The 57671-nt window shown below is 43.7% G+C and carries 48 protein-coding genes and 4 tRNA genes (1 of these 52 running past the window's edge); 26 read left to right on the top strand and 26 right to left on the bottom strand.

Annotated elements, in window-relative coordinates; all coding sequences use genetic code 11:
• The 8 genes from QNM16_RS25390 to murB form a co-directional block, all read right to left on the bottom strand.
• Positions 1-121, bottom strand: a 121-nt coding sequence (locus tag QNM16_RS25390) for a GTP-binding protein (RefSeq protein WP_284023005.1), incomplete at its 3' end; no start/stop codon positions are given.
• 139 nt (positions 122-260) lie between these two features.
• Positions 261-336 (bottom strand) — tRNA-Thr (locus tag QNM16_RS25395).
• Between the two features lie 12 nt (positions 337-348).
• Positions 349-423, bottom strand: a tRNA-Gly gene (locus tag QNM16_RS25400).
• Positions 424-468: 45 nt separating this feature from the next.
• Positions 469-553: transfer RNA gene (locus QNM16_RS25405), tRNA-Tyr, on the bottom strand.
• Between the two features lie 43 nt (positions 554-596).
• Positions 597-672, bottom strand: a tRNA-Thr gene (locus tag QNM16_RS25410).
• 117 nt (positions 673-789) lie between these two features.
• Positions 790-1488 (bottom strand): type III pantothenate kinase, encoded by a 699-nt coding sequence (locus QNM16_RS25415; protein WP_284023008.1) that lies wholly within the window; start codon positions 1486-1488, stop codon positions 790-792.
• Positions 1488-2483 carry a bifunctional biotin--[acetyl-CoA-carboxylase] ligase/biotin operon repressor BirA gene (gene birA / locus QNM16_RS25420; protein ID WP_284023009.1) on the bottom strand — a complete coding sequence of 332 codons (996 nt, stop codon included), beginning with the start codon at positions 2481-2483 and terminating at the stop codon, positions 1488-1490. Before birA ends, QNM16_RS25415 begins: the two co-directional genes overlap by 1 nt.
• Entirely contained in the window at positions 2476-3486 is a 1011-nt protein-coding gene (gene murB, locus QNM16_RS25425; RefSeq protein ID WP_284023010.1) for a UDP-N-acetylmuramate dehydrogenase, read from the bottom strand. The genes birA and murB overlap by 8 nt, the downstream gene beginning before the upstream one ends.
• A 129-nt stretch (positions 3487-3615) precedes the next feature.
• Between murB and QNM16_RS25430 the strand changes: the two genes are divergently transcribed.
• The gene (locus tag QNM16_RS25430) at positions 3616-5460 is read left to right on the top strand and encodes a M1 family metallopeptidase (RefSeq protein ID WP_284023011.1); all 1845 of its coding nucleotides are present in this window, start codon (positions 3616-3618) and stop codon (positions 5458-5460) included.
• 56 nt (positions 5461-5516) lie between these two features.
• On the opposite strand, the gene QNM16_RS25435 is transcribed toward QNM16_RS25430, so the two are convergent.
• Entirely contained in the window at positions 5517-6116 is a 600-nt protein-coding gene (locus QNM16_RS25435) for a DUF2057 domain-containing protein (protein WP_284023012.1), read from the bottom strand.
• A gap of 155 nt (positions 6117-6271) precedes the next feature.
• Here QNM16_RS25435 and QNM16_RS25440 point away from each other — a divergent pair, with 155 nt between their 5' ends.
• The 5 genes from QNM16_RS25440 (at position 6272) to QNM16_RS25460 (ending at position 17116) form a co-directional block, all read left to right on the top strand.
• Positions 6272-6643: a histidine triad nucleotide-binding protein gene (locus tag QNM16_RS25440; protein WP_046354251.1), complete on the top strand. Its 372-nt coding sequence runs from the start codon at positions 6272-6274 to the stop codon at positions 6641-6643.
• A gap of 227 nt (positions 6644-6870) precedes the next feature.
• Positions 6871-7527, top strand: a complete 657-nt coding sequence (locus tag QNM16_RS25445) for a helix-turn-helix transcriptional regulator (protein ID WP_023400213.1) — start codon at positions 6871-6873, stop codon at positions 7525-7527.
• Between the two features lie 179 nt (positions 7528-7706).
• Positions 7707-9866 (top strand): ATP-binding protein, encoded by a 2160-nt coding sequence (locus QNM16_RS25450; protein ID WP_237138623.1) that lies wholly within the window; start codon positions 7707-7709, stop codon positions 9864-9866.
• A gap of 267 nt (positions 9867-10133) precedes the next feature.
• Positions 10134-13454 carry an amidohydrolase family protein gene (locus tag QNM16_RS25455; RefSeq protein WP_284023013.1) on the top strand — a complete coding sequence of 1107 codons (3321 nt, stop codon included), beginning with the start codon at positions 10134-10136 and terminating at the stop codon, positions 13452-13454.
• 353 nt (positions 13455-13807) lie between these two features.
• Positions 13808-17116 (top strand): methyl-accepting chemotaxis protein, encoded by a 3309-nt coding sequence (locus QNM16_RS25460; protein ID WP_284023014.1) that lies wholly within the window; start codon positions 13808-13810, stop codon positions 17114-17116.
• A 29-nt stretch (positions 17117-17145) separates the two neighbouring features.
• Here the strand turns inward: QNM16_RS25460 and QNM16_RS25465 are convergent, their stop codons facing one another.
• Both QNM16_RS25465 and QNM16_RS25470 read right to left on the bottom strand, forming a co-directional pair.
• Complete coding sequence (locus tag QNM16_RS25465; RefSeq protein WP_284023015.1) at positions 17146-17916, bottom strand: nitrilase-related carbon-nitrogen hydrolase; 771 nt, start codon at positions 17914-17916, stop codon at positions 17146-17148.
• Entirely contained in the window at positions 17904-19043 is a 1140-nt protein-coding gene (locus QNM16_RS25470) for a methionine aminotransferase (RefSeq protein WP_284023016.1), read from the bottom strand. The genes QNM16_RS25465 and QNM16_RS25470 overlap by 13 nt, the downstream gene beginning before the upstream one ends.
• Before the next feature lie 96 nt (positions 19044-19139).
• On the opposite strand from QNM16_RS25470, the gene QNM16_RS25475 reads away from it, so the two are divergent.
• Genes QNM16_RS25475 through QNM16_RS25485 form a run of 3 tightly spaced genes read left to right on the top strand, consistent with a single transcriptional unit; the run spans position 19140 to position 20979 of the window.
• Positions 19140-19757: a methylthioribulose 1-phosphate dehydratase gene (locus tag QNM16_RS25475; RefSeq protein WP_063360002.1), complete on the top strand. Its 618-nt coding sequence runs from the start codon at positions 19140-19142 to the stop codon at positions 19755-19757.
• Positions 19754-20422, top strand: coding sequence for an acireductone synthase (gene mtnC, locus QNM16_RS25480; RefSeq protein ID WP_284023017.1), 669 nt, complete (start codon positions 19754-19756; stop codon positions 20420-20422). The genes QNM16_RS25475 and mtnC overlap by 4 nt, the downstream gene beginning before the upstream one ends.
• Positions 20423-20436: 14 nt before the next feature.
• Positions 20437-20979: a 1,2-dihydroxy-3-keto-5-methylthiopentene dioxygenase gene (locus tag QNM16_RS25485; RefSeq protein ID WP_284023018.1), complete on the top strand. Its 543-nt coding sequence runs from the start codon at positions 20437-20439 to the stop codon at positions 20977-20979.
• A 52-nt stretch (positions 20980-21031) separates the two neighbouring features.
• Here QNM16_RS25485 and mtnA read toward each other — a convergent pair whose 3' ends face one another.
• Positions 21032-22039: an S-methyl-5-thioribose-1-phosphate isomerase gene (gene mtnA / locus QNM16_RS25490; RefSeq protein WP_284023019.1), complete on the bottom strand. Its 1008-nt coding sequence runs from the start codon at positions 22037-22039 to the stop codon at positions 21032-21034.
• Positions 22040-22163: 124 nt separating this feature from the next.
• Between mtnA and mtnK the strand changes: the two genes are divergently transcribed.
• Complete coding sequence (gene mtnK / locus QNM16_RS25495) at positions 22164-23366, top strand: S-methyl-5-thioribose kinase (RefSeq protein WP_284023020.1); 1203 nt, start codon at positions 22164-22166, stop codon at positions 23364-23366.
• 33 nt (positions 23367-23399) lie between these two features.
• Here the strand turns inward: mtnK and QNM16_RS25500 are convergent, their stop codons facing one another.
• A complete protein-coding gene (locus QNM16_RS25500) occupies positions 23400-25166 on the bottom strand; it encodes a DUF885 domain-containing protein (protein ID WP_417710689.1) in 1767 nt (588 codons plus the stop codon).
• 309 nt (positions 25167-25475) lie between these two features.
• Here QNM16_RS25500 and QNM16_RS25505 point away from each other — a divergent pair, with 309 nt between their 5' ends.
• From QNM16_RS25505 to hemB, 11 genes are all read left to right on the top strand, one after another.
• Positions 25476-26483 carry a GGDEF domain-containing protein gene (locus tag QNM16_RS25505; RefSeq protein ID WP_284023021.1) on the top strand — a complete coding sequence of 336 codons (1008 nt, stop codon included), beginning with the start codon at positions 25476-25478 and terminating at the stop codon, positions 26481-26483.
• A gap of 106 nt (positions 26484-26589) precedes the next feature.
• Complete coding sequence (gene ubiE, locus QNM16_RS25510) at positions 26590-27345, top strand: bifunctional demethylmenaquinone methyltransferase/2-methoxy-6-polyprenyl-1,4-benzoquinol methylase UbiE (protein ID WP_284023022.1); 756 nt, start codon at positions 26590-26592, stop codon at positions 27343-27345.
• A gap of 20 nt (positions 27346-27365) precedes the next feature.
• Positions 27366-27965: a ubiquinone biosynthesis accessory factor UbiJ gene (locus tag QNM16_RS25515; RefSeq protein ID WP_284023023.1), complete on the top strand. Its 600-nt coding sequence runs from the start codon at positions 27366-27368 to the stop codon at positions 27963-27965.
• 16 nt (positions 27966-27981) lie between these two features.
• A complete protein-coding gene (ubiB, locus tag QNM16_RS25520) occupies positions 27982-29595 on the top strand; it encodes a ubiquinone biosynthesis regulatory protein kinase UbiB (RefSeq protein WP_284023024.1) in 1614 nt (537 codons plus the stop codon).
• A gap of 63 nt (positions 29596-29658) precedes the next feature.
• Positions 29659-29895, top strand: a complete 237-nt coding sequence (gene tatA, locus QNM16_RS25525) for a Sec-independent protein translocase subunit TatA (RefSeq protein WP_284023025.1) — start codon at positions 29659-29661, stop codon at positions 29893-29895.
• A gap of 5 nt (positions 29896-29900) precedes the next feature.
• Positions 29901-30218: a Sec-independent protein translocase protein TatB gene (gene tatB / locus QNM16_RS25530; RefSeq protein WP_284023026.1), complete on the top strand. Its 318-nt coding sequence runs from the start codon at positions 29901-29903 to the stop codon at positions 30216-30218.
• 25 nt (positions 30219-30243) lie between these two features.
• A complete protein-coding gene (tatC, locus tag QNM16_RS25535; protein ID WP_237138607.1) occupies positions 30244-30990 on the top strand; it encodes a twin-arginine translocase subunit TatC in 747 nt (248 codons plus the stop codon).
• Entirely contained in the window at positions 30983-31468 is a 486-nt protein-coding gene (locus QNM16_RS25540) for a type VI secretion system-associated protein TagO (protein ID WP_284023027.1), read from the top strand. Before tatC ends, QNM16_RS25540 begins: the two co-directional genes overlap by 8 nt.
• A complete protein-coding gene (locus QNM16_RS25545; RefSeq protein WP_284023028.1) occupies positions 31469-32257 on the top strand; it encodes a TatD family hydrolase in 789 nt (262 codons plus the stop codon). It begins immediately after the preceding gene.
• Entirely contained in the window at positions 32257-34134 is a 1878-nt protein-coding gene (locus QNM16_RS25550) for a diguanylate cyclase (protein ID WP_284023029.1), read from the top strand. The genes QNM16_RS25545 and QNM16_RS25550 overlap by 1 nt, the downstream gene beginning before the upstream one ends.
• 10 nt (positions 34135-34144) lie before the next feature.
• Positions 34145-35155: a porphobilinogen synthase gene (hemB, locus tag QNM16_RS25555; RefSeq protein WP_284023030.1), complete on the top strand. Its 1011-nt coding sequence runs from the start codon at positions 34145-34147 to the stop codon at positions 35153-35155.
• 123 nt (positions 35156-35278) lie between these two features.
• On the opposite strand, the gene QNM16_RS25560 is transcribed toward hemB, so the two are convergent.
• From QNM16_RS25560 to QNM16_RS25580, 5 genes are all read right to left on the bottom strand, one after another.
• Positions 35279-35704, bottom strand: a complete 426-nt coding sequence (locus tag QNM16_RS25560) for a hypothetical protein (protein WP_284023031.1) — start codon at positions 35702-35704, stop codon at positions 35279-35281.
• Positions 35705-36099: 395 nt separating this feature from the next.
• Positions 36100-38187 (bottom strand): elongation factor G, encoded by a 2088-nt coding sequence (fusA, locus tag QNM16_RS25565; RefSeq protein WP_039611345.1) that lies wholly within the window; start codon positions 38185-38187, stop codon positions 36100-36102.
• 163 nt (positions 38188-38350) lie between these two features.
• On the bottom strand, positions 38351-39139 hold the full coding sequence (locus QNM16_RS25570; protein ID WP_063366227.1) for a TIGR00266 family protein: 789 nt from the start codon (positions 39137-39139) through the stop codon (positions 38351-38353).
• Between the two features lie 117 nt (positions 39140-39256).
• Positions 39257-40558, bottom strand: coding sequence for a GntP family permease (locus QNM16_RS25575; protein ID WP_284023032.1), 1302 nt, complete (start codon positions 40556-40558; stop codon positions 39257-39259).
• 120 nt (positions 40559-40678) lie between these two features.
• Entirely contained in the window at positions 40679-41518 is an 840-nt protein-coding gene (locus QNM16_RS25580) for a hypothetical protein (protein WP_284023033.1), read from the bottom strand.
• 1264 nt (positions 41519-42782) lie between these two features.
• Between QNM16_RS25580 and QNM16_RS25585 the strand changes: the two genes are divergently transcribed.
• A complete protein-coding gene (locus QNM16_RS25585) occupies positions 42783-44192 on the top strand; it encodes a sensor domain-containing diguanylate cyclase (RefSeq protein ID WP_284023034.1) in 1410 nt (469 codons plus the stop codon).
• Positions 44193-44196: 4 nt separating this feature from the next.
• On the opposite strand, the gene ylqF is transcribed toward QNM16_RS25585, so the two are convergent.
• Positions 44197-45141 (bottom strand): ribosome biogenesis GTPase YlqF, encoded by a 945-nt coding sequence (gene ylqF, locus QNM16_RS25590; protein ID WP_046354279.1) that lies wholly within the window; start codon positions 45139-45141, stop codon positions 44197-44199.
• 103 nt (positions 45142-45244) lie between these two features.
• Here ylqF and QNM16_RS25595 point away from each other — a divergent pair, with 103 nt between their 5' ends.
• Together QNM16_RS25595 and QNM16_RS25600 are read left to right on the top strand one after the other, a co-directional pair.
• Positions 45245-45781 (top strand): YaeQ family protein, encoded by a 537-nt coding sequence (locus tag QNM16_RS25595; protein ID WP_284023035.1) that lies wholly within the window; start codon positions 45245-45247, stop codon positions 45779-45781.
• An 8-nt stretch (positions 45782-45789) separates the two neighbouring features.
• On the top strand, positions 45790-46395 hold the full coding sequence (locus QNM16_RS25600) for a lipase family alpha/beta hydrolase (protein ID WP_284023036.1): 606 nt from the start codon (positions 45790-45792) through the stop codon (positions 46393-46395).
• A 1-nt stretch (position 46396) separates the two neighbouring features.
• Here the strand turns inward: QNM16_RS25600 and QNM16_RS25605 are convergent, their stop codons facing one another.
• The gene (locus QNM16_RS25605) at positions 46397-46606 is read right to left on the bottom strand and encodes a hypothetical protein (RefSeq protein ID WP_284023037.1); all 210 of its coding nucleotides are present in this window, start codon (positions 46604-46606) and stop codon (positions 46397-46399) included.
• Between the two features lie 151 nt (positions 46607-46757).
• Between QNM16_RS25605 and QNM16_RS25610 the strand changes: the two genes are divergently transcribed.
• Positions 46758-46970: a hypothetical protein gene (locus tag QNM16_RS25610; protein ID WP_284023038.1), complete on the top strand. Its 213-nt coding sequence runs from the start codon at positions 46758-46760 to the stop codon at positions 46968-46970.
• Entirely contained in the window at positions 46960-47427 is a 468-nt protein-coding gene (locus tag QNM16_RS25615; RefSeq protein ID WP_046354281.1) for a Dps family protein, read from the top strand. Before QNM16_RS25610 ends, QNM16_RS25615 begins: the two co-directional genes overlap by 11 nt.
• Here the strand turns inward: QNM16_RS25615 and QNM16_RS25620 are convergent.
• The 6 genes from QNM16_RS25620 to QNM16_RS25645 all read right to left on the bottom strand — a co-directional run.
• Positions 47424-47825 carry a hypothetical protein gene (locus tag QNM16_RS25620; RefSeq protein WP_284023039.1) on the bottom strand — a complete coding sequence of 134 codons (402 nt, stop codon included), beginning with the start codon at positions 47823-47825 and terminating at the stop codon, positions 47424-47426. The two genes, QNM16_RS25615 and QNM16_RS25620, sit on opposite strands and share 4 nt — an antisense overlap.
• A gap of 45 nt (positions 47826-47870) precedes the next feature.
• Positions 47871-49937, bottom strand: a complete 2067-nt coding sequence (locus QNM16_RS25625; protein WP_284023040.1) for a S9 family peptidase — start codon at positions 49935-49937, stop codon at positions 47871-47873.
• 280 nt (positions 49938-50217) lie between these two features.
• On the bottom strand, positions 50218-53358 hold the full coding sequence (locus QNM16_RS25630) for an efflux RND transporter permease subunit (RefSeq protein WP_284023041.1): 3141 nt from the start codon (positions 53356-53358) through the stop codon (positions 50218-50220).
• Positions 53359-53374: 16 nt separating this feature from the next.
• On the bottom strand, positions 53375-54541 hold the full coding sequence (locus QNM16_RS25635; RefSeq protein ID WP_284023042.1) for an efflux RND transporter periplasmic adaptor subunit: 1167 nt from the start codon (positions 54539-54541) through the stop codon (positions 53375-53377).
• A gap of 89 nt (positions 54542-54630) precedes the next feature.
• Positions 54631-57033 (bottom strand): ABC transporter permease, encoded by a 2403-nt coding sequence (locus QNM16_RS25640; RefSeq protein WP_284023043.1) that lies wholly within the window; start codon positions 57031-57033, stop codon positions 54631-54633.
• A gap of 36 nt (positions 57034-57069) precedes the next feature.
• Positions 57070-57671, bottom strand: partial view of an ABC transporter ATP-binding protein gene (locus tag QNM16_RS25645; protein WP_284023044.1) — the 3' portion only. It continues 124 nt past the right edge of the window; the window shows 602 of its 726 coding nt (coding positions 125-726); its start codon lies beyond the right edge, outside the window; its stop codon occupies positions 57070-57072.

Raw genomic sequence — 57671 nt, forward strand, 5'->3', positions numbered from 1 at the left:
CGTATACTTTTGCAAGTACGTTAGTGATTGCTGCTGTTAGAGTTGTTTTACCGTGGTCAACGTGGCCGATTGTACCTACGTTTACGTGCGGTTTCGAACGTTCAAACTTTTCTTTTGCCATGACGGAACCTATAAGTTTTTGTGTATCTAGATTACATATAAAAATAATCCACGCGCGCGCGCGGGGACTATGTTTATTCTTTACAATTATAAATGTTTTTGTGACAAATCAAAGGAAGTATTTGGGAAGATCCGGAGACTGGTGCTGATAGGCAGATTTGAACTGCCGACCTCACCCTTACCAAGGGTGCGCTCTACCAACTGAGCTATATCAGCACACCAGAAATCTGGAGCGGGCAGCGGGAATCGAACCCGCATCATCAGCTTGGAAGGCTGAGGTAATAGCCATTATACGATGCCCGCTTTAGGAACCTGTTCTTAACTACCTCAGAACCGTCAAGAATAAAGTGGTGGAGGGAGCTGGATTCGAACCAGCGAAGGCTGAGCCGTCAGATTTACAGTCTGATCCCTTTGGCCGCTCGGGAACCCCTCCACATAAAAATTCTTTTCTAAAGCGTGTTCTAAATCTTGAAAAATGGTGCCGACTATCCGAGTCGAACGGATGACCTACTGATTACAAGTCAGTTGCTCTACCAACTGAGCTAAGTCGGCACTGCTTTAGTACGGGGCGAGATATTAGAGCAACCGCTGACACTATGCAACAGTTAAATCAAAAAAAATCGCAATTTCTTGTTTAAATGCTCATATTTACAACAAAAACTCTACTATTTAATCGTTTTGTTGATATTTGCGCCAATAAATCAGCCCTTGCATGACCAAGTCATCAAAATAGATACCTTTAGGATCAAGGTGTTGCTGAATAAGCTCGCCATATCCACCCGCATAAATGAGCTGTACTTTTTCACCCATTTGCGTCACTGCACGCTCGGCCAGTGCAACAGTCGCACTCAGCGCTGCATTTTTTACCGCATTGGGCGTATTGGTCCCCAGCTTTGTATCGAAAAGCGTATGCGTATCACTGAATACTTTTTGTGTATTGGCCACCAAGCTGTCGATCATCATATCTAATCCAGGCAAAATCCACCCCCCTTGGTGCTGACCCGTCGCATCCAAGACATCGACTTTAGTCGCTGTTCCTGAGTCAACAATCACACAAGCTTGGTTGGGAAACAAATGAAAGCTGGCAACCACGGTAAGCCAACGATCTATGCCTAAGTTTTTAAATTCTGCATACGCACATTTTAGTGCGCCTAAAGTAGGTGAGACTGAAGCAAATAGATAAGGCACTTGATGAGACTGGGCTTGTTGCAATATCGGCGTTAAGTCCTCGTTACTGCCGACTTGCGCTATCAAGACTTCATCGATTTTGTGCCAAGGCACTTGCGCTTCATTAATAAGCACAATCTCACCTTGCAACTCAGTTGCAACTTTCACGGCGGTATTACCAACATCAACGAGCAAACGCATCACGACTCCTTACGCAGTGAAATTTCACCACCATAATAAGTTTTACGCTCACCATCTTGGCGCAAGATTAAACCGCCTTGATGGTCAATGCCCTCACAGATCCCCCGCCACTGCCTTTGCCCGGTACTTAAACTGACTACTTGGTCACGAAACGCATTCAACGCATTCCATTGTGCGACCATGTCACTTAAGCCATTTTTTTGATACATATGAAGGCGCTTTTGCAAACATAGGGTCAACACTACGGCCAACTGATTTTTATCTATCTCTGATACATGCTGACTTAAATCAGTCCAAGCTTGGTCAATATGTTGAGCAGCACTGTTTGGCATAGCCACGTTTAAACCAATACCAATCACCAGATGACATGGCCCTTCCATTTGCCCATCAAGCTCTACTAACACACCCGCCAACTTATGCTCATTAATATAAATATCATTTGGCCATTTAAGCTGTACACCCAAATCATACAATGCGCTCAGTGCGTCATGTACAGCCAATCCCACTGCCACAGACACGCCCATGGCCGCCTGCATACCGTCCTCAAAATGCCAGTAATAACTGTAATATAAATTGGCACCAAACGGAGATTGCCATTGCCTGCCGCGTCGACCTCGACCAGCTTGTTGCATTTCTGCCACCAGCACCTGCCCTGATGTTAACGCCGCGTCTTTAGACTGAATACGGCGCATCAGCTCACTGTTGGTCGAGTCAATGATGGGCTGCACTTCTATGTGACAAGGTTTATCGGTCAACGCCTGCCAAACCGGTATGATTTTACTTTGATCTAGTAATGGTAAGCTATGATTTAAGCGATACCCTTTGCCAGTGACTTTAAAAATATCAATACCCATATCTTGCAATGATTTTATATGCTTTGAAACAGCAGCACGGCTTATCCCCAGCTGCTCTCCCAATGCCTGACCAGAAATAAAATGATCTCGGCTCAGCGCACTTAATATTGCTAATTTATTTCCAACAGGTGCTTTAACCATGCATGCCCCCAACTGAGTGTTCTCCTTGCGCTGCGATCAGACGCACTTCAGGCATTAACGCAACCGCAAACTTACCCCATACCGACTGTTGAATATGCTCAATCATGGCGAGTAATTCAGTGCCATCACCCTGTTGGTCATTGACCAGTACCAGTGCTTGCTTGTCATACACGCGGATACCACCAATACGATGGTCTTTTAAACCGGCTTGCTCAATCAACCACCCAGCGGCCAGTTTCACTTTGCCCTTTGTGACCGGGTACATTGGCATATCAGGGTATTGCTCTTGCAATGTATCGACTAATTGCGCTTCAACAACTGGATTTTTAAAGAAGCTACCCGCATTGGCGCACACTGTTGGATCAGGCAATTTACTGCGTCTTATTTGTATCACTCGATCAGCCACTAATTGTGGACTAACAGACTGTCCCTGCAACGCTTTCAATGGTCCATATGCCAATATCGGTTGCCACTGCTTGGGGAGTTTAAGCGTGACCTCCGTGATCACAAATTGGCCTTGCAATGGCCCTTTAAAGACCGAGTCACGATAACCAAACTGGCACTGAGCTTTATTAAGCTGTACAAAATCTCGCTTTGCAATATCAAAGCCTGTTAGTGAGTCAAAGACATCAGCCAGCTCCACACCATAAGCGCCGATATTTTGCACCGGTGCTGCACCGACGGTACCAGGTATTAATGCCAGATTTTCAAGCCCGCCTATGCCCATATTCAGTAATTTGATCACCAATTGATGCCAGTTTTCACCTGCGGCGACACGCACATGATAATGCAGCTCGGTTTCGGAGATCTCGATACCACGATTTGCTATCTGTAGTACGCTGCCTTGGAAATCTTCTAAGAAGACGCAGTTACTTCCCTCTCCCAAAATAAAGAAAGGTGGTTCAAAATCTATTTCTTTTAACTGCTCTGGCGCCTCAACCACCACCAATTTTTGGCAATGAGAAGGCAAAGCAAACGTATGTAAGGACTGCAAAGCGTGCACAGAAAGCACCTATAAACTACCAATTATTCCTCTTAGTTTACCTGATTGATTCCACTAACGCATCCAAGTGCCATTTACGCTGTGAAGTGGTATAACAATGCGGATACTCAATCATGAGCAAGGATAAAAATGAAACTCTCAGCCTTAACATTCGGCCTCACATTGGCAGGCCTCTCTCATACTGTTTTGGCGGCAGATGCCGTCGACGAGCATACTTTTGCAAACCTAAAAGACGTAGTAAGCACGCACTTACACCTAGACCTTGATATCGACTTTGAAGACAAGCAACTCGAAGGGTTTGTTGAGCACACTCTAGCATGGCAAAACAGCCATGCTCGTACACTGGTACTGGATACCCGCGATCTTGAAATAGATAAAATCCTCTATCAATCACCACAGGGAAAATGGCTACCCGCACAGTTCACGCTCGCACCGCGCAGTGGGGTGAAAGGCGCTAAGCTCACCATCCAATTCAAGCACCAAGCGAGCAAAGCACGAATTTACTATAACAGCTTACCACAAGCATCTGGCTTACAGTGGTTAACGCCAGTGCAGACTGCAAGTAAAACTCACCCTTTCATGTACAGTCAATCTCAAGCAATCCATGCAAGAAGTTGGATCCCAGTACAGGATACTCCCGCAATGCGCACCACCTATACAGCACGTATTCAGACACCTAAAGATGTCCGTGCAGTCATGAGTGCTGATAACTCCGAAGCATTTGTGAAAGATGGTGACTACTGGTTCGACATGCCACAGGCTATTCCACCTTATTTAATCGCCATTGGTGCCGGTAACCTTGAATATAAAGAAATGTCTCATCAAACGGCAATATTCGCAGAGCCGCAAATTCTCGATGCTTCTGTAGCGGAATTTAACGACACACAAGCCATGATAGATAAAACCAATGCCATGTATGGTGAATACGCATGGGGTCGCTATGACTTGCTTATGTTGCCACCGAGCTTTCCATTTGGTGGTATGGAAAACCCGCGTTTGTCATTTATTACGCCAACCGTAGTTGCAGGTGATAAAAGCCTCGTTAACTTAATAGCTCATGAACTGGCGCACTCTTGGTCAGGTAACCTAGTGACAAACGCGACTTGGGAAGATCTATGGCTCAATGAAGGTTTTACGTCTTATGTTGAAAACCGCATCATGGAAGAGGTGTTTGGTCGTGACCGCGCTGTGATGGAGCAAGCGCTAGATGCAGCTGGTCTACGCGCGCAGCTCAAAAACATTCCTTTACCGGATACACGATTAAACTTAAAACTCAATGGTCGCGATCCCGATGATGCCTTCAGTAAAGTGCCTTATATCAAGGGCCAATTATTCCTTATTTATTTAGAAGAAAAATTTGGTCGTGAAAAATTTGATGTGTTCGTTAAAGGTTATTTTGACGCTTATGCATTTAAGTCTCTGACCACAGCAGAATTTGTTCAATACCTTGATAAGCACTTATTGCAAAAGCATCCGGGTATCGTTTCATTAGAAAAAGCCAAAGAATGGATCTATCAACCGGGCTTACCAGCCGATGCGCCAGATCCAACCTCTGATGCTTTCAATCAGGTTGATAGCCATATGCAAGCTTGGCTTAGTGGTAGCAAGTCTCTAAATACATTGCCTACCAGCAACTGGACGGTGCATGAGTGGCTGCACTTTTTAAATAACCTGCCAAGAGATCTAGCTTTGGACAAGATGGCAGCACTGGACAGCGCATTTAATCTGACTAATTCAACGAATGCTGAATTAGCATTCGCATGGTATATGTTGGCAGTTGGCAATGGCTATGAGGCTATTTACCCTGCACTAGATGCGCACCTAAGTGGCATTGGCCGACGCAAACTTATCGTTCCTTTATACAAAGCACTGGCAAGTACTGACAAACGTGATTGGGCCTATCGTGTTTATCAAAAAGCACGTCCGGGATACCACCCATTAGCGCAAGGTACTGTTGACGCTATATTTGAATAAGTTCCGGCGGAGATAAGGCAATGCTTTATCTCCGCATGCTTTTTTACGCTTGTTCGTTAGCGCTGTGCATCAATGGTCGTTAAAAACGCAGCACGTTGCTCAGGCGTTGCCTGTTGCCACCAAAACTCCAACATAGATACGGCATCGGGCTTGCCAGCACTGGGCGCGACTTGTTCCACTTTCTCTTTTATTTGAGTGGATGGTTTTACCGGCGTAGGCGCTGACTCGCGGACGACAGGTACGGGCGCTACGACAGTCTGTGCGTTCACTTGCTTCGCTACGACTTTACTGCCTTTTTCTGGCTGCAGCCAAATTTTTGGTGACTTGGCAAAAGCTCGCGCTTGCTCAACATTATCGATTGGCTGTAAACGTACTTGATAATCATCATCTGTGATGCTTACTTCCACCCAAAATGGCTTTGAGTCCACGACCTCATGCTCATCATAATCGAGTTCAAATAAGTCTGAATACTTCACTTTTATACGATAAACACCCGCAGACAAGTCTAAAGTTCGGACTTTGTTAAAAAATGAGTGCTCTATTTCACGATCATTGACCTGCAATGGCAGCAATTCTTCTGGGAAATTTACTTCCCCAGCAACAGAAAAACCACTATAAAGTGCTATAAATATTCCAAATATACTAATTTTCTTCATATTTCCTCTTTATTTGATTGCTACCTTGGTAGTGAAAGGTATTTGTGCCAAATTTAGTTACAATTATGAACAAGCGTCAGTTGTAATTTCCCTTGTATCTTGTTGAGTCCACGCTATGCTGAACAGCTAAACTAACGTATATAAGGATAAAAGTAATGGCCCAAGAAACGATTTTTACAAAAATTATTAATCGTGAAATACCTGCAGATATTGTGTACGAAGACGAAAAGGCACTTGCGTTTAAGGATATTAATCCTCAAGCACCTTTTCATGTATTGGTGATACCAAAGCAGCCAATCGCAACAATTAACGACGTAAATGAAGAAAATGCACACTTAGTTGGGCATTTACACTTGGTAGCGTCTAAACTTGCGAAAGAGCACGGATTTGCTGAAGACGGTTATCGCGTTGTAATGAACTGCAACAATGATGGTGGACAAACCGTATACCACATTCATCTACATGTATTAGCTGGACTTGAAATGGGCTGGCCTCCGTACCAAAGTAGGAAAAAAGTAGTATCTTAAATTATTCTTTGTTAAAAAATGTAATTAACTAAGCTATTACTCTACTAAAATAAATTAATAATATAATCAACAAGTTGAAGCTTTCACAAAATAAGGGCGTTTACAAAATAGGCTGTTGTGCCAAACTTTATATTGTAATGTTCTTTTTATTGATGAAATTTCTAATACAAAAGGTCTGATTCACGTGTTAGCATTGCGTTATCAGACAGAATGAGAGTGTTTTTCAAATGAGCAGTACTGCATTTTTATTGCTAGATAAAGAGCCTATCAACACGATAGGAATAAACGTTTTACAGCCCCTGTTAAAAACGCAAGGGTTAGACGTCGTCACAGGAACTGATATTTCCGAAGTACCTGAAGATACTCGGTTGCTTTTTATTGAAACAGCAGTCAATGATGCATGGGGCAAACTGAAAGAGCAGTTAGTTAACCTCAAAGTAAGTTGCGACATCGTGCTGTTCAACTTAGATGAAAACCCTGAGTTGGCTAATCGTGCATTGCTAAGCGGTATTCGCGGGGTGTTTTACACCACAGACAATGCAGACGTCCTGATGAAGGGGATCCGCTTACTGATGGAAGATCAGTTGTGGTATCGCCGTGAGATTATGTGTAACGCGTTGAATCGCATGCTGCAATTCAACAAAGATGCTTTGCACAAGCTGACTGAAGGTGACATCGAGCCAGTTAAGCTCACTAAACGAGAAAAAGCAATTATCTCTCTAATGAGTAAAGGTGCTAAGAACAAAGAAATTGCAGAAGATTTGAATATCAGCCCGCACACGGTTAAAACACACTTGTATAGTGCATTTCGTAAAACCAAATGCCGTAACCGTATCGAGCTGTTGTCTTGGGCACAGCAAAACATCCCAGACGAAATACGCTAATACTCACTCGAGTACACTTGCAAATTCTGTAAAAAAGCATGCACTTAGCATGCTTTTTTGTTTTCTTCCTAACATTTAATCAATTCACTTACCATCTCATTATTTTCTCGGCTCATTGCTTTACTGCACTTAGTCTTCGCTCTATCCTAGGTACGTCTATTAATTGTTAACAAAGCCCTATGTTGGACCATAAAACCCTGTATGTAGCCAGTGCAGCCATGACGGCGATGATGACGCTGATCAATTATTTAACTTGGCGTGCCAACAAAAATACGCCAGGTGTACTGTTATATATTTTTTACCCGCTCATTTTATTTGCAGCGATCTCAATGTTTGCACTACACAGCTTTTTGTCTCAGTGGCAGACAATTGGGATTGCCAATACCTTATTATTTTTGGCATCCATCATACATTGTTGGGCAATTAGTCAGTTTTTAGGTCAGCGGGGTATTGAGTTCCGAACTTATTTATTTGCGACCTTGGCCTTGCTGTCCGCACTGATCTATTACGCCATGGTCGACGATAATTTGCGAAAGCGCATTCTAATCTCTGACTTGCAACATATCGTCGAAGCCATATTGCTGAGCTATTACTTTATCCGCTATGCCCGTAAGCAATACCCTAATGGCAGCATCGTCTATTTAATTGTTTTGAGCTTTATATTCACCGCCTTTATTGGCCGCTCGCTGTTTATGGGCGACATTGACCAAGTGTCTTTGTTTGTCGACCCTTGGTTTTCAATTGCGATATTTTTCAATGGCGTACTCGCCCCCATATTTTATGCAACCGGTATGGCACTGCTGTGCAACGAGCGACGGGAGCTAAACCTCAATAAATTAACGGAAAAAGCACAAAAAGACCTCGAAATTCGCGGCTTATTTTTATCCACCATCAGCCACGAGATCCGCACCCCATTGAACGGTATTCTAGGCAGTGCACAGCTGGTCCTTAACCGCAGTCATGATCAACATAGCAAAGCCTATTGCGAGGCCATCATCAATTCGGCTGAATCACTCAACTTATTGATAGATAAAGTACTCGATTATGCCAGTTTAGATCAAAGTGACGAAGTGCTCTCTTCCGAAGATGTTGAATTAAAAAGCTGGCTCGATAACCTCTGCTTACTAATGAGCCCACTGGCCGAGCAAAAGAAACTCACTTTTACCTTACTTTATGATTTGCCAGACCAAGTTTGCTACTACTGCGACCAACAAAAACTGCGGCAAATTTTGCTTAATTTAGTGGGTAACGCCATCAAATTCACCGACAAAGGCGAGGTCAAGCTGCGCGTAGAATTACTCGAAGAAGCCAATATGTCTCATATTGTGCGCTTCAGCGTCGTCGACTCAGGCCCGGGTATCGAAGAGGAAGATATCGACAAGCTGACCGAACCTTATGTGCAGAGTAACGCTGGGAAAACCAAAGGCGGAACAGGTCTTGGCCTTGCTATCACTGCGCGCTTGCTGAGTAAGTTAGGTAGTCAGCTTGAAATTATCAGTGAGCTTGGTAAAGGCAGTTCATTTAGCTTTGATGTGAGCCTGCCCGTCGGCGAACTGAGTTTAGTCGAACAGCGTCATCACAACCCAGAATACCCGACCGGACTCTCTGTGCTATTAGTGGAAGACTTGGATCTTAACCGTAAAATTGCCATCGAGTTTATGGCTGCGGACGAGCATAAGATCAAACTCGCGTACGATGGCTCAAGTGCCATTGAGCACCTCAAAGAACATGTCTTCGATGTGGTCTTATTAGACATGAACTTGCCTGATTTTACAGGGCAAGAAGTACTGAGGCATTTACAAACTATCGAGCACAAAAACAAACGTACACCGTTTTTGGCCTTTACCGCCAGTTTAAGCCCAGAAGAAATCAAAGAATATCTTTCTCTTGGTATCAAAGATGTGGTGGGCAAGCCCATCAAGCAAGAAAAACTTCGCCAAGCCATCAGTGATTCACAAAAAGCGCAAAAGCCAGATATGCGCGTTGAACTCAGTGACACACTATACGACGACACTGCAGTTAACTCTCTGAAGAGCGGTTTCAGCGAAGATGAAGTCTCATCTATTTATAACGAGTTTGTTCTATCTGCACGAAATAAGTTAATCCATATTCAGCAGCTTCTCAGTGAAGATGAAGAGCAATGCATTAAATCACTGCACCGCCAAGCTAGCACCGCACTGCAACTTGGCTTTAATCGCTATGGATTAGCACTGAAGAAAATCGAACGTCGCTTACTAGATGGTAAGTCTTGCGATGATGATTTAACGCAAGCGATGGCCTTGTGGCAAAAGAGCCTCGAAGCCTATTTGCAATTTGTCCGCCAGCAAACGCTCAATTAACCCTATCGGCGCAGCATTCAATCATGAATGCTGCACCTACTGTGAAAAAATCCCCCCACTAAAGAATACTTTTCAGTGTGAACAGCCAAAGTTTGTATAAAAATACTGCAAAACTGCCGCATTTGAGCGCACTTTTATCGCCACCTTGTCGACTTTAGTCAAAAAATTCGCCATTCTACGCGGGTAAATAAAAATTAGCTCACAGCAAGACAAGAAACCAACACTCAGCGACAGACTGAGACTTGGCTTAAAAAATAGGAATACACCATGGCACTATTTAAATCACCGATTGCCATTGCTATCGGTGCCGCATTGATCGGCTTAAGTACACCAGCACTCGCCTCCGCTGGTGCACAAGACACTACAGCAAAATGGGATGTGCTTGCACCTCCTGGTGAAAAGCAAACAATCACCATAGACACCAATGAAACCACGTGGAGTAATGTGGATGTAAGCCCAGATGGCAAGCACGTTATCTTCGACATGTTAGGTGATATTTATGTCATGCCAATCTCTGGCGGTAAAGCAACTGCAGTGACTGCGGACCGCGCATGGAACTTCCAGCCGAAGTTTTCACCGGATGGCAAACATATCGCGTTTATTTCTGATCGTGCTGGTGCTGAGAATCTGTGGGTAATGGATATTAATGGCGACAACATGCGTCAGGTGTCTGATGAGTCACACAACCTTTTACACAACCCTGCTTGGTCTCCGGATGGTCAATATATCGCAGTCAAACAAGGTCAGGTAACAGGACGTACTATTCCAGGTGGTTCGATTCGTATGTACCACATTTCAGGTGGTAAAGGCGTATTAGTGCGTGAAAGACTACATGGCGCAAAATCACAGAAAAACATTGCTGAGCCAGCTTTCTCTGTGGACGGTAAAAAGATCTACTATTCAGTCGATGCCACGGCTGGTGTGCAATGGCAATACAATAAAAATGCTCTGACATCTGTATTTGAGATCCGCTCATGGGATTTAGCGACAGGGGAAGAAGAAACGGTGATCCGTGGTGCCGGTGGTGCAATTCGCCCAACGCCAAGTCCAGACGGTAAATCGATTGCGTTCGTAAAACGTGAAGACAATGGCGAGAAAATGATCAGCGCTTTGTATGTCAAAGATTTAAAGTCAGGCATTGAAACACAAATTTTCACCGGTCTTGATCGCGACTTGCAAGAAGCCAATGGCGCGCAAGGTAATACTCCAGCGTTTGCTTACACACCTGATGGCAAAGCCTTAGTATTTTGGTCTGGTGGTGTCTTCCATAAAGTAGACATTGCAACTAAGCAGGCACAAGTTATTCCAACACGCGTAGTGGCGGAAAAAGAAATCACCCCTGCCCTAAAATTTGCTGTAGACGTTGCCCCTGATAACTTTAAAGTCAAACTGGCACGTTGGTCACAAATTTCACCAGACGGTGAAACAGCGCTATTCCAAGCGCTAGGTCATTTATACATCAAAGACATTGAATCAGATAAAGTACGCCGTGTTACTAAGCAAAACGATCACTTTGAGTTTTATCCAAGCTACTCTCGTGATGGTAAATACATTGTATACACCACGTACGATGACCAAGAACTAGGTAGTATTCGTATCGTTTCTGCAAAAGGCGGAAAAGGTCGCGTCATTACGCAAGAGCCAGGTCACTACACTTCACCTAGCTTCTCGCCAGATGGTAAAAAAGTACTGTTCAAAAAAGTCACTGGTGGCTACCTACTCAGCGGTGACTGGTCAATGCACCCAGGTATCTATATCGTTGATGCCAAAGGCGGTGAAGCGAAACGTATCGTAAAAAGCGGTGACAACCCACACTTTGGTGCTAACCCAGAGCGTATTTACTTCTCAGTTGCTAGCAGTAGCACCAGCAGAGAGCTAAAAAGTGTTGATTTAAACGGTCATGAAGAGCGTAGTCACTTCAAAGGCGAATTCATCTTTGATTATAAAGTCTCGCCAGATGGCAACTATGTTGCATTTATCGAGCACTTCAACACCTTTGTCGCCCCATTCACTAGCACAGGTAAAACACTGTCAATTAATAAAGGTGGTAAAGCCTTCCCAGTGAAACAAGTGTCAAAATACTCTGGCGACTTCTTAAACTGGAAAGCAGACAGTAGCGCATTAACTTGGGCATTTGGTCCAAACCTATATCAGCGCAAACTCACAGATACTTTCTCATTTGTTGACAATGCATCTGATAACCTAGATGAACTAACTGCAGAAGGCATTGATCTGAGCTTCGAGCAGCCTTCAGACAAGCCAAAAGGCTTGTTAGCACTGGTTGGTGGTAAAGTCGTGACAATGCGTGATGCTGAGAATCAACAGGAAATCATCGAAGACGGTGTGGTACTGATTGAAGATAACCGCATTATCGCCGTAGGCGCTCGCAGCGACGTAACTATTCCAAGTGCAGCGAAAGTAATGGATATCAAAGGCAAAACCGTGATCCCTGGTTTAGTCGATGCCCATGCTCACGGCAGCTACGGCAGCCATAACTTGCAACCTGAGCAAAACTGGAACCAGTTCTCCAACGTTAGCTTTGGTGTCACGACCATTCATGATCCATCAAATAACTCTAACGAAGTATTCTCGATGGCAGAGCTACAACGTGCAGGTTTGACAGTCGCACCACGTATTTACTCTGTGGGTCGTATCTTATATGCAGGTGAAGCACCTGGTTACAAAACCCCAATCAACAACTTAGAAGATGCCCAGTTCCACGTTAAGCGTTTAAAAGACGCTGGCGCAATTTCGGTGAAAAGTTATAACCACCCTCGCCGTGATACTCGCCAACAAGTGCTAGAAGCCGCAAAGCAAATGGAAATCATGGTGGTACCTGAAGGTGGCTCAAAGTTCCAGCAAAACATGAACATGATCATCGACGGTCACACGGGCCTTGAACACGCATTGCCAATTCCAAATATCTATTCAGATGTCACGCAAATGTGGAGCCAAACTGAAGCAGGCTTTACACCAACTTTCAACGTGGCATATGGTGGTATTAAAGGTGAAGACTACTTCTACAACACAACCAATGTGTGGGAAAATGAGCGCCTGATGAGCTTTGTGCCAGAGTATGTTGTGAAACCAATGTCTATCCGTCGTGAAAAAGCGCCTGAGCACCACTATAACCATATCAATGCCGCGAAATCAGCGAAACAACTGCGCGATAAAGGCGTAACCGTGCATATAGGTGCGCATGGTCAACGTGAAGGCTTAGGTGCACACTGGGAGTTATGGTCAATGGCACAAGGCGGGTTTACGCCTTGGGAAGCTCTGCGCAGTGGTACGATTGATGGCGCAAGATACTTAGCAATGGACCATGACATTGGTACTATTGAAAAAGGTAAGCTTGCGGATCTGGTTATCATCGATGGTGATGTACTGAACGACATCCGTGAGTCTGAAAAAGTGACTTACACCATTTTAAATGGACGCGTCTATGATGCTGCAACCATGAATGAAACCGGTAATTACCAGCGTAATCGTCAGCCGTTTTTCTTTGAGAATGGTAACAAAACGCCAATGCACCCAGATACTGAAGCGTATATGGAAGAAAAAGCGCATAAGTATCACTGGAAACATTGATAACTACTTTTCGTAAAAATTTAAGAAGCAGCGCACGCTGCTTCTTTTTTATCTTTATCAGCATCATCAAAAATTCACACTGTCTTTTTATTTCATCTTTCTTATTCATGCAATAGCGCAATCGCAGCACTATCAAGCGATGCTGTCTTGTATTTATTTTTTTGTGCAAGTTAAAGAAACACCTAGCGCCTAGATCTTACTGAGAACTGTTCTACACTAAGCTTAAATCTGTATGTTTATTAGCCACAATTTTTTTAGGGTTATACCTGCTTGGCCAATAATCTGTTCACAGTGCAATGCAGCAAACAGGCATCATACTGATGTCAGAAATACAAGGATCGGAGGGCAATTTTATGTCTCGCATACACCAATTTTTAAAATCACTCGATCTCGCAAAAAAGCTCATGGCCGCTTTTTTACTTGTCGCCCTCATCCCCGCCACTGTCATCATTACTTTTTCTCTTATTCAAGCTTCCAATACCATCAGTGAACAGGTTTATGCCCAACTGGGTGCCGTGGGTAAAGTCAAAAAACGCGCCATAGAAAGGCATTTTAAAACAGTTGAAGACAAGCTTCACGCCTTAGCCATCAACCCCTACCTGATACAAGCAACACAAGACTTGCTCGATGGCTTTGACGAAACGCAAGCGGCCCAAACCATTCCTAGTAACCTACAACAGTTTTATCAAAACGCCTTTTTACCTCGCTTTGAACAGCAAACAAATAGTAAGGTCGCGCTCAATTCATTACTAGACTCACTCTCTGGTCAGGGCATGACATTGCAGGCACGCTATTTAGCAGATAATCCCCACCCAATCGGTGAGAAAGATGCACTGAACGCCACAGGGCATTTAGATGCCTATGATCTTGCACACCAGCGCCACCATGAATTTTTCCGCGAGATCACTGACGTTTACCAACTTTATGATATTTTTATCGTCGACAATTACAGCGGCAATATTGTGTACTCAGTATTTAAAGAAGTCGACTTCGCGACTTCTTTGAGTACAGGCCCATATGCCAATAGCAGTATCGCCGACGTATTTAATCGCGCCCTAATCGAACAAGACCAAATGCTATTTGCAGACTATGAGCCATACTTGCCCTCATTTAATGCGCCCGCAAGCTTTGTAGCCATGCCACTGGATTTTGATGGTATTTCTCAAGCCACCTTAATTTTTCAACTTTCCATTGACGCACTGAACGACATCATGAGTGAGCGCCATGGGCTAGGAGAAAGTGGTGAAACCTACCTTGTTGGCCCCGACGGGTTAATGCGCTCTGACTCTTACTTAGACCCTATTAACCATTCTGTTGTGGCTTCTTTTGCAAACCCGGATAAAGGCACCATCGCAACAGAGTCCTATCAATTAGCTATGCAAGGGCAGCAAGGACAAAAAGTCGTCACCGACTACAATGGTAACCCAGTTCTCTCCGCTTACAGCGACTTACAAGTATTTGATGTGAGATGGGCCCTTTTAGCAGAAATTGACGAAGCTGAGGCATTTGCCCCAGTCGGCGCGCTGCGCCAAACTATGGCGATTGTCATGCTCGTGAGTATTGGCGTAATTTTGTTAACCGCTCTTTGGTTTGCCAGAAGCCTGGCTCGCCCCGTGCACAATTTAGTCAGCACTATGCGCGAAGTGCAAACGCGAGGGGATTTTTCGCTGCGTGCTGAAGTCAGCTCCCGAGATGAGATTGGTCAAAGCGCACAGGCCTTTAATTCCCTGCTCGATGCCTTGCAGCTTTCCATTTCCGAAGCGAACCGTGTACTCAATCAAATGGCCAAAGGCAAATTCAACGATCGGATAAGCGTGCCGTGTAATGGCGAGCTCAAAGAGTTAAAAGAAGCCACCAATGAGTGCTCCTCCAGTTTGCAAACCGCATTAACAGAGATCAACTTGGTCATGCAAGCAATGGCCAAAGGACGATTTAATCAACAGATCACTGCTCCGCTCAGTGGCGACTTAGATATGTTAAAAACCAATATAAACAGTTCTGTGATCTCTATTGACGACACCATGAACGATATTGTCAATGTCATGAGTTGTGTTGAAAAAGGAGAATTTAAGCAGCAAGTCACTGTCGAAGCGCGCGGCAGTTTGGCCCGCTTAAAAGACAGTGTGAACAACTCTATACAGGCATTGAGTGGCGCCATTGATGAACTCAGCTTAACTATGAGCGCCATCAGTAATGGAGACTTTTCGAAACGGATAACCCACCCACTGTCCGGTCAGCTCGCGCAATTGAAACATGACACCAACTTAAGTATGGATAATCTCGAAGCAATTCTTAAAGACATTGGCAATACCATGGCCGCGGTCAGTGAAGGCGACTTCAAACACCCAATAGAAGCATCAGCCAATGGCCAATTGGGACAATTAAAAGCCAATGTAAACCTGTCAATCGCAAGCTTGGATCAGGCCATCAGTGAAATTTCATCTGTTATGATGGCCATCAGTCATGGCCGCTTTGACCGCACGATACAAACGCCTTTAAAAGGGCAGCTTGCAACATTGCAAAACGACATTAATCATACCGTCAATAATTTAAGCCAAGTTGTCGAAGAGCTTGCCAGTGTCATGGCGGCGATGAGTGAAGGCGATTTTTCCCATAAAATCGAGTCCTCATTGCAAGGCCAGTTACTGCAACTAAAAGAGGATGTTAATAGTTCCATTGATACTATCTCTACCGCCATTCATGCTGTGACAGACAGCTTAAGTGCTATCGCAAGAGGGGATTTATGCACCTCAGTCCAAGGGCATTACCAAGGCGTATTTGCCACCTTGCAGCAAGACGTAAATACCACAACACACAAGCTCACACATGTCATTGAGAGTATTCAAAGCGCAGCAAGCTTGGTTGCTCACAGCACCGAAGAAATAGCCGCAAGCAATGCGGAGATCAGCCGACGTACCGAAGAGCAAGCAGCGAATTTAGAAGAAGCTAACGCGAGTACTGGGCACATTCTGGAGGAACTAACTCAAGTCGCTTTGCAATCAGAAACTGCGGTCGAGAAGTCACACAATGCAGAATATATCGCCAAAGAAGGTGGTACGCTATCACAAGATACCGTGCACGCCATTGGTGAAGTCAATGCAGCCAGCAAAGACATCAATGAAATTGTCTCTGTGATCGATGAACTGGCGTTTCAAACCAATTTGTTGGCATTAAATGCTGCCGTAGAAGCTGCCCGCGCAGGGGAGCATGGACGAGGCTTTGCAGTCGTCGCCAATGAAGTGCGCGAACTGGCTGGACGCAGTGCATCATCGGCAAAGCAAATCAAAGAGATCATTGCCAACAGCAACGATAAAGTGCAGCAAGGCACCACGCTCGCCAATAGCTCAGGTGAAAAACTCGGGCATATTGTGCAAGCCGTTGCAGATGTGAATCAAAACATTGTGAGTATCAATCGCTCTACTTTGACGCAAAAGCAAGCCATTGCAGAGGTCGATGTGGTGGTGCAAAGACTCACAGATCTGATTCAAGAAAACTCTGCCATCACCGAAGAGACCATGGCGGCTGCAAAACGTATGGCTGCCCAAGCAATGGAAATGAAAAACTTACTGGGGTACTTTACACTGCCAGACGATGATCATGCACAATCCTCTGAAGTGACCACACCTCAGCAAGCCCTATTGGTGCATCAATATAATGTCTAGTGATAGGGAGCAGCGTAAGCTGCTCCAATTTATAAAGTGAGGTCAAATGTATCCGCATCTAAATGTGCCGGAAACTGGCGTTTAAACTCAGCTAATTTGGCTTTATCGAGTGTAACTGTCACAACACCCGCAGTATCATCAGCGACGTGTGATATAGGCTGGCCTAAATAATCTAGTGCCACCGTGCCGCCGTTATGAGCGACGCCTTTGCCATCTTCACCAATGCGATTAGCAGCTAACACAAAGCACTGATTTTCAATCGCTCGAGCACATAATAATGTATCCCAAGCATGGCGTCTTGCCGATGGCCAGTTTGCGACATTCACCATCACGTCATAGTCATTTTTACTGCGCTGGAAGACCGGAAAGCGCAAGTCATAACACACTTGAGGCAATAGCTTAAAGCCTTTTATTTCAAAGATTTTTCGCTCGCTACCTTGTACTACGTGGTCCCCTTCATTGCCCAAGCAAAACAGATGGCGCTTATCGTAACTGCGCTCAGTACCATCTGGCCAAGTCCAGTAAAAGCGATTGGCTTTTTTACCTTTATGAGGCACCAACACAGAACCCGCGACAACACACTGCAAACGATTCGCCAGCTGTTGTATAAATGACCTCGCCTTCTCAGCTTGTTCATCAGTTGCCTGTTGTAATGCAAACCCAGTGGCAAAGGTCTCAGGCAGCAATAGCAAATCACTAGGAGGCACATCAGCAACCAGCTTTTCAATCGTTGCGAAATTCTGCTCTGGCGCTAACCAAGCAATATCATATTGCACTATATTTACGGTTAAAGTTGACATAATTTCTCCGCTGCAGCGATTAAGGTCTCGGTTTCTTTAGCAAAGCATAGGCGAATAATTCTATCGCCATTAGGCTTGTCATAAAATACACTTAACGGGATCGCCGCCACACCAATTTGCTCAACCAATTGCTGGCAAAAAGTCACATCATCTACGTCTGATATATCACTGTAATCCAGTAACAAGAAATACGTGCCTTCACTTGGCAGGATCTTAAAACGGCTTGTCGCCAGTGCCTCAACCAGTACATCACGTTTTTGTTGATAAAACAGCCCTAATTCATCCACATGTTCAGGTGCATCTCGCAGCATATCAGCCAAAGCCAATTGTGCAGGCGTAAAGCTTGAGAAGTTCACAAACTGATGGATTTTTCTAAACTCAACCGTCAAATTTGCAGGTGCAATACAGTAACCCATCTTCCAACCGGTACAGTGGAAGGTTTTACCAAAACTAGATACCACAAAGGCCCGAGCTGCAAGCTCAGAGTCACGTAAGACACTCAAATGCGGGGCATCATCAAAGGTAATATGCTCATACACTTCATCACTGATCAGATAAATATCATGCTTATTGAGCAGCGCTTTCAATGCATCGAGATCCGCTTGTTTCAGTGTTTTTGCACTTGGATTGTGGGGGCTATTAATAATAATCGCACGTGTTTTTTGTGTCACAGCTGCACTGACTTGTGTCCAGTCAATGGCATAATCTGGTGCACACAAAGGAATATGTATCGTGCGACCACCGGCCAGTTCAACCGCAGGGCGATATGAATCATACGCCGGGTCAAATACAATCACTTCGTCACCTTTGCGTACTAGCGCCTGAATCGCCACAAACAAAGCCTCAGTCGCACCTGCAGTGACCGTCACTTGTGCCGCGGCATCAATGTCTTGCTGATATCGACGCGCAACAAGTGCCGCAATCTCCTGCTGTAAAACTGGCAACCCAGGAGAGGGGGCATATTGGTTATATCCCGCTAACGTATGTGCTGACAGCGCATGTTTGAGCTGGCTTGATGTATCAAACTCAGGAAAACCTTGGGAGAGGTTCAGAGCACCATGCTCATTAGCAAGCCCTGTCATGGTAGAGAAAATACTGGTACCAACGTCTGGTAATTTACTTTCCATTTTGTAACTCTTTTGGTTATGGCGTAGGCGATAAAGCGATGCTATCATTGCCAAAGATAGAAGTATAGCCGTCCAAACCTCTTAGGATGATCGAATATGCAAACAAAGGCAGCAAAACAAGCGCTCATAGATGCTGGCCGTTGGGTTAGCCAACAAGGCTGGGTGCCCGCGACTGGCGGCAACTTTTCTATGAAAACCGATGATGGCTTTGTCGTCACCGCCAGCGGCTTTGATAAAGGCCACCTCACGCCAGAGCAGTTTTTAGAATTAGACCAGCATGGCCAAATCGTCTCAGGTGATGGTAAGCCCTCAGCTGAAACTGCCTTGCACCTCAAGTTATATGAGTTACAACCGCAAGCTGGATGTATCTTACACACGCACTCAGTCGCGGCGACTGTCCTGTCACGCTTTATACGCAGTAACCAGTTTTCAGTGACAGGCTACGAGATGCAAAAATCACTGTCTGGAATTAAAAGTCACCTAGATACGCTATCCATTGCCATCTTTGATAACGATCAGGATATTCCCGCATTGGCGGCACGGGTTGCCAAGCACCATGAAACATACCCAGTCACACATGGGGTTTTGATCCGTGGTCATGGTTTATATGCACTGGGCAACAGCATTTTTGAAACTCGCCGTCATATTGAGGGGCTAGAGTTCTTGTTCGCCTGTGAATTAGAGCGAATAAAATTAGAAGGAGCAGTAAAGTGATAAAAGCCATTCTCACTGATATTGAAGGCACGATTACCCGTATTTCATTCGTCAAAGACATTCTTTTCCCCTATGCCGCAAAGCACTTAGCTGATTTTGTTAAAGCATCGCAAGATGACCCTCAGGTGCGAGTTCAACTTGATGCCGTCAGAGCAGAAATCGCTCAGCCAGAAGCAAGTTTAGATACCGTGATAGACACCTTACTTGGCTGGATTGAAGCAGATAAAAAAATAACGCCACTTAAACAGTTACAAGGTTTGATCTGGCAAAATGGCTATCAACAAGGCGACTTTACAGGCCATATCTACCCAGATGCCCATGCCTATTTGACTGCACAGCATCAAGCAGGCACGGCACTGTATGTGTATTCTTCCGGCTCAGTAAAAGCCCAGCAACTGCTTTTTGCTCATTCAGATTATGGCGATATACGTGCCTTATTTAGCGACTATTTTGATACCCGAGTGGGTGCAAAGCAGCAATCTGAGTCTTATCACAACATAGTGCAAAGCCTGCCTTTTGAAGCAGCTGACGTCCTATTTTTAAGTGATGTCGTCGCGGAACTTGATGCGGCCAAAGCAGCCGGCCTACAGACTTTACAGCTGTGGCGCGATGATCAACCCAAAAGCACTCACCATGCTTTTATCACCAGTTTTGAGCATATTTAAAACGAGATACCGTCATGAGTTACTTACATATCTATCAAGAAGCGCAGCCACAAAAAGCGACGTTCCAAAGCGAAGAGGCAAGTATTATTGCTGAAAAACTGGCTGAGGTTGGGGTGCGCTTTGAGCAATGGCAAGCAACACAAGTATTAGCAAAAGAAGCCACTGAAGCCGATATCATTAACGCATATAGCCAAGATATCGAGCGCTTAAAAGCACAAGGGGGCTATCAAACCGTCGACGTCGTTGCACTACAAAAAGGTAATCCAAATGCGCCAGCGATGCGCGAAAAATTTCTTTTTGAACATACCCACAGTGAAGATGAAGTGCGCTTTTTTGTGGCCGGGTATGGACTATTCTGCCTGCATATCGCAGATAAGGTCTATCAAGTATTCTGTCAGCAAGGAGACTTGATCTCTGTGCCAGATCACACACCACACTGGTTTGATATGGGCAGCGACCCTGAATTCACCGCTATTCGCCTATTCAACAATACTGAAGGTTGGGTTGCCCAAGAGACAGGCTCAAGTATTGCCAAGCAATTCCCGCTTCTAGATTAACCCCTTACTCGCGAAATGCACAGCAGGATACTGCCCATGCCTGCTGTCATCATTATAAATTAATAAATTCCGGTGTGGTGTAAACACCACTATCAAACACCCACCCAGTCACCAACTTCGCTGGCGTTACATCAAAAGCAGGATTATACACTTCAGCCTCAGAAGGTGCCCACTGGCATTCACCAAAACTGCCACTCACTCCGGTCACCTCGCCCGCACTTCGCTGTTCAATTTCAATATCTCGACCGCTAGCACAGGCCGGGTCGAAGGTAGTTTTAGGTGCTACCACATAAAAAGGCACATTGTGAAAATGTGCTAACACAGCCAAATTATACGTGCCCACTTTATTTGCAAAATCACCGTTTGCCGCAACCCTGTCAGCCCCCACGAATATCTTATCGACCTTGCCCGCAGCCATTAAAGACGCAGCCATGCTGTCACACAATAAAGTATAAGGGATCTGCCAACGCGCAAGTTCATATGCGGTTAAACGGCCACCTTGTAATAAAGGACGCGTCTCATCTACCCAGACATGAATATCACCATGGCGCTGCATCGCTTGGAAAATCACACCCAGAGCCGTGCCAATTCCCGCTGTAGCGAGCGCCCCAGTATTACAATGGGTCAAAATATTATCACCGGCATTAACTAGATCCACCCCATGCTCAGCAATACGCGTACATAAAGCCACATCTTCTTCGAATAATTGTTCAGCGACAGTGACCACTTCGGTAACATTTTGCTCGCTATGTACCACCGCTCTAAGTCTGTCCATACAGTGTTTTAAATTTACCGCCGTCGGACGCGTGGCTTCCAAGTCGTCTATCGCATGAACTAAATCTTCCCGAGAACTCCCCTGTTCGGCAAGATAAGCAACCAACAAAGTCGCAGCTAAGCCAATTAAAGGCGCGCCCCGCACTTGTAAGTTATTAATAAGACCTTGCATTTCATTGACTGTTTGGCAGATATGCCAAACTTCTTGATGCGGCAACAAATATTGGTCAAGCACCTGCACTTTTCCATCTTGGTACTTCAAGCTTTGAGCGATTAAATCTTTCATGTTGATTAAAGGGTGTGCAATTCTAATTACTGCTCATTCTACATAAAGATCTAAAGATGTATAGACATCTAAACATTTAAAAATATAGAATGCCAAAAGTTACTTTAATTTTTGGTGAATAACAGTGAGCAAATACGTTGCCTTAAATAACGACACGGCCTTAAGTTACGTCCAAGAACTGGGGCAATTCTTTCCAGCAAATGCAGAACTATCCTGCTATGAGTTTGGGGATGGTAATCTCAATTTGGTCTTCCGCATTCAAGATACAGAGAATCGCAGTGTTATTTTGAAGCAAGCGCTGCCTTATGCTCGCTGTGTCGGTGAAAGTTGGCCACTGACATTAGACAGAGCCAGAATTGAAGCCAGCGTATTAAAAAAACATGGTGATGTTTGCCCTGAGCACACCGCGCAAGTTTTACATCATAATAGTGAGCTCGCTGTCACCATATTGGAAGACTTGGGTGATATGGCGATTTTGCGAGGTGAGCTGAATCAAGGTAACACATTCAAATACTTAGGCACACACGTTGCAACTTACCTAGCGAGAACCAGTTTCTTCTACTCAGACTTTTATTTATCTGCTGCAGAAAAAAAAGCGTTAGTACAAGAGTTCACCAATCCTGAACTTTGCTCAATTACTGAAGACTTATTTTTTGATGACCCTTACCGAGTAAATGAACGCAACAATTATCCGCAAGCGCTAGAAGATCAAGTGTCTCTACTGAGAGACAATCAAGCCTTGCTGATTAACATTGCTCAATTGAAGAGTAAATTCTTCTCTTCACCACAAACTCTGTTACACGGTGACGTCCATACTGGCAGCGTGTTTGTATCAGAAAAAGATACTAAATTTATCGACCCTGAATTTGGCTTTTTCGGCCCAATAGGCTTTGATTTAGGCTCTTTTATCGGCAATTTGTTACTTAACTATTGTGCACAAAATGGTCGCGTTACGGAAGCGCCGAAGCGACGCGACTTACATTCTTATTTATTAAATACCATTTCTATCTGCTTACAAACATTCGAGCAGCAATGGTTAACATTGGCCCGCACCCACACGAACGATTTATCATTTCAAGCGCCGGGTTACGCCGAACAATTTTTACAAGCCGTGCTGCAAGATACGATGGGATATTGCGGTACCGAACTGATCCGTCGCACTATCGGATTGGCGCATGTCACCGATATTGATGAGATTGAAGATGATGTGAAACGCTTAGCAGTACAAAAGCAAACCTTACTTCTTGGCGAGCAATTGATTTTAAATGCAAAAAGCTGCCACTCAACCGATGACTTTTATCAGCTAATTATCAGCTTTGTGCACTGATTAAAAAGGCCGCTTCATAGCGGCCTTTTTAATTTACTTTTGCTTTTGCGCTTGTTCGATATATTGCTCGATTTGCGCTTCAAGTACAAATAGCGGGACAGAGCCATTTTTCAGTATCTGATGGTGAAATTCACGAATATTAAACTGCTCACCCAGCGCCTGCTCAGCTTCTGCGCGCAAGCGTCTGATTGTCAGCTCTCCAATTTTGTATGACAGCGCTTGACCTGGCCAAGAAATGTAGCGATCAGTTTCTGTTTTTACATTATGTAGAGACAATGCTGTATTATCTTGCATAAATTGCATCGCCTGCTCGCGACTCCACCCAAACATGTGCATACCTGTGTCCACAACTAAGCGCGCTGCACGCCACATTTCATAAGTAAGTCGACCGAAATTACTATATGGGTCTTGGTAAAAACCAGCTTCCAAGCCTAAATATTCTGCATATAACCCCCACCCTTCACCAAATGCTGAAATGTATTCATTGCGATACTCAGGTAAATGTGTGAACTCATCATTTATGGCAATTTGCAAATGATGACCCGGCACCCCTTCGTGCAAGGTCAATGCCTCCAAAACATAGAGAGGCCTTTTATCAAGCGCGTAAGTATTTACCCAATAATAGCCAGGATCAGTGTCTTTCGATGGTGGTAAGTATCTTCCAGTTGTGTACTTAGGCGCGATACTATCAGGCACTGGGGCTACGCCATAAGGGACTCGAGGCAAAGTAGACACATAAAAGAATTGTGGCAGTTTAGCGTCCATCTTCTTGGCGATAAATGATGCCTCTTTGAGCAACTCTTCAGGTGTCTTAGCATAAAACTGCGGATCGGTACGCAAAAACTCTACAAACTCAGCAAACGAACCTTCAAAGCCTACCTTTTCAATGATGGTTTCCATCTCACTGCGAATACGCGCCACTTCCTGCAAACCTAACTCATGGATTTGCTTAGGCGTCATATCGGTTGTCGTGAAATGCTTAGCACGATTGATATAAAATGCTTCACCATTGGGTGTACTCGACCAAGCAATGTCTTTTTTTGCAGCTGGTCGGTATTCATTGACGAAAAAGTCTAAGTAACTTTGATAAGCAGGGTGAGCGTAATTGACTATCGCTTGCTTAGCTTGCTGCTGAAGCTGCATAAAAGCTTCATCTGATATACCCGCCTGATTCGTCTTAAACGGTGCATAAAATGGCGAGCGCTCAACATCATCAATGGCGATGTAAGCCTCTATCGAGGATTCGAACCCCTGCAGTACAACTTGCGGTTGAGTCAACCCAATTGCCATGCCCTTTCGCATCCAGTCCATCTGCTGCGAAAAATATCGCGGTAGCTGCTTAATCTGCGCTATCAATTGTTGATAACCCTGCTGTGTAGAAAAGTCATGCTCACGGATTTTGAATGACATGTCTGTATGGAATCCAGATTCCGATAGCAGTGGCACATAATGATGTTTAAAGTGGTACTTATCGACTTTATTCTGCACCTGTGCGCGCAAAATTGCGAAGTTAATTTGATTCTCTGCACTTAATTGTGTTGTGTCTATCACATCAAACTTATCCAGCAGTGCTAAACGACGCTGATTTTCGCTTGCTAAGTGTTCTGGAGACATATCAGGCAACAAAAATAGCTCATCTCGTGACTTGGTATGATTGGTACTAATATCAGCACGAAACGCCATCACTTGCTCGGACAACGCCATAAAGGCTTGATCTGTGTTATTCTGGGTCATCTGGCAAGCAGACAAACTGAGTACCAAAGCAATGGCACTAAGTGGTTTAAAAACGGCGTTCAACACTGAGGTTCCTTAACTTTCGCTGGGGTATGCACCTTAACGAAGGCACTTGTCTCTATGCAAGTATAATCGACCAAACATCTTGCAAATGCGATCATCGATACTACACCACATATACAAAGGACAAAGTTGTCGATAAATTCGCCTAATAGAATAAATTGGGTAACTTTTTACCATTAAAAGGGCAAATTTTACTTTCAAAAAGTCACAATTACGATTAATGTAGCGGGGCTTCAAATAGGATGAAATCATGACTTGTGCCAAAGGACGTTAAGGCTTCAAGATTAACTTTAATGTGTGGTAAAGAAGTAGATGACGTTCCATGATCCAATGGCAATAGCCCAAGAAAAAATGACCAAGGTTTGTCATTTTCTGGAACTGCACGCACTGCCTCCTACGCCATTAAATTATCAAGTTGCTTATACTTTTATAAGTCGGACTAACGACGCCTTAACGACACGCTTAGAAAGAGATCTGCGTGGTAATGTTGCCATAGACACCGTCTACATTGAGCAACTGTACTTCGAGTTTATCTACACAGAACATCAAGAAGAATTGGCGGTATTAAAAGAAGTCGACAATGTCATCGACGAATTATCCGCGTCCTCCTCACGCTCGCATCAAAGCATCACAAAATTCACACAAAGCATTCGTAAATGCCACAGTGAGTTAGACCCGCAAGATATTGCCAAAAGCAAAAAAGCGCTTGGTGAATTGACTCAGCAAACAGAGCGTTATATAGAGCAACAACAGCGTTTTAAGCAGAGCTTACAAAAAGCCAGAGCTAGCCAAAGTCAGCAGTACATGGTGCTCAATAAAATACGAAAGCAACGTTTGATTGATCCACACACAGGTCTTTATAAAAGGCACTACTTGAATCAAAAAACTCAGCTTTGGTTAGATCAAGAAAAGATGTTATGTGCAATTTCCATTCAAGTAGATAACCTCAGTGATTTTAGTGAGCGATTCGGTGACATGATTGGCGAAACCGTTTTACAACGGGTTGCGCATAAGATCAAAAAATATGTGTTAGAAAGCGGTGTACCGGGTCGCACAGGCAAGCAGGAATTCACCATTTTGCTGGCTGATATCGAGCCTGAGACAGCCAAAGTTATCGCGGAAAAAATCCGCAAAGGCGTTGAAAAGCTCAAATTCATTAGCAATAAAGGCAATGTGCAATTTCCAGACATCCAACTGGCTATCGGTATTGCCAAAAGGCAATCAGAGCGAGATTTTAACGAATTGGCAAGCCAAGCTTCATTTGCTGCGCAAAAGGCACATGCGTTAGGACGCGACTGTTATATTTCAGGAGCCCTGTAAGCGCTTTTGTGCGATAAAATTTTGCGATTAACGCACACTATAAATTGCACCTAAGTGTCGCAATCAAGTACACTATACCCATCTAAACTGTGTCACCAAGGCCAACATGAAAGAAGAAAATCGCGATACCACCCACTTTGGTTATAAAACCGTAGAGTCCACTCAAAAAGAGTCTTTGGTTGCAGATGTTTTTCACTCTGTCGCAGCCAAATACGACATCATGAATGACTTTTTATCCTTTGGCATACATCGCCTTTGGAAACGTCAAACTGTGGCGTGTGCTGGGGTTCGAAAAGGTCATCGCGTATTAGATTTGGCAGGTGGTACAGGTGACCTGACAGCAAAGTTCAGCCAACTTGTTGGCGATACCGGTCAAGTAATCCTTGGCGATATCAATGACTCAATGCTGAAAGTTGGCCGCGATAAACTACGTGACCTTGGCTTAGTTAATAACATTGAATATGTACAAATGAACGCCCAAGCGTTGCCATTTCCAGATAACAGCTTAGATGTCATTACTATCGCATTTGGATTACGTAACGTCACAGACAAAGACGAAGCATTGCGTTCAATGTACCGAGTTCTAAAACCGGGTGGTCGATTGTTAGTGCTAGAATTTTCTAAAACAGATAACGAAGCGTTATCTAAACTTTATGACTTCTACTCATTTAACATCTTGCCAAACGTCGGCAAAATTGTGGCAAATGACAGCGAATCTTACCGCTACTTGGCAGAATCAATCCGCATGCATCCAGACCAAGAAACTTTAAAGGGCATGATGGAAAACGCAGGGTTTGAGCAAACAAGCTATCAAAACTTCACTGGCGGCATCGTTGCGCTGCATAGAGGGTTCAAGTACTAACACAAGTAAAGGGTAAGTTTATGTGGGTATCTGTTTTAACGGCCATCGCCGAGCAAGCTGTAAATCGTCTCTTAACTCTTGAGCCAAACCTTGCTGCAGATTTGCAAGGCGCTGCACATAACGTACTGGCGCTGACATTAACCGATTTAAACTTATCCTGCGCTCTGCACTATAATGGTGAATACTGCTTCGTATATGGCAACTATCATGATGATGCTGATTGTCACATCACCACCTCTGTCGATTGCTTAGGTGAATTGAAAGACCCAAGTCAATTGACGCGATTGATCCGCAGTGGCAAATTGGATTTGGAGGGTGACCTTCACCTTGCACAGCTTTATAGCAAAGCATTCGGCAATTTAAATATTGATTGGGCAGAGCACTTATCGCGCTACCTTGGTGATGCTGGCGCTGAACACTTAGTGAGTAGCGTAAAAGCGTGCAACAACAAAGCCCAATTACATAAAAAGTCATATCAGCAAGTCATGACTCAACTGTGTCAAGACGAGCTCAACGTCACCATTCACCCTCTGGAGCTACAGCAGTTTAAAGCACAAACCAGAGCCCTTTCATCGCAATTGGCTGCACTAGAACAGCGCATTAATGCACTAACAGACTGACTTTAAGGAGCAGGAATTGTCCATCGCTCGCCTATATCATATTGGTAAAACATTTCTTAACTATGGCCTAGATGAGCTGCTGCCTCAGCATTTGCAGCCTTGGTACGCTAAGTACCTTCGAAAGTGCCTATTTTGGCTACCCAATAAACACCAAGATAAGTCTGAAGGCGCGCGTTTACGTCTGGCATTGCAAGCTTTAGGGCCCGTGTGGGTTAAATTCGGCCAAATGTTATCTACTCGACGTGACCTATTACCTCATGATATGGCACAAGAGCTGGCACAATTGCAGGACAATGTCGCATCATTTGATGGCGAAAAAGCACAGCGGCTTATCGAGCTAGCGCTAGAGCTTGAACACATTAGCGACTTATTCGAGCATTTTGAGCAACAACCTCTGGCTTCAGCCTCCATTGCTCAGGTTCACACAGCGCAACTGCAAACTGAACAGGGTTTGAAAGACGTGGTTGTGAAAGTGATCCGCCCTGACATAGAAAAGCAGATCCTCGCAGATCTGTCCTTAATGGAGCAATTTGCCAAAGTGCTTGCTGGCTTAGTGAGCGAAAGCCGTCGTTTAAGGCCTGTTGAAGTCGTACGAGAATATCGCAAAACCTTGCTCGATGAGCTCGATTTAATGCGTGAAGGCGCCAACGCCATTCAACTAAGACGTAACTTTGAAGGATCTGAAGCCTTATATATTCCAGAAGTCTATAGCGATTACTCAAGACAAAACGTATTAGTGATGGAGCGCATTTACGGTATCCCCGTATCTGATACTCAGACATTGGAAGCGCAAGGCACTGATATGAAATTACTTGCAGAGCGAGGCGTTGAAGTCTTCTTTACGCAAGTATTCAGAGACAGTTTTTTCCATGCTGACATGCACCCTGGCAATATTTTTGTCTCCTATGAACACCCTGAAAACCCTCAGTATATCGGGATTGACTGCGGTATCGTTGGTACGTTAAATCGCGAAGATAAGAGATATTTAGCTGAAAACTTTATTGCTTTTTTCAATCGTGATTATCGCCAAGTGGCTCAGCTTCATGTGGACTCAGGTTGGGTGCCAGCAGACACTTGTGTGGAAGAGTTTGAATTTGCAATTCGCACTGTGTGCGAGCCAATTTTTAATAAACCACTGGCAGAAATTTCATTTGGACATGTCTTAGTCAATCTGTTCAATACTGCAAGACGTTTCAATATGGAAGTACAGCCTCAACTGGTGCTGTTACAAAAAACCTTGCTATACGTTGAAGGATTGGGACGTCAGCTCTATCCACAACTCGACCTTTGGCAAACCGCAAAGCCCTTCTTAGAACATTGGGTGCAAGAGCAAGTAGGTCCCCTCGCAGTGGCCAAGAAACTATACCAAAATCTACCTTTTTGGGCTGAAAAGATGCCTGAATTGCCCGATTTAGTTTATCAAAGCTTGAAACGTCAGCATCATCAAGTACCGGCACCACAATCTGCGATAAGTAAGCAAACAATACAAAGCGTTTTATTGGGTATGGCAGCATCCACTTTTGCGATCATTGCTGGTCTGTGTTTTATCGCTGAGTTAAATGGTGCAAGCCTAAGCAGTGCGCTTTTTGCATGCTTGCTATTTATTTGTGCATGGCGTAAAACAGGGTGATATTTTATACGCGCGGCGTATAATCAAATTAGTAATTACAAATAAGACGTAAACGGAGTCGTTATGGGATTAGGTGGTATCAGTATTTGGCAACTATTAATTGTTCTTGCAATCATTGTATTGCTTTTTGGCACTAAAAAGTTGCGTGGTATGGGTGGAGACCTAGGTAACGCCGTTAAAGGGTTTAAAAAAGCCATGTCTGACGATGAAAAAACAGAAGCAGACAAGCCAAAAGACGCCATTCAAAATCAAACCCAAAACAAATCTACCAGCACTGAAACTGATAAAGAAAAGGTTTAGTTTACATGGGCATGTGGGAGCTCGTCGTCATATTGATTGTCGGCTTAATTGTATTAGGACCAGAGCGTTTGCCGGTGGCTATACGAACGGTTAGTCGCTGGATCCGAACCGTGAAATCTGTTGCTAATTCGGTGAAGGCTGAAGTGAATGAAGAGCTCAGAGTACATGAGTTGCACACTAACCTTAAAAAAGCTGAGCAACAGAACATGAATAACTTAGCCCCCGAGCTGCAAGAGTCCGTGGATGAGTTGAAAAAAGCGGCCGAGTCAGTGCGTCATAGTTATCAAACGGATACCACGGACACACAGTCGAAAAAAGACTAATCCCTCAGAAGTAACAGGAATACCCATGTCAGAATCGGACAACAGCGGTTTTATAGGTCACCTAATTGAACTCAGAGATCGCCTAATTAAAGCCCTCTTAAGCGTATTGGTGATCTTTCTATCCTTGGTCTATTTTGCCAACGATATCTATGCATTTGTCGCAAACCCACTGGTTTTAAGTTTGCCAGAAAATGCCACCATGATAGCCACAGATGTCACCGCCCCTTTTTTTGCACCGTTTAAGCTGACCCTCTTTGTCTCTTTGTTTTTAGCGATCCCTTTTATATTGCATCAGTTTTGGGGCTTTTTAGCACCCGGCTTGTACCAACATGAAAAGCGCATGCTCATGCCCATTCTGCTTTCTAGTGTGGTGTTGTTTTATGCCGGTATCGCATTTTGCTATTTCGTGGTTATGCCTATTATTTTGGGCTTTTTTACCGCAGTTGGCCCAGCTATGATGACTTTATCTCCGGATATCAGCAGCTATCTAGCCTTTATCCTCAAGTTATTTTTCGCTTTTGGCGTCGCTTTTGAGATCCCAGTCGCCATTATGCTACTGTGCTGGAGTGGCGTTACAACGACTCAAAGTTTAAAAGATAAACGTCCTTATATCGTAGTAGGTGTATTCGTGGTAGCCATGTTTTTAACACCACCCGATGTGCTATCACAAACCTTACTCGCTGTGCCCATGTTATTGTTATTTGAAGTCGGCATCATCCTTGCGGGTATATACAGCAAAAAGTCTGAACAACAGGAAATGAACAATGAATAAGTGGGTCACTTTACTTGCATTGGGTGTCTCGCTCTGTGCTCACGCCCAAAATGAAACGCTTGGACACTTGGTTCAGTGTCAATCTATTGCATCCGACACTAAGCGCTTGCAATGCTATGACCAAGCAATTACAAAACTTCAATCTAAGCAGCCAGTGGCTAACGTACCTGCTGCGCCAGTTGCAAAAAGCACACTGAGTAAAGAGCAAAAACAAGCACGCTTTGGGATAGAGAATAAAACCATCCAAAACGAACAACGTGTCGACAATATTGAGGCTACAATAGTAAAGCTGGCTAAGTCAGCACATGGTGTTCGTACCTTTGAGCTCTCAAATACTCAAGTATGGAAGCAAATTGGCAGTGATGCTTTTTTTGCAAAGCAGGATGATACGGTCACCATAAAACGCGGCTCATTTAACTCATTTTTGATGAGCAAGTCGGGCTCAAATCGAACAATTCGCGTAAAAAGAATAAAATAAATGCAAACGATGATTGATGCTGGTGTCAACTTAACCAGCTCACAATTTGACAAAGACAGAACTGACATTGTCGCAAGGGCCAGAGCAAATCATATCAGTAATATGTTATTAATTGGCTGTGACCTTGCATCAAGTGAGCAAAGCCTTGCTTTAGCGAACACTCACCAGCTTGTCAGTACTGCTGGTATACACCCTCATGATGCCAAGGATGCGCCAAATGATTTCATTGCGCAAATTACTCAATTGGCAAATTCTCCTCAAGTTGTCGCAATTGGTGAATGCGGCTTAGATTTTAATCGTGATTTTTCACCACGAGATATACAAGCCCATGTATGTAATGAGCAATTTGCGCTCGCGCAACAGCTCAATATGCCAACTTATATTCATGAGCGAGATGCACATGAGCATATGAAAGCTTTGTTATCTGGGCACCAAATAAAGGGCGTATTGCATTGCTTTACAGGCGATAAGCAAGCACTTAAATTCTATCTCGATTACGGTTTAATGATTGGCATTACAGGCTGGGTATGTGATGAAAGACGCGGTCAGCAACTACGCGAATTAATCTCATACATTCCAAATGATAGACTGCTTATTGAAACGGATGCACCTTACTTACTGCCTAGAACACTTTCCCCAAAGCCCAAGTCTAGACGTAATGAACCGGCATATTTATCAGCTGTTGCTACGCAAATAGCCGAATTGAAAGGGACAGATTACGCAACCATTGCAATGCATAGTTCTGATAACTTCAATACGCTCTTTATGACGAATCAATCGAGTTATTAATGATGAAGTTATGGTTACTGTTCGCGCTGATATTAAATACGTTTCCGGCAGTTGCCAGCATCTTCATTGATGCAAACTCAAATCCCCATGTTTTTGAACTCCCAGCGCAGTTTAGACACCAAGCTTCACTGCCGTTTAGCTATACAGTAGCCCCCCAGAATACACTTCAAGATTTGCTCAGTAGCAACACTACTTGGCATTATCATGATTCTGGCGCACTTAATTTAGGTGAAGTAGAGCAGCAAGTTTGGATAAAAGTTGTATTAAGAAACGATAGTTTAATTGAAATCCCACTTTTACTCAGTGTGAACAACAACCTACTGGATAGTATTACAGCCTACATAATGCAACCAGATCATGCCGTCTTAACGCTCGATTTAGGTGATAGTCGCCCTCTAATGCAGCGGCCCATAAAACATGAAGCTCAACTCATCCCATTGGAGTTACCTGGTAAACGACAAACCACACTCTATTTAAAAGTGAAGCACCACGGTGCACTCAATATTCCACTTAGTCTCTGGCACCCTGTAGAATATCTAAAATATAAGAGTAAATTCAACCTTATCTATGGCATTCTAGCGGGCTTTTTGCTGGCCATGATAGCGACCAACTTTACCATGTATAGCTTCACGCGGCGCAAATACTTCCTCCATGGCACCCTGCTCATGACGAGTGTTTGGTTACTATTAGTTCACTTATACGGTTTTGGATACAGATATCTCTACGCAGACTGGCAGTGGATGCAACAGTATGGTCAGAGTATTCTTGTATTACTTTCAACTTTAGCCATGACCCCAATTATACGCAGTCAAATATTACCCATCAGTAGCGCCCCCAGAATTGATAGTGGTCTAAAATATCTACTATTAAGCGGCTTTGGTATTACCTTACTGTGTACATTTTTACCAATTACGCTGGCACTCAAAACCGCCTATATCTTTGCCATTTTAGCGGTTGTTTACTTTTTTGTGATCACAATCAAAGCTTCACCACAAAAAATCAGCAAGAAGGTACCTGCGCTTACTGTCCACCTGTGTTTAATGATATCTTTGTGCTATCAGTTTGGTTTTGAACTTGGTTTACTATCAGGTGCGTTGCTAGAACGTCCCGTCACTTATATTTGCTCCTTATTTGTATGTGCTTATATCAGTTATGCGCTGGCTAAACAGTACATATCAGAGCGTGAGCGCCATATCAAACTGCAGGAGCAAAAATTAGCGAAGACGCGCGCTGAAGATGCGCTACTCAAAGAAAAGTTAAGTATTCAAGAACAGGCTCAGCAAGACTTAGAAAGTAGCATTGATGAGCGCACATTTGAATTACAAGTGACTCTACGCGAATTGGAAGAAAAAAACCGCGAGCTAGAGCGACTCAACATGGAAGACCCGCTTACTAAAGTGAAAAACCGCCGCTATTTTGATAAGCGACTGATGATGGAAGTCAGACGTTCTCGTCGTGAGCAAACCACACTTAGTGTGATCATGCTTGATATTGACCATTTTAAGCGCGTCAATGATGTATATGGGCATCTAGCGGGTGACCAAACCATATGCGCTTTTGCCAATACAATTAGCAAACACCTAAAGCGACCTCATGATGAAGTTTTTCGGTATGGTGGAGAGGAATTTGTTATTTTATTGCCTAATACAGATGCCCATGGCGCTTTAGAGCTGGCAGAAAAAATTCGTCTCGCAACGGCAACATGTACTGTCAATATCGCAGATCAAAATATTCAATTCACGACCAGTGCAGGTTTGTATAGCGACATCGCCAAAGATACACAAAACCCAACTTTATTTACCGACTTCGCCGATAAAGCACTGTATGAAGCAAAGCAAAGTGGGCGAAATCAAGTTTGTATTTATCAACACACCTAGGAGACTTAATGTGGCTCAATCAGGACTAGATCTTTTTCCTTATACACGTATGCGTCGCATGCGTCGCGACGACTTTTCTCGTCGTCTCATGTGTGAAAACACATTGACTGTTGCTGATCTAATTTATCCTGTGTTTGTTTTAGAAGGCACAAATTGTCGTGAGTCCATCCCCTCAATGCCAGGTATTGAGAGGCTCTCAATTGATTTATTAGTAGAAGAAGCAAAGCAACTAAATACTCTAGGTATCCCTGCGATTGCCATCTTCCCAGTCACTCCTGCGGACCAAAAGTCATTAATGGCTGAAGAAGCATATAACCCTGAAGGGCTTGCACAACGCACTGTAAGAGCGCTTAAGGCTGCTTGCCCAGACTTAGGTGTGATCACAGATGTAGCATTAGACCCTTTCACTGTTCATGGTCAGGATGGCATTATTGATGAGAGTGGTTATGTGATCAATGACATCACAACAGAGATCCTCATAAAACAGGCATTATCTCATGCAGATGCAGGTGCTGATGTCGTCGCGCCTTCCGATATGATGGATGGCCGTATTGGCGCAATTCGCGAAGCCTTAGAAGCCGCTGGGCATATTCATACTCGCATCATGGCATACTCTGCAAAATATGCGTCAAGTTATTATGGTCCTTTTAGAGATGCCGTTGGCTCTGCAGGCAATCTCAAAGGTGCTGATAAAAAGACCTATCAAATGGACCCTGCAAACTCAGACGAAGCAATTCGAGAGGTTGCTTTGGATTTACAAGAGGGAGCGGACATGGTTATGGTAAAACCTGGCATGCCTTATCTAGATGTGGTTAGACGCGTTAAAGATGAATTTGGAGTACCAACTTTTGCATACCAAGTCAGCGGAGAATATGCCATGCACAAAGCTGCAATCGACAACGGTTGGCTGGCAGAAAAGCCCGTAGTCATGGAGTCACTATTAGCATTTAAACGCGCTGGAGCTGATGGCATCTTGACTTACTTTGCCAAGCAAGTCGCATTATGGCTTAATAGCAAATAAGCAAGAGTGAGATTCAAAAGAGCAGCCATCTGCTCTTTTAATTGACCATTGGATGTCCACCTAAACAGGCTCACTGTTATTTTTACTTAGCTTTACCTATACTGCTCAACAAGCGCGATGTTTTTATACGTTTACTTCTGATTGTGTCAAACCAATCACGGGGCAGTTAAACTGCTTGGCTGCTTTTTGTATCTCTTCAAAACTTGCTAACCAATAAGGGAATGACACCTGCTTATTCGATTTCAACGCCACTGTGACGATATATGAATTCAGTACTTTTGTTGCTTTTAATGATACAACTTCATCGCTGTGCAAATAACACGTAGTTAAGCCTCTGCGATAACTAAAGCCCGCTTTATCAATATGAACATATGTGTTGCCGAAAATACCAGATATCAGCGAAACCATCGTCCAAGTAGCGCCTACACCAGCTAAAGCTTGAGCTACAGTCACAAACCCTAAGTTTAATAACACCACATAGAGCAAAACAAACACAAAAAGCTGTATTGAATATAAATACCAATTAATTTGTAAGTTGATTGTCTTCATGAGTACCTCCAAATTTTACTCAAGTCACATACTTTAGGATTACGAATGGGGTATGATAAATTCGCAATGTCCCTAAATCAAGCTCACACTCTAGTTTTTTCAACAATCAATGTGTAGTGCACATGGAAAGCTCCTGAAAACATAATTACATTAGATAATTTTGCTAAATAAAATGGGTTATATATTAATAAATTAAATAAAAAAGCGGTAAGAACTGAATAAAAAACAACCCGAAAGGATTGGGAATTGCAATATACAATTGTTTACATTTTACAAATAAAAAAATTCATAAAATGCACTTAGATCCTCATGCAACAGCCAAATACAATACACAGATAAAGGCGCATAAAAAAACCGCCCTAAGGCGGTTTTTTCAAAAGAAAGGAGTTAGCTAATTACTTAGCAGCTTTCTTTTCTTTCTCAGCAGCGATTACCGCGTCAGCAACGTTTTGCGGACATGGTGCATAGTGAGAGAATTCCATTGAGAACTGACCACGACCAGACGTGATAGTACGTAGGTGACCAATGTATCCGAACATTTCAGATAGAGGTACTTCACCCTTGATACGAACGCCCATTGCGCCAGCTTCTTGGTCTTTGATCATACCACGACGACGGTTAAGGTCACCGATTACGTCACCTACGTTGTCATCTGGCGTGAACACGTCAACTTTCATGATTGGCTCAAGAAGTTGTGCACCCGCTTTAGGGATAGACTGACGGAAAGCGCCTTTAGCAGCGATTTCGAATGCGATTGCTGATGAGTCAACTGCGTGGAAACCACCGTCGAATAGCTCAACTTCAACGTCTAGTACAGGGAAGCCAGCTAGAACACCTTCTTCCATCATTGACGCAAAGCCTTTCTCAACTGCAGGCCAGAATTCTTTAGGTACGTTACCACCAACAACTGAAGATGAGAACGTGAAACCAGAACCAACTTCACCAGGCTTGATACGGTAGTCGATCTTACCGAACTGACCAGAACCACCAGACTGCTTCTTGTGCGTGTAGCTGTCTTCAACTTCTTGCGTGATAGTTTCACGGTAAGCAACCTGAGGTTGACCAACAACTAGCTCAACGCCGTAAGTACGCTTAAGGATGTCTACCTTAATGTCTAGGTGAAGCTCACCCATACCTTTAAGGATAGTTTCACCTGAATCTTCGTCAGTCTCAACCTGGAATGACGGATCTTCTGCAACCATCTTACCGATAGCGATACCCATCTTCTCGTTACCACCTTTATCTTTAGGTGCAACAGCGATAGAGATTACTGGATCAGGGAAGATCATCGCTTCTAGAGTACATTCGTGCTTAGGATCACATAGAGTGTGACCAGTTTGAACGTTCTTCATACCTACAACAGCGATGATGTCACCCGCTTGTGCTTCAGTAAGTTCGTTACGCTCGTCTGCTTGCATCTCAACCATACGCCCGATACGCTCAGTTTTACCCGTTGCAGAGTTAAGGATCGTGTCACCTTTCTTCATGCGACCAGCGTAGATACGGATGAACGTAAGTGCACCGAAACGGTCGTCCATGATTTTGAACGCAAGCGCTTTAAGTGGCTCTTCTGCGTCAACTGTCGCAACGTCACCAGTAGGCTCACCAGTTTCAGGATCAGTTAGAGGCTGAGGGTCAACTTCTGTTGGAGACGGTAGGTAATCAACAACTGCGTCTAGTACTAGCTGCATACCTTTGTTCTTGAATGCAGAACCACAGAAAGTTGGGAAGAAAGCAAGGTCACGTGTACCTTTACGGATACAAGCTTTGATTTGCTCTAGTGAAGGAGTTTCACCTTCCATGTATGCTTCCATTAGGTCGTCGTCTTGCTCAACTGCAGACTCAACTAGCATCTCGTGGTACTCTTCAACTTTCTCAACCATGTCAGCTGGAACGTCAGTGATTTCGTAGTTTTCTGGAAGGCCAGTCTCGTCCCAGATGTATGCTTTCTTTTCTAGTACGTCAACAACACCTGTGAACTGATCTTCGATACCGATAGGAAGAGTCATAACTAGTGGGTTTGCGCCAAGTACTTTCTCTACTTGACCTACTACGCGGTAGAAGTCAGCACCCATACGGTCTAGTTTGTTTACGAAGATACAACGTGCAACTTCTGATTCGTTAGCATAACGCCAGTTAGTTTCTGACTGAGGCTCAACACCACCAGAACCACAGAATACACCGATACCGCCGTCAAGAACTTTAAGTGAACGGTATACTTCAACTGTGAAGTCAACGTGTCCAGGAGTATCGATAACGTTTAAACGGTGGCCTTTCCACTCACAAGTAACAGCTGCTGACTGGATAGTAATACCACGCTCTGCTTCCTGTTCCATGAAGTCAGTAGTTGACTCACCATCGTGTACTTCACCAGTTTTGTGAATCTTACCAGTAAGCTTAAGAATACGCTCAGTGGTCGTAGTTTTACCCGCATCAACGTGCGCGAAAATACCAATGTTTCTGTATTTCGATAAATCTGCCATTGTTTTACTCTATTTAAAGTAGAAAAATTATTCGGCGGGAGTATATCACCTCTTTAGGCGAACATCATCCTTGAAGTCGATTAAAATGCAGCCAATTTGCAATTAAAACGCATTCGCTGCGATATTGCATTGTTGAACTGCATTAAATAAGCCATTTTTAGCCTTAATCACCATCAATGATATCGCCAACACTGCCTAAGACAGAGCCTTCACCCTGCCTACTACCACCCTGTTTTGGTGCGTGCTCAAGCACACGATCCGCTAATCTAGAGAATGGTAAGCTTTGGATCCACACCGTACCATGGCCTTTTAACGTCGCTAAAAAGAGCCCTTCACCGCCAAAAAACATGCTTTTCAGGCCTTTCACACGCTCAATATCAAATTCGATGCCTTCGCTGAATCCAACCACACAGCCGGTATCGACGCGCAGTGTTTCACCATTAAGTTGCTTTTCAACCACAGTGCCGCCTGCATGGGCAAAGGCCATTCCATCGCCCTGTAAGTGCTCTAATATGAACCCTTCTCCACCAAAAAAGCCCGCGCCAAGTTTGCGTTGAAATGCAATATCCACTTTCGTGCCCAGTGCCGCACATAAAAATGAATCTTTTTGCAAGTACACAGATTGGCCTAACGTCGCCATATCTAACGCCAAAATAGAACCAGGAAATGGCGCTGCAAATGCCACGCGCTTTTTACCCATACCTTCATTGGTGAAGTGCGTCATAAACAACGACTCACCACTAATTAAACGCTTGCCTGCGCTGAATAACTTGCCCATAAAGCCTTGATCTACATCTGAGCCGTCACCCATTTTTGCTTCAAAGCTAATGCCATCTTGCATATAATTCATCGCGCCAGCTTCTGCAATAACCGTTTCATTGGGATCCAGTTCCACTTCAACCATCTGCATAGATTCGCCAATGATTTCGTAATCAATTTCATGACAATGCATATTTTATTCTCCTTTTATGTGCCCAAATTACTGTGTCTTCACAGTCTTTTTGTCTGTCAAAGTTAGTACAATGCAATGAATTTTGCATGACAACTGCTTACCCATTGACACCATCAGTTAAAACCAAATAAATAACCCCAAGATCAAAGCAACTCCTAATAAAGGCACACATACCGTCAATACCGCCAGTGGCCAATAAGCATCTTGGTGTTTCTCGCCACAAATCGCCCGTACCGTTGTCACAACATAGCCATTGTGTGGCAAGGTATCCAGTGCACCCGAACTAATCGCGACAACACGATGTAACTGGTTTTCATCGACTCCCAAATCTAAATAGTGCGGCGCAACTAAAGGTAGCGCAATTGCTTGCCCGCCAGAAGCTGAGCCTGTTAACGCCGCAATCACACTGACCGCAATTGCAGCACCCAGTAGCTCATTACCAGGGATCGAAGTCATTAAGGCCACAGCTTCTTGAAACGCAGGCGTGCCCTTAGCAACGGCTCCAAAGCCGACGACCGCAGCCGTATTGCCAATAGCCACCAATGCCCCTGTTGTTCCTAGATTAATGGCCTGAGATAGACTTTTAAAGTACTTAAAATTAATGATAAAAATAGATATGACGCCGCCGAGCAAGGCAGCAATTAAAGCACTTTGCTGAAGCTGCTCGTGTAGCAAGAATGATAAACTCAGCACCACAAGTAATGGCAACAGGCCTGTAATTGGGTGAGGTAAATGACGTTTATCCTCGATAGGATCGCCCGCTCTCGCTTGAAAAGACTCGCCATTGTCGATGGCCCTTTTAATCATTTTAACCATTAAGAAATAACCTAAGACAGCCATAAATACTGCGACAATCAAGCTTTCTTGCCATGCAGCATAAGGAGACGTGCCCAAGTATTTTATCGGGATCCAGTTTTGTATTTCAGGGGAGCCCGCTGAGGTCATGGTAAATGTCACCGAACCAAAAGCCAGTACCGCAGGGATAAAACGCCGAGGAAGATTGGCATCTTTAAATAAGCTCAATGCCATCGGATAAACAGAAAACGCCACAATAAAGACACTCACCCCGCCATAAGTTAATAAGGCACAGGCTAGTACAATGGCGAATACAGCATGCTTCATCCCTATTTTATCGGTAATGTACCGCGCTATAGCATCTGCAGCGCCCGTATCTTCCATAAATTTACCAAACAATGATCCCAGCAAAAACATAAAGAACCAAGCTTGAATAAATCCGCTGAATCCGGACATATAAATTGAGACAAAGTTACCGCTATTGATGCCATTAAATATCGCAATATCACTACTAAGTGCGACTAGTAGCGCACATAACGGCGCTGCAATAAACAGATTCATCCCTCTTAACGTCAGCCAAATCAATGCTGCCAAAGCACCAATCAACCCCAATGTACTGATCATTAAGCCACCTCTTTTGTTATTTTTATGTAACTGTTATACCTCGTTCTATAGATAAAATACAACATAGCCCGGTTGTAAAACCGGGCTATGTTGTATTACTAACAGTATCTCAATGACAATTTATGACTTTAAATAGCATGTTTTCTGCACAACGAGATTTGGTAATGTCCCCGTTTGGGTTGTTGTGCACATCCAGTTCATTTTTGCCAAGGACTCATCCAGTACATATTCCAATTCGCGAGAAGCTGGATCAGATTGATTCACCTCGTAATGCACAGTCACAGTGTCTGTATTAAAGTCAACGAGAAATACCCACTCGGTAAATGGCGCACAATAGTAACCGTTAAATTTGCAAACCTTTGTCGGATATACTTGCCCCATAGATCCGCGCTTTTCACCCCAGATCATGATCTGCGGCATGCCTTGGGTATTATTGGTGCGACTAATAATTGACGAAGCAATCGCCCCTGCAGCGGTTAAACCAGCGGCAGAACCTACGCCATCTACACTATTATCATCGAAAGATTTGTCCCGTGAACCTGGACTTATATTGTAGTAACGACGATTGGTAGAACGCTGCGGCGATATCACGGCTTCAAGCGTTTCTTCATTTAGGGTATCAATTGGAGGGCTCATTGGTGTGCAATCGTCCCAAGGGTTAACGCACGGCTCTTCCTCGATATAATAACGGCCGTAAAATGTATTATTTTGTGAAGCATGCACAAAATCTTCCATCAAACGCTGAGTAAACCAAGTTTGAGAGCATTCATCAGAACATTCGACGAACAGCTGCATATGTTTCGCTTCTGTTCCCCAATTCCGAGTTATAAACTCCACTTTGACTTCTTTACCTTGAGACATAAAGTACATAAACGGTTCGTCAACACGTTCAAATGCAACACTTGCTATACTGGTGCACAGCAAACCCAATGCAGTAAATAGAGAAGCTAAAATACGCATATAATTTCCTTTTAAAGTTAGCTTTTCGATTGTAAATTTAAACTTACCAAAAAAACACATTTTGGAACCTAAATTTTAACAAAAAAACAATTTATGACAACAGACATGGCACTTCCGAAAAAAACAAATGAGAACTATTTGCAAATAAGTGTTGACATAAAAACAAATGTTATTGATAATCAATCTCAACAAAGTAAGTGACGGTTTATTTTGTTGAAGTACTCTAATTTTGTTTCTCGACCCTGAAACACGTTGAGCGAACGTTACACGCTAGGTAATAACGCGTTGCTTTACGCCCCTAAAGCAACTTGTAAAAACCGACTATTTTACTTGCTACATTGCTCATATCAGTGACGGTAGATATGAACACAAAAGCCCGCTTGACCCGCGGGCTTTTCTATTTCTACTACACTATAACTTTACTGCTCGCCTACTTATCTAAAGTCCTCATTTTCAATATTCTTATACCCAAACATCTAAATGATAATTATTTTCAAAAAATATTGACATAGATCAAAATACAATTGATAATCAATCTCAACAAGTTGAGTAGACGGCTCAACTTGTTAAGTACGCTAAATTGTTTCAAGACCCTGAAACACGTGATGCACACGTTAAAATGCAAGGTTGCATGTGCTTTATCTTAACGCCCCTTAAATAAAGCACACTCAACCCACTTACTATTTTACTTGCTACATTGCTCATATCGGTGACGGTAGATATGATCAAAAAAGGCCCGCAATTGCGGGCTTTTTTATTACCTTAGACTCACCTTGTCGTCGAATTTTGGCTCGAACCCCAGCGAAATGTATCTGTATAAAGTAATACTAGAAGCTCCAATATGAGCGACACAAATATGCGTTGACCACGAATACCCTTAGCACAAAACTAAATGAGAATTATTTTCAAATAAGTGTTGACACCCACCAAGATCTAATTGATAATCAATCTCAACAAAGACGGATTAACTCACTTTGTTGACGTACTCAGATTTTGTTTCTCGACCCCGAAACACGTGTGGCGCACGCAAACAGCTTCTGGTTGTCAGTGATGAACATTAACGCCCCTTAACGCGATTCACTAACAACCAACTTACTATTTTACTTGCTACATTGCTCATATCGGTGACGGTAGATATGAACCTAAAAGGCCCTTACAGGGCCTTTTTTATTGCGACTAATAAAGCAATTGTAATCAGGTGTAATAGTCTGTACCTATGGTCTGCGGTTAAAATCCTGTACCTATTTAATTAAGCAACAATGTAATGACTCAAACACGCTACCGCTACAACTTCATCTTAACGGTGCTGCTCCTAGCAGGCTTCATTTTTACAAGCTGGTTTAGTTTGATCATTGCTAAGCAATCATTATTTCGCGGTATTGAAAATGATGCTCTGCCCCTAACCAGCCACCTTATTCACACCGACCTACAAAAACAACTGCAAGCACCCATAATTATTTCATCACAAATGGCCAACAATACGTTTTTACACACTTGGCTCGCTCAACCCGAAAAAGACACAACTTTCTTATTTGAATATCTAAGACAAACACGCAGTGATTTTGATGCGGTCACTAGCTTTCTCGCCACCAGCCATGACCAAGCCTATTATCGCTATGACGGTAGTACCACTACATTAAGCAAACAGGACACTTGGTACCAAGACACCATGGACAACGATGCCTTGTATACGCTCAATGTTGACTTAGATCCAAGAGATGACCACCAAGCAACCATCTTTGTAAATCATAAAATCATCGTAAACAATCAGGTAATGGGTATCACTGGCGTTGGTATCAAACTGGATCACTTAAAACGTCTCATCGATAAGTACCAGCATACTTACGACCGTAAAGTCTACTTTATTGATCACAAAGGCCGTTTATTGTTTTATAACGACGCCACATTCGCAGACTACTCGTTAAACGATAAATTTGGTCAACATGGTACGACATTATTGGACAACCAAACCTATAAATTGCGTTTAGAGCAAGACGATAAAACTTTGTTTATTAATTCTCGCTATTTGGCCCACTTTGGTTGGTATCTCATTGTTGAGCAAGCACTTGATCAAAATAACTCCCTTTCGGAAAGCCTCTATATTAATTTGTTGATGGGTATTGTGATCACCGGCGTCATCTTGTTTAGCGCTCAGCTCACCTTTAACCATTACCAAAAGCGACTCGAAAAGATGGCGACGTTTGATAAGCTAACAAATACCTACAATCGACAAGCATTTGAACCTAGGCTGCAATCTGAGCTACAAAAAGCACGCAACCAATTCAAACCGCTTGTTATGATGATGTTAGACATTGACCACTTCAAACAAGTGAATGACAAACACGGGCACTTGGTCGGTGACAAAGTCCTCAAGCATGTTGCACATATTTGCAAGTCGGTGGTCAAAGAACACGGTTCAGTATGTCGCTGGGGTGGTGAAGAGTTTGTTATTTTGCTCCCAAAAACAGCACTCAATCAAGGCCATGAATTAGCAGAGCAGATCCATCAGGCGCTCAGTGCCAGTGTGTGTGAAGTCAAAGTCACGGCCAGTATTGGTCTTGCACAATATCATATTGATGAATCTGAGGATGGTTTATTGAAGCGCGCTGACGCTGCTTTATACAGCGCCAAAAGCACAGGGCGTAATCGCTCAGTGCTTGCAAAAGCCGCCTGATGAATTAGCGGCGATTTTTTCTCGCGCGAGCACGGCGTTGACGCTTTTCTTCTTCTCGTGCCGCTTTTTTCGCTTCAGCTGCAGCGCGGATCTCGGCAACCATTTGCTCTTCCTCTTCACGCATTTGTGGCGTTTCCATGGTTACATGGCCAAGCACCGCATCGCGTAACTCGTTGATGAGGATCTCTGACATTTTATGGGTATCAACCTGATTGCCACCACGAATACAGCCTCGTTTGCGCCCAGCCATTTCAATAAATGTCCAATCGCAGTCTGGCAGCTCGTCAATTTTATAACGACTTTTCAGTAGTTCAGGGTAAGCCTTCAACAAATATTCAGCGGTATAACTTGCCACCTCTTCATAGTTAATGGCTGTGTCACGAATAGCACCCGTTGCGGCTAGACGGTAGCCCGAGTTTTCATTCTCCACTTTTGGCCACAACATACCCGGCGTATCGTACAGCATGATACCATCTTCTAAGCGAATACGTTGCTGCGCCTTAGTTACCGCAGGTTCATTGCCTGTCTTAGCAACAATGCGACCAGCTAATATATTGATAAGGGTTGATTTACCTACATTAGGAATACCCATGATCATGGCTTTTAATTGCTTGTCTTGACCGACCTTGTGCGGCGCTAACTTTTTACACAGCGCATTAATGCGATGTACTTCCGCCGCTTTGTCATGACCAAATGATAAGGTTTTTACCCCATCCTCTTGCTCAAAATACGCCATCCAAGCTTTGGTCATCTCGGGATCTGCCAAGTCCGCTTTGTTTAAGATTTTGATGACCGGCTTGTCACCGCGTAATTGCGCAACCATTGGGTTTTCACTGCTATACGGAATACGCGCATCAAGTACTTCAATAATGACATCCATCTGCGGCATGATTTCTTTGATCTCATTGCGCGCCTTATTCATATGTCCAGGAAACCATTGGATGGCCATAAAAATCTCTCCAAAACTAAAATCTGTGACTATTTTAACGTAAAACGCACCAGATAGATAAATCTTGATATACTGGGCCTTTAAAAACTCTCAGCATATTAACATGGCCCTAAAATCTACAATTCTAAAAGCACACTTAAATATCAGTGATATGGATAGACATGTCTATACCGATAAGTCACTCACTTTAGCGCAGCACCCTTCAGAGAACGAACAGCGATTGATGGTACGTCTACTTGCTTATATCTTGCAATACACTGAAGAGCTGAGCTTTACTAAAGGGCTATGTGTGGACGATGAACCTGCCGCGTGGCAAAAAAATCTGACCGATGACATTGAGCTGTGGGTTGATGTTGGTTTGCCAGATGAAAAGCGCCTGAAAAAAGCCGCAGTGCGTTCGCAGCAAGTGGTATTGTACACTTATGGTGAAAACACCCAAGAAATTTGGTGGAAAAAGAACCAGTCAGCAGCCAATCAATATGATAATTTACGTGTTTACAGCCTACCTTATTCAGCCACTTCACAAATGGTAGAGCTATTTGCTCGTTCAATGGATTTGACAGCGACAATCCAAGATGGCGAAATATGGCTCAGTGATTCAAAGCACAGCGTGCAGATTGTGCCTACCCAGCTGAAATAAGGAACAGTATGAATATAAAGCGGATTGTCGTCCTTCATGGTCTATATATGTCAGGGTTTGTGATGCAGCCGCTTTGTACTCGGTTAGAAAAAACCGGGTGTGAAATCCTCAATTTAAGCTACAACACCTTGGCCCCCGACAGGCAAGCTATCTTCGAGCGAATAGACGCATTTATCGCGGATAAGCCAGCTGCTTTTGTATGTCACTCTATGGGGGGACTGGTCGCCAGAGACTACCTCACCCATGCTTCAACTCAGAGTCAACATGTTGAAAAAGTCATTACCCTTGGCACCCCTCACAAAGGCAGCGCCATCGCAAAACATATGCATGATAAAGGGTTTGATGGCTTATTAAAAAACAGCGTCGAGTATTTATTAAGTGAAACCAATACATGGCCTTTTAATGCACGTTTATATAGCATTGCAGGCGACTTACCAATTGGGTTGATGCCCTTATTGCAAAAAGGCAGCCGTTCAGATGGCACAGTGCTGCTCGATGAGACAAAACTAAAAGGCATGGCTGAGCATAAAGTGTTTCACCGCAGCCATACCACCTTGATTTATTCACGTAGTGTGATGGACTATATCATTGACGTGATCAGTCGCGATAAGTAGATTATTTATCTGCCTTTTGCGCAACCTTATATGCGACCAAAGCAATGATACCCGTAATTAATGGCACCGGTGCTGCCAAATAGCCAAAGCTGTCAGAGTTTGCATAGCTAGCCCCAGCTAAATGCCCCACTAGTCCAACCACAAAAGCCAGCAGCGCAATGACAACAACGGTAATTTCACCTTTATGCTGTGATTCTGTTTTACCTTTCATAGAGCTCTCCTTAAAGAATTAGCGCCCTAGAAATGGCCTAAGAAATAAAACAGGACGCTTTGCCTTTTTATTATGGCCTTGATGTCAGTATGAAAATTGACCTAAATCAAACTGAAAAACCACTTTTTATACACACCTTGCCGCACTTGCGATGGATCAACAAAGCGCAGACTTTGTCGTCAAAGTGGCAAGCTTTAAGCAGGTGATAACGACTTTTTCGATGGCTATAATCGCTTTTAGTCGTTGGTCTTTTTCGACCCTATCCGCCAAACTGTACAGCATACAAAGTCAAACAATGACAAGCATTCAAACATGCCGCAAACATTGCGAGCAGCATCATAAGGTAGCGAAAAATGACAAATAGCATAGGGTTAGACAAACAAAAAAGTGAGCAACTGGTTGCAGCATTAAACGTGCTTTTAAGTAGCTACCAAATTCAATATATGAATGCGCGCAGCTTCCACTGGAACATCAAAGGGAGAGAGTTTTTTGAACTACACGTTAAATTTGAAGAAATTTACAACCAGCTATTACTCAAAGTGGACGAATTAGCAGAGCGTATCTTAACCATTGAAGGTATCCCACTACATGCGTTTAGCGATTACCTCAACGCCAGTGAAATTGCCGAAGCAAAAGATATTCAAAATGGCCCTGAAGCAGTCGCAACCCTGCTTGCCGGTTTCACTCAACTCATTAAGTCGCAACGTACTATACTGGCGCAAGCTGCTGATGCAGAGGATGAGGGCACCGCATCTCTAATGGGTGATTACATCACAGAGCAAGAAAAATTAGTCTGGATGCTTAAAGCATATTTAGGCTAATCCAACCATGAGGCCACACCTCGATAGCTCGGATGCTGACTAAGATAGGCAGCCACGTCAAGGTACAACTGTACCTTGATGTCACTATCAGCCCATAACTCACAAATGAATTTGCGGGTTAAGGCATCGATACCAATGTAGTCAATCTGACGATAACCACGCAGCTCCATGTCTTTGCAGTATGCTTTGAGTGCTGCAATGCTATCAGCAGTGGTCATTTCAAACTCACTCAGATTGACCACTGCACAGTGCAATTGACTAGGCTGATAGTCTTGCCAACGCTTGCGTGCTTCTTGCACTAATGCAGCGACCCCTTCACTATTAAATGCACCCACAAGATTGACAAAAACCGTCGGTGGGATAATGTCTATTTGCCACTGTCCATGTACTGAAAACATACCACCCTCCTACAATCCAATGTGCGACGTCAATAGCCGAGTCAGTTAGCCACCCTGTTTTGGTAACAAAGAGATAAAAAAGGCCATTTCCAACGCCTTTTCATGCAAGCTCTTAAATCTGCCAGACGCCCCTCCATGCCCAGAATCCAAATCGGTTTTAAACACTAATATGTTATTATCAGTTTTCAGCTCTCTGAGCTTAGCTACCCATTTCATCGGCTCCCAATATGGCACTTGAGAATCATGAAGCCCCGTAGTTACTAACGTATTAGGATAGTCCTTCATTGCTAAATTGTCATAAGGCGAATACGATAAAATACTCTGATAATCAGCAAAATTATTTGGGTTCCCCCACTCGTCATATTCATTGGTTGTCAATGGTATAGATTCATCCAACATAGTAGTCAATGCATCGACAAATGGCACATGGCAACCAATCCCTAAGTATAATTCAGGTGCTTGGTTCATCACCGCTCCCATCAACAGACCTCCTGCACTACCACCTGAGGCAAAGATTTTATCTGGTGCACCATATTGCTGCTCTACCAATGCACGAGTCACATCCACAAAGTCGTTGAAGCTATTTTCTTTATGTGCTTTTTTACCGCTTTCATACCAGTGACGACCCAGCATTTCTGAACCCCTAATATGTGCAATAACATACACAAAGCCTCGGTCTAATAAACTCAGAGTAGAACTGGAGAAAGTCGGGTCTACTGTATAGCCATATGCACCATAACCATATTGTAGCAATGGGTTAGTGCCATCTTTTTTAAATAGTGATTTTCGGTAAACAATAGAAACTGGTACTTTTTCACCATCACGGGCTGTAATGTGTAAGCGCTCTGAGGCATAATCCTGAGGTTTAAAATCTCCCAATACCTTCATTTGCTTTTTCAAGGTCTTTTGACCAGTAGTCAAATCGCAACTATAAACGCTGCTTGGCGTCGTTAAACTGGAATAGGTAATACTAACAAAAGTTGAACTTGGTTCTGGGTTATAGCCAACCCCCGCATAGTAACATTCATCGTCAAAGCCGAGCTGATAGCTAGCGCCGGCATAATCATGAATAACAAAACGGATTTGGCCCATTTCTCGTTCCGTGATGACAAAGTGTGAGTCAAACAACTCCAACCCTTCTAGCAATACATTTTCACGATGTGCAATTACCTCTTCCCATTGACCCGGGTCATTCACAGCATCCAGCTCAACCCGCACCATACGAAAGTTCTTCGCATCGCTATTTGTTAATAAATAATAATACTCACCAAATTTATCAAGCCCATACTCATGCCCCTCCTGACGGGCCAATAAACGTTTGAACTCACCCATTGGTTGTTCTGCATCTAGGCAGAGTACGTCGCTGGTCTCAGTGGCTGACAAATAAATATAGATTTGGCTCTCATCGCGACTCTTACCAAGGCCCATATAATATTGTCGATCTTGTTCTTCATATACCAAGACATCCTCACTTTGCGGTGTACCCAACACATGACGATAAACTTGAAATCCCAACAAGGTTTGCAAATCTTTTCTTACATAGAATACGGTACGATTGTCATTTGCCCAAACTACTTCACCCTCAGTTTCAACAAGGCAATCTTCGAGCATTTGACCAGTATTCAGGTCTTTAAACTTTATCGTGTAAATTCGACGGCCATCGGTATCTTCACTATATGCAAGGAGATTGTCATCTGGACTCACCGCCAAATCAGCCAGCTCATAAAACTCAAATCCTTTAGCCAACTCGTTTACATCAAGCAACAACGTTTTATCGTCCATCGCTTCATTAAGAGCGCGATAATGGCGACCATATTCTTCCTCGCCACTTACCTCATTGGTATACCAATAAAGACCATCTTTTACCGGCACAGAAGAATCATCTTTAACGATACGCCCTTTCATTTCCTCAAATAACGTTGCCTGTAAATCTATATGAGGTTTCATTACTGCTTCACAGTAATCATTTTCTGCTTTTAAATGAGTTAACACCTCGTCATTTTGACGCTTATCATCGCGCATCCAGTAATAGTTATCTGTCCTTTGATGCCCATGTATTTCCATAACATGGGGTACTTTTTTTGCCACTGGCGGGGTAAGCGCTTTGGTCATATAGTTGTTCCTGATTTGTTATTATTCATCGAGTCTAACATAGCTTAAGATGAGGTACAGCTTTGTGCTGTGACTGGCTGAATGCTCCAAACAGTACCAAATACAATCACTGTCAAAGCACAATTTTAAACGTTACATAAAACGTCAACTACAGCTTAAGACGAAGGTAGAAAGTGTTACTTTATAACTTTAAATATCAAAACGGAATAGCACATCTAATTAGAAAGTTAGAAATGAAAAAGCCCAGCATGGAGCTGGGCTTTAATGTATTGACTATCGACTATACTGCCGACTGAGTCGAGTCTTTCTTAAAGCGTTTCTTCGATTGTCCAAGCTTCGAAAAAGCACTCTTAATATCCACCAAAATAATGTACAAGCAAGGTACCAATATCAAGGTAATTAGCGTTGCAAACAAGACTGCGAAACCAAGTGAAATCGCCATTGGGATAACAAACTTAGCTTGTAAACTAGTTTCGAAGATGATCGGTGTAACACCTGCAAACGTTGTAATGGACGTCAAGGTAATTGCTCTAAAGCGCGCGCACCCAGCCTCAATCACCGCATCTTTGAGCTTCACACCTTCTTTGCGTACTTGGTTGACATAGTCGGTCATAACCAAGGAGTCATTAATAACAACCCCGGCAGCTGCAATGAGACCAAAGGTCGACATCATGCTCATGTCTAAACCATTTAACCAGTGACCCCAAACTGCACCAATCAAGCTAAATGGAATGACTGACATAATAATCAGCGGCTGTGAATAACTCTTCAATGGCACTGCCAGCAAGATATACACAATCATCATACCTGCAGCAAAGAACATGATCTGTTCATCGGCTTGTGCTTGCGTCTCCTCCACCGAACCACCCAGTTCAGTTTTCACATCAGGAAACTGCTCAAATAGCTTAGGTAGTAAGTTTTCTTTAATGTTGTCGACAACAGCTGAAGGCTCAATAACCTGCTCATCAATGCTGCCATACACATATACAGTGCGATATCCACCTTCACGACGGATATAACTCACACCTGGCTTTTCAGTAAATTCAACCACATCGCCCAGTACCACTTCACGACCATCCGGTGTTTTGATCAGCGCATACTTCAGTGACGCTACCGCTTCTCTATCCAGTTTTGGATAGCGCACCATCACACGTATTTCCTCACCATCACGGATCAGACGCTGTGCCTCGCCACCATAAAAGCTATCACCAATCTGATTAGCCACATCAGCCAAATTCAAACCCAAGTCATAGGCCACTGGTTTTAGTGATAACTGTACTTCTTTACTTGGTGGATCTATCGTTGAACTGATATCAAACAAGCCTTTTTCTTGTTGCAGCATGGCAATAAATTGTCTGCCCGCAGCATTAAGCATCTCAATATCTGGCCCATAAATCAGATAACCAAACTCACCATCACCGTTACCTGGATCATTGACGTCATCAATCACAATTAACGATTTAACGCCGGCGATCGTTGGCATGGCTTCACGCCAACGGCGGGACAACTCAAAAGCGTCAAATGGACGTAAGTCTTCATCAACAAGTACAGCTAGCACATTACCTTCACTGCGGCCTTCATTCCATACTAAGATGTCTTTCACCATCTTTTGGCCGTACTCGCGCTCGATGTCTTTGTCCACAGTCAACATCATGCTTTCGATTTGCTGCAGTGCCGCCATCGTTTGCTCATCAGACACATTGTCATTGAGTATGATATTTATTTGAGGGAAGTCATGAGACACTTTCGGTAACGGTATAAAACGTACTTGATTTGAGGTGATCAAAGACATGCTTATAATGAATATGGCGATAAAACCGCAGAATACTGCCCAGCGCCACTCCACTGCTTTTTCAACTAAATTACGATAAGGCCCATTTACAAATGCAAAGAAATGCTTGTTAAACTTAGCACGTCGACTGTTTTCACGCAGCGGCTTAAACTTAGTATGACCTATATGTGCAGGTAATATCCATTTTGACTCAATTAAGCTGAATATCAAACATAGTATTACCACTATAGAAATCGATTTAAAGAAAGCCCCTTGTGGCCCACTAGACATAATCATCGGCGCAAATACTGCCATGGTAGTCAACACACCAAACGTGGCTGGGGTAGCAACGCGCTTGGCACCACGTACAACACTGTCGACACTTGGGCCACTGCGCTCGACCTCCGTATAGGCTGCCTCTCCTATAACTATGGCATCATCGACCACTATACCCAGTACCATGATGAATGCGAACAAGGACACAATATTTATGCTTACGCCAAATACAGGCATCAACATAATGGCGCCCAAGAAGCACACCGGTAAACCAACCATCACCCAAAGAGCAAGCTTAAAACGTAAGAAGATTGACAACATAATGGCCACTAACAGCGCACCTTGCAGCATATTCTTCTTCATCATTTCAAGACGTGCATCTAAGTAGTAAGTCATATCTACGATAGGTGTGAGTGACACACCAGCCGGTAGTGTCTTATTCTTTTCTTCAATATAAGCATGGACTGTTTTAGCAACTGGGATCATGTTTTGGTCTTTGGTTGCTTTGACTGATAAGAATGCGGCATTGATGCCATTTTGTTTGAAGTAAAACTCGCCTTCAACAAATTCATCTTTGATCACCGCAACGTCTTGCAGATAAACTTTTGCACCATTATCACCCACTTTTACAGGTATGCGTTTGAATTCATCACCACGGTATTTTTGGTTTTCAACCCGCACTGAAATAATACCTGCATCCGTACGTACTTCACCGGCTGATATATTCGCTGAGTATCTACGAATGGAATTACTCACATCGCTAATGGTCAAGCCGTAACGGCGTAGTGTGTCTGGGTCGATTTCAATGGCGATTTCATACGCAGGCGTACTGCGCTCAACTAAGGACACATTAGATAACTGCAACAGCTCGTCTTCAACCTCTTTGGCAAGTGGCTTAAGGTCCTTTAAAGGAATATCGGCAGCCAGTGCCATTTGGATAACGTCTTGACGAAACTCGACTTGTTGAACTCGAATTGGCTCCATCGCTGCTGGAAACGTCGCAATCCCATCAACTCGGGTTCGCACCTTTTCGACCACATCGCTTAAATCAGCGCCAGTGTCTATTTCTAACTGCACACTACCGCTGCCTCGGCGAGCTCGATAAACGCCTTTGTCGATTTCAGTCACATCTTTCAAAGACTCTTCAATCTTGATAAGAATACTTTCTTCAATTTCCTGCGGCGATGCGCCAGGGTAACTTGCATTAATACTGACAAAGTTCAGCTCGATACTGGGAAACATTTGTCGCTGAATCGTCAAATAGCTCACGATACCCATTATCAGGATAAAGACCATCATCAAATTTGCCGCGACAGGGTTATGCGCAAAATAGGCAATTAACCCCTTTTGGGATGTTTTTATTTGCTCACTCATAGTTCATTCCCTGCTGTTACAGCTTTCCCGAATTATCAGACTCTGTCTCATTTTCTTTAGAGCCTGCAACTTTAACAGCCATACCGCGTTGCGGGTATTCAGGTAAGGTCACCACAACTTTGTCGCTATTGGATAGCCCTTCACCCACTAAGTAATACATGCCTTCTTCACGGATCACTTGCACAGGACGCGGCTCTAGTTGTGCTTCGTCATTAAGTAACCATACAGTCTGGTTATTCACTAATTCCTGCGGAAGACGATAGATTTGACGAAGCGTCTCACCTTTAAATTGAACCTGTACATATGTACCAAACTTCACTTTAGGCTTACTGCTAGTCAAGCCGTACGGATCTTCAATGCGTACCACTAAACTGCTCATACGTGTTTGCTGATCAACCACACCAAGATCACGGTGGATATAAGCGTCACGAGTAAAACCATTCACGCCTTTTTGTGTCAATGTGGCTTTTAAGCCAGATACTTGTTCAGGTAAAAAGATAGAGTCAAAGCCCGCGATAGGGATCACCACTTCAGCTTGCTCTATGTTGTTTAGCCTGGCTACTGGGCTGCCGGTACTGACAAATTGCCCTAACCCGACTTCTCTCGATACAATTAATGCATTAAAAGGGGCTACAACAGCACAATTATCTAGATCACGCTGCGCTCTTTTTAGCGCCGCTTTTGCCGATTTCACCGCGGCATGTGCACTCAGCAACTGAGGCTTACGCAAAAATAAGTCCGTGTGCTTCTTGTTAGGAAAACGCTTCGCTTCGTCAGCAGCGACATCAGCCAAGGCTTGCTCTTCAATTAACTGAGCCTGCGCACTCGATAATGCAGCTTCCGCTTGCAACACCGCTGCTTCATAGTTATCTTTTTCAATACGCAGCAGTACATCACCTTTACTGACAATGCCGCCAGTGACAAACTTTGGATGCCAATACTCTATTTCTCCCGACACTTGCACGGACAACATGGTTTGGTCTAATGGCACGACTTCACCATAGCTATTGATCACAACTTGATGATCTTGTGCCTCAATCGCTTCAACTTCAACAACCGGTCGCGTATCCACTACATCAGACTCATCATCATTTTTGGCCACGGCGTTTATACCCATAAACCCAATGAAGCCAATACCCAACGCGGCGAAGGGTAATATCCATTTCAGTATTTTTGCTTGCATGACTGTACCTATTGATAATTTCCTAGCGCTATATTAACAAGATTTCCCCCCCCTAGGGTGTGACATTTGTAAGAATCTGTTACAACCTTTCAATATTTTTTCAACTGACCTCTTAAATGATTAATCTCTATAATAAACAACATGATAAAAACTATAACTAATGAGCATAGGTAATTGAAAAGCAGGCTGCTCACCGTCATGGGTAAGAAAACTCCCAAACCTAGCGTTACACTTGTTGCGATTAACATGGCAACACCAAAATGCACCAAACGGCAATGCATTTGCTCGGTAAGTAATTGCAAACGTGTTGCACCAACTTGCTGTTTAATCAACAATACTGGCTGCTGGGCTAAGGCAAGATTACCAAGCAGTCCATATAACCCCACAAGTACTTGCATAATCATTAAAAAGCTTAAACCAAGTCCACTATAAAAACTCAGTACAGCCGCTTGATTCAGTCCAGATAAATGATGCGTTAAATCGGTTACCTCACGGACACTTTGCGAATTAACCTGCTGCTGCAAAACCTGAGATAGTTCTAATTTTGACATTGATTGATTAGACTTAAACCTAACCACCATATTCCCTTCATAATAATCATGTGGAAAATACACAGTCGCAGGCGCACCTTTACCGTGACTATAAATATTTTCTACGATACCCAACAGCCTAATAGGCTGGCCGCTTCGACCGTAGAGACTCAGTCCAATATCTTCGACCTCAATATCGAGCATCTCTGCTGCGGCACGATTTATGATGACCGATTCTCGTCGAGCGCTATCTAATCGTGTAAAAGTATCACCCGCAATAAAGTGCAGCCCAAGCAGAGAAAAATAGTCTTCTCCCACTAATTGTGAGTGCATAGTTACCTGTGCTGACTTCACAGGCTGCTTTCCAATTTGCGCCAAATAACTGGTATCTAATGGATTTAAGCTACTTAGGGCAACAGCTGCGACTTTAGGATGCGAGGAAAGTGCTCGAATATTAGAAAGGAAAAGTTGTTTGCGCTCTGCGATAGCGACGTCATCTTGGCGCCAAGAGAGCTGATGACGCACAACAAACACTGTATCCTCGGCATCAATGCCTGAAGGGGTTTGCACTTGACTGCCGAAGTAATTAGCCGACCAAGTACCAATACATAATACAACCATGCCAATGCTCAGTTGAGTAACCAGTATAGTGACACTAAACCATTGAGGTAGTTGCTTTTCTTGACCTTTCCCTGCGCCTTGCAAATTCTGATACAAGCTTGTAAATGGCAGTTGCTTAAAACCAAATACGGCAAACCCTAGCGCCAATACGATGGCAACGGCGAATATTATGACATAGTGAAGAAGATTAACCTGTAGCCAATCTAAATGCGCAATCGATTGCGCACCAAACATCTGGATCGCAAATATCCCCAGCTCAACAAGCACTGCCGCGCACATCGCCGAGAGTAAGAACAATACAATCACCTGCCAGTAGTGTGCCAGACGCAATGTGCTCAGCGGCGCACCCAATGTCGACTTAAGTACAAGGTGTGCTTGTTGCTTTTTGATGTCTAACAAATAGAACGTCAACAAATTAATCAAGGTGATCAATAAGAACGCACCACCGCTCAGCAACAGCCAATCACTCGACTGCTGTATATCTCCTTTTAAATATTGCTTTAATGCGTCATATTCAAAACGTACATGGTTATTAAGGGCACTGCCAAAATCCACTAATCCAGCACGAAACTGGGCATCTAGATACGCTGTCATATCAGGTGATATGGGTTGCCCTATTTGCGCTGTGGCCGAGCGACCGACAACAAACGTATTATACCGAACCGAAATATGCGCTTGTGACATCGCGTGCGAGTCTATCGTGTGTCCAAAAGAAACATAGACGTCAGTGTATCGATTAGGCATGTAAATCTGCGGCTCAGTTTGAGTGCAAGCAACCACCCCAACCACCTGAAAGGTCTGCTGATCTAATTGCATACTATACACTTGTTTATGATTCTGCTGCTCTAAAAGCTGTGGCATATAACGCTTAGCAAAGCACTCACTGACAACCGCTTCAAATGGAATGGCGCCTTCAGATTGCCCTTGGCCAAAGTAGCGCCCCTGCAGCAACTCTTGCTCAAACAAGGTAAAAAACGCAGGCTCCGCATAAGTTAGATTTAACTTAGGCTGGCTGGTATGGTTCATATACAGTGCATCGCCGTAGTGTAGTGGCGTCGCCATAGACAACCGAGTGTCATGCTGGGCGATATATTGGGCTGCGACATTAGAAAGCGCCTTGTCCATCACCACACTGTCTTTATCATCAACCATGCTACCGTGTAACCAAATCAATTGATCAGGCTGTGCATAGGGCAGCGGTGCATACGCATGCCAAGCGATTAAGCTGACCAAGGCACCACCGGCAAGCGCGCTGGCAAGCAGTACCACAAATAACACGGTAAATCTCAGTTTGTTAAATAGCGCTTTAATCGAGCTAATATTTTCCTGCATCATATTCATCTTTTCCAAGCCCTCCTGTGGATATCAAAAGCCAATTTATAGAGGGCCAAAGACCGTATTTACCATACCGGATGCTCTGCTCACCGTAGTTAACAGTTCACCATCAAATAACTGGACACGACGTGATGCCATATCAGCGTAACGCGGATCATGCGTTACCATGCAAATCGTGGTGCCCTGCTGATGCAAGTCACTGATGAGCTTCATCACCGCATCACCACTTTTGGAGTCTAAGTTGCCTGTTGCTTCATCCACCAACAAAATACTGGGCTGAGTCACCAATGCACGTGCGATAGCCACTCGTTGCTGCTGTCCACCTGAGAGCTGATTGGGGCGATGGGTACTGCGATGAGATAAGCCTACTTTTTCTAAGCAGGATTGCACCCGTTGCTGAGTGTCATGCTTGTTTATTTTGGGCACTCTGTAGCGTAATGGCAGCGCCACATTATCGAATACCGACAGCCCATCTACGAGATTAAATGATTGGAAGATGAAGCCAATATGCAGATTTCTTAATCTAGCCGCCTGATCGAATGTCAGATTATCTACTTGTTGACCCGCCAATAAGTAGCGACCTGATGACGCAGGCTCTAACAGTCCCATCAAAGACAACAAAGTAGACTTACCACATCCAGAGG

This window comes from Pseudoalteromonas umbrosa, from assembly GCF_030125375.1.
Taxonomy (GTDB): Bacteria; Pseudomonadota; Gammaproteobacteria; order Enterobacterales; family Alteromonadaceae; genus Pseudoalteromonas; species Pseudoalteromonas umbrosa.

Coding starts and splice junctions, on each gene's coding strand:
- QNM16_RS25415 (WP_284023008.1), bottom strand. CDS start 1,488: ATGCGTTTGCTCGTTGATGTTGGTAATACCGCCGTGAAAGTTGCAACT.
- birA (WP_284023009.1), bottom strand. CDS start 2,483: ATGGTTAAAGCACCTGTTGGAAATAAATTAGCAATATTAAGTGCGCTG.
- QNM16_RS25430 (WP_284023011.1), top strand. CDS start 3,616: ATGAAACTCTCAGCCTTAACATTCGGCCTCACATTGGCAGGCCTCTCT.
- QNM16_RS25435 (WP_284023012.1), bottom strand. CDS start 6,116: ATGAAGAAAATTAGTATATTTGGAATATTTATAGCACTTTATAGTGGT.
- QNM16_RS25440 (WP_046354251.1), top strand. CDS start 6,272: ATGGCCCAAGAAACGATTTTTACAAAAATTATTAATCGTGAAATACCT.
- QNM16_RS25445 (WP_023400213.1), top strand. CDS start 6,871: ATGAGCAGTACTGCATTTTTATTGCTAGATAAAGAGCCTATCAACACG.
- QNM16_RS25450 (WP_237138623.1), top strand. CDS start 7,707: ATGTTGGACCATAAAACCCTGTATGTAGCCAGTGCAGCCATGACGGCG.
- QNM16_RS25455 (WP_284023013.1), top strand. CDS start 10,134: ATGGCACTATTTAAATCACCGATTGCCATTGCTATCGGTGCCGCATTG.
- QNM16_RS25460 (WP_284023014.1), top strand. CDS start 13,808: ATGTCTCGCATACACCAATTTTTAAAATCACTCGATCTCGCAAAAAAG.
- QNM16_RS25465 (WP_284023015.1), bottom strand. CDS start 17,916: ATGTCAACTTTAACCGTAAATATAGTGCAATATGATATTGCTTGGTTA.
- QNM16_RS25470 (WP_284023016.1), bottom strand. CDS start 19,043: ATGGAAAGTAAATTACCAGACGTTGGTACCAGTATTTTCTCTACCATG.
- QNM16_RS25475 (WP_063360002.1), top strand. CDS start 19,140: ATGCAAACAAAGGCAGCAAAACAAGCGCTCATAGATGCTGGCCGTTGG.
- QNM16_RS25485 (WP_284023018.1), top strand. CDS start 20,437: ATGAGTTACTTACATATCTATCAAGAAGCGCAGCCACAAAAAGCGACG.
- mtnA (WP_284023019.1), bottom strand. CDS start 22,039: ATGAAAGATTTAATCGCTCAAAGCTTGAAGTACCAAGATGGAAAAGTG.
- QNM16_RS25505 (WP_284023021.1), top strand. CDS start 25,476: ATGACGTTCCATGATCCAATGGCAATAGCCCAAGAAAAAATGACCAAG.
- ubiE (WP_284023022.1), top strand. CDS start 26,590: ATGAAAGAAGAAAATCGCGATACCACCCACTTTGGTTATAAAACCGTA.
- QNM16_RS25515 (WP_284023023.1), top strand. CDS start 27,366: ATGTGGGTATCTGTTTTAACGGCCATCGCCGAGCAAGCTGTAAATCGT.
- tatA (WP_284023025.1), top strand. CDS start 29,659: ATGGGATTAGGTGGTATCAGTATTTGGCAACTATTAATTGTTCTTGCA.
- tatB (WP_284023026.1), top strand. CDS start 29,901: ATGGGCATGTGGGAGCTCGTCGTCATATTGATTGTCGGCTTAATTGTA.
- tatC (WP_237138607.1), top strand. CDS start 30,244: ATGTCAGAATCGGACAACAGCGGTTTTATAGGTCACCTAATTGAACTC.
- QNM16_RS25540 (WP_284023027.1), top strand. CDS start 30,983: ATGAATAAGTGGGTCACTTTACTTGCATTGGGTGTCTCGCTCTGTGCT.
- QNM16_RS25545 (WP_284023028.1), top strand. CDS start 31,469: ATGCAAACGATGATTGATGCTGGTGTCAACTTAACCAGCTCACAATTT.
- QNM16_RS25550 (WP_284023029.1), top strand. CDS start 32,257: ATGATGAAGTTATGGTTACTGTTCGCGCTGATATTAAATACGTTTCCG.
- QNM16_RS25560 (WP_284023031.1), bottom strand. CDS start 35,704: ATGAAGACAATCAACTTACAAATTAATTGGTATTTATATTCAATACAG.
- fusA (WP_039611345.1), bottom strand. CDS start 38,187: ATGGCAGATTTATCGAAATACAGAAACATTGGTATTTTCGCGCACGTT.
- QNM16_RS25570 (WP_063366227.1), bottom strand. CDS start 39,139: ATGCATTGTCATGAAATTGATTACGAAATCATTGGCGAATCTATGCAG.
- QNM16_RS25575 (WP_284023032.1), bottom strand. CDS start 40,558: ATGATCAGTACATTGGGGTTGATTGGTGCTTTGGCAGCATTGATTTGG.
- QNM16_RS25580 (WP_284023033.1), bottom strand. CDS start 41,518: ATGCGTATTTTAGCTTCTCTATTTACTGCATTGGGTTTGCTGTGCACC.
- QNM16_RS25585 (WP_284023034.1), top strand. CDS start 42,783: ATGACTCAAACACGCTACCGCTACAACTTCATCTTAACGGTGCTGCTC.
- ylqF (WP_046354279.1), bottom strand. CDS start 45,141: ATGGCCATCCAATGGTTTCCTGGACATATGAATAAGGCGCGCAATGAG.
- QNM16_RS25595 (WP_284023035.1), top strand. CDS start 45,245: ATGGCCCTAAAATCTACAATTCTAAAAGCACACTTAAATATCAGTGAT.
- QNM16_RS25600 (WP_284023036.1), top strand. CDS start 45,790: ATGAATATAAAGCGGATTGTCGTCCTTCATGGTCTATATATGTCAGGG.
- QNM16_RS25605 (WP_284023037.1), bottom strand. CDS start 46,606: ATGAAAGGTAAAACAGAATCACAGCATAAAGGTGAAATTACCGTTGTT.
- QNM16_RS25610 (WP_284023038.1), top strand. CDS start 46,758: ATGGATCAACAAAGCGCAGACTTTGTCGTCAAAGTGGCAAGCTTTAAG.
- QNM16_RS25615 (WP_046354281.1), top strand. CDS start 46,960: ATGACAAATAGCATAGGGTTAGACAAACAAAAAAGTGAGCAACTGGTT.
- QNM16_RS25620 (WP_284023039.1), bottom strand. CDS start 47,825: ATGTTTTCAGTACATGGACAGTGGCAAATAGACATTATCCCACCGACG.
- QNM16_RS25625 (WP_284023040.1), bottom strand. CDS start 49,937: ATGACCAAAGCGCTTACCCCGCCAGTGGCAAAAAAAGTACCCCATGTT.
- QNM16_RS25630 (WP_284023041.1), bottom strand. CDS start 53,358: ATGAGTGAGCAAATAAAAACATCCCAAAAGGGGTTAATTGCCTATTTT.
- QNM16_RS25635 (WP_284023042.1), bottom strand. CDS start 54,541: ATGCAAGCAAAAATACTGAAATGGATATTACCCTTCGCCGCGTTGGGT.
- QNM16_RS25640 (WP_284023043.1), bottom strand. CDS start 57,033: ATGAATATGATGCAGGAAAATATTAGCTCGATTAAAGCGCTATTTAAC.